We start from the raw sequence: 56,268 nt of genomic DNA on the forward strand, positions 1-56,268 counted from the left end.
TGGGCCGGCGCGCTACATGCGTCTGGCGCGGCATCCCGATACGCGTATCGGCTTTATCTCGCCCAACAGTCACAACTTCTGCGCCAGCTGCAATCGGGTGCGGATGACCGTGGAAGGGCGCTTGTTGCTGTGCCTGGGGCAGGAGGATTCGCTGGATTTGCGTGGCTTGTTGAGGCGCTATCCGCTGGATGACCAGCCGATCATCAACGCGTTGCAACAGGCGTTGCGGCGCAAGCCGTTGCGCCATGATTTCAGTGCGCAGGGGGAGGTGCAGATCTTGCGGTTCATGAACATGAGCGGCGGGTGAGGGGGGCGGTTCTGGCCTCATCGCTGGCAAGCCAGCTCCCACAGGGACTGTATACACCGAACTTTGTGGGAGCTGGCTTGCCAGCGATGGCTGCGCAGCAGCCCGGGTTGATTGCACAACCTGGCAACCTTGATATCGATCAATTTCTTCCACCCGCTTTACCCGTAGCCTTCACTGCATATTGTGTTTCTAGATCAATAAACATCTATATGTAGTGTCCGGAGGGCAAATGCACAGCACGCTGATCAGGGTAGGGCATAACCGGTTGCACAAGCGCGACGGCAGCCTGGTGGCCTTCGACGCGGACAAGATCCGCCAGGCGTTGATCGCCGCCGGCAAGGCCACTGGCGAGTATGCCGAAGCTGAGGCAGACGGTTTGCTTGAAGCAGTCCTTGCCCACCTTGAGGGCTACTCCAAGCTGCACGTCGAGCAGATCCAGGACCGGGTCGAGCGGGTGCTGATGGACGCCGGCCACTTCCTTTCGCTACGCGCCTATATCGTCTACCGCGAACAGCATGGGCGCTTGCGCCGTGACCGCAAGACCCTGGTCGAAGTCGCGACCTCGATGAACGAATACCTCAACCGCGAAGACTGGCGGGTGCAGGCCAACGCCAACCAGGGTTATTCCCTCGGCGGGCTGGTGCTCAACGTCTCCGGCAAGGTCACTGCCAACTATTGGCTCGACGAGGTCTACAGCGAAGCCATCGGCCGCGCCCACCGCGAGGCCGACCTGCACATCCATGACCTCGACATGCTCGCCGGCTACTGCGCCGGCTGGTCGCTGCGGAGCCTGCTGCACGAGGGCCTCAATGGCGTGCCCGGGCGGGTTGAGGCCGGGCCGCCCAAGCACTTGAGCAGCGCCCTGGGGCAGATGGTCAACTTTCTCGGCACCCTGCAGAACGAATGGGCCGGGGCCCAGGCGTTCAGCTCATTCGACACTTACCTCGCACCCTACGTGCGCAAGGACCAGCTGAGCTTTGAAGAGGTGCGCCAGGCCATCCAGGAATTCATCTACAACCTCAACGTGCCGTCGCGCTGGGGCACGCAAACGCCCTTTACCAACCTGACCTTTGACTGGGTCTGCCCGCAGGACCTGCGCGAACAGATCCCGGTGATCGGCGGCGAGGAGATGCCCTTTGCCTATGGCGAGCTGCAGGCCGAAATGGACCTGCTCAACCGGGCCTACATCGAGGTGATGCAGGCCGGCGACGCCAAGGGCCGGGTGTTTACCTTCCCGATCCCGACCTACAACATCACCCATGATTTTCCCTGGGACAGCGACAACGCCGAGCGCCTGTTCGAAATGACCGCCCGCTACGGCCTGCCGTATTTCCAGAACTTCCTCAACTCGGACATGCAGCCCAACCAGGTGCGCTCGATGTGCTGTCGCCTGCAGCTGGATGTGCGCGAGCTGCTCAAGCGCGGCGGCGGCCTGTTCGGCTCGGCCGAGCAGACCGGCTCGCTGGGCGTGGTTACGATCAACTGCGCGCGTCTGGGCTACCTGTTCAAAGGTGATGTCAGCGGCCTGCTGCAGCGCCTGGATGCCCTGATGGAACTGGCCATGGAGAGCCTGGAGGTCAAGCGCAAGGTGATCCAGCATCACATGGATGCCGGTTTGTACCCGTACACCAAACGCTACCTGGGTACCTTGCGCAATCACTTCTCGACCATTGGCGTCAACGGCCTGCACGAGATGCTGCGCAACTTCAGCGACGACCAGATGGGCCTGCACAGCGCCCAGGGCCGGCGCTTCGCCCTCAACCTGCTGGACCACGTGCGTGCCACCCTGGTGCGCTTCCAGGAAGAAACCGGCCACCTGTACAACCTCGAAGCGACCCCGGCCGAAGGCACCACCTACCGCTTCGCCAAGGAAGACCTCAAGCGCTTCCCCGACATCCTCCAGGCCGGGTGCAGCCAGGCTCCGTACTACACCAACTCATCGCAGCTGCCGGTGGGCTACACCGACGATCCGTTCGAGGCTCTGGAGCTGCAGGACGAGCTGCAATGCAAGTACACCGGCGGCACCGTGCTGCATCTGTACATGGCCGAGCGGATCTCCTCGGCCCAGGCCTGCAAGCAACTGGTGCGCAGGGCCCTGGAGCGCTTCCGCCTGCCGTACCTGACGATCACCCCGACGTTTTCCATCTGCCCGGTACACGGCTACCTGGATGGCGAACATGAGTTCTGCCCCAAGTGCGACGAGGCGCTGTTGCTGGCTCAGCAGCAGGGCAGCGTGCATTGACCCCGCTTTACCCCCAACTGCAAGGAGCTTCAACATGACTGCACAGCAATCCCTGCCCGTGGCGCAACGCCAACGGTGCGAAGTCTGGACCCGGGTCATGGGCTATCACCGCCCGGTGTCGGCGTTCAACCCCGGCAAACAGTCCGAGCACCAGGAACGGCTGCATTTCAATGAGGGCGCGGCAACGGCCGGGCACCGATGAATCGAGTGCTGCGGGTCGGGGGCATGGTGCCCCTGACCACCCTCGATTACCCCGGCAGGCTGGCCTGTGTGCTGTTCTGCCAGGGCTGCGCCTGGCGTTGCCGTTATTGCCACAACCCGCAACTGATCCCGCCCCGGGGTAGTGATGAACTGCCCTGGGCGCAGGTGCTGGAGTTTTTGCAGCGACGACGGGGCCTGCTCGACGCCGTGGTGTTCAGCGGCGGCGAACCGACCTTGCAGGACAGCCTGGCAGAGGCCATGGCCCAGGTGCGGGCCATGGGCTTTGCCATCGGCCTGCACAGTGCCGGGATCAAGCCCGAGGCCTTTGCCCGGGTATTGCCCGGCACCGATTGGGTGGGCTTTGACGTCAAGGCGCTGGCCGAGGACGGCCAGGCGGTCACTGGCGTGCGCGGCAGCGGCCAGGCCAACTGGCGCAGCCTCGACTACCTGCTGGCCAGCGGCGTCGACTATGAATGCCGCACCACGGTGCACTGGCACCTGATCGATCCCCTCCGACTCATCACCCTGGCCCGGCGCTTGAACGCGCTCGGGGTCAAACGCTTCGTCGTGCAGTTGGTGCGCACGGCACGCATGCTCGATGCGCAATTGCCCAGTGCTTCGGCACAAAGCTTGCTGCCCGAGCTGTGGGGCACCCTCCACGCGCTGTTTCCCGTGTTTGAAGTACGCGACTAGTAAGGCTTTGAAATGACCAGATTGACCACAGCACAACGTATCCTCATCGGCTTTGCCATCGCGCCCCTGGCGCTCCTTGGCCTGGCTTTCTATGCACTGCACGATCTGGCCACGCTCAAGGAGCAGGCGGTGGTGATCGTCAAACAGGACTGGCCGAAGATCGAGCCGATCATGGTCATTGCCACCGGCGTGCGCGACAACGCGCGCAACACCCGCGACCTGCTGATCGACAAGGACAACCTGCAGGTGCAGCAGGCCATCGACACCACCAAGCAGCGCATCAGCCAGGCCCTGGCGACGCTCGAGCCGTTGTTCTACCTGCCCGAAGGCAAGGCCGCCTATGCCGCGCTGAAAGCCAGCCGCGAAGCGTATGTCGCTGCCTTCACCCAGGTGCAGACCCTGATTCGCCAGGGCGATGGGCAAGCGGCGATGGCCCAGCTCAAGCAGCAGGTGGTGCCCGCCGAGCGCGAGGTCTACAAGAACCTGGAAACCCTGATGGCCCTGCAGGGGCAGATTTTCGTCGAGCGCGAACAAGCTGCGCAGGCGCTCTACAACGATGCCCGGCTGAACATGCTCGGGCTGTTCGCGTTGTGCCTGGTGGCGGTGCTTGCCGCCGCGCTGGTGGTGACCCGCAGTGTGACCCGGCCGCTGGGTGGCGAGCCGGATACCGCCGCACGGGTGCTGAGCCAGATCGCCCAGGGCGACCTGACCATCGAGGTACCGACCCACGCCAGCGCCGACGGCAGCGTGATGCTCAACATGCATGAAATGCAGCAGAGCCTCAATGGCATGGTCAAGCACATCGCCGCCTCGGTGGAGCGCGTTGCCAGCTCCTCCGAGGAGCTCAGTGCGGTCAGTAGCCAGACCAGCAGCAGCCTGCAGTTGCAGGGCCTGGAAATCGAGCAGGCAGCGGCAGCGGTCAACGAGATGACTGCTGCGGTGGACGAGGTGGCGCGCAACGCGGTGAGCACCAGCGAAGCCTCGAAGGTCTCCGAGCAAACCGCCCAGCGTGGTCGTGAACAGGTGCGCGAGACGGTAGCCTCGATCACCGCCCTGGCCGATGACGTCAACGATACCTCCGGGCGCATCCAGCAACTGGCCGGGCGCGTGCAGGACATCAGCACCGTGCTGGATGTGATCCGCAGCATTGCCGAACAGACCAACCTGCTGGCGCTCAATGCTGCGATCGAAGCGGCCCGGGCCGGTGATGCCGGGCGCGGCTTTGCCGTGGTTGCCGATGAGGTGCGGGCCTTGGCCCATCGCACCCAGGTCTCGACCCAGGAGATCGAGCAGATGATCGGCAATATCCGCCAGGACACCGGCCAGGCGGTGACCGCCATGCTCAGCAGCAGCGAGCGGGTACACACCACCCTGGAGGTGGCGCAGCGTGCCGGTGAAGCGCTGGAGGCGATCACCCAGTCGATCTCGCAGATCAACGAGCGCAACATGATGATCGCCAGCGCCACCGAAGAGCAGGCCCTGGTGGCCCGCGAAGTGGACCGCAACCTGGTGGGCATCCGCAACCTGTCCGAACAGGTGCTGCTCGGTGCGCAACACACCGACACCGCCGGCCAGGACCTGGCGCAGATGGCCGGCAGCCTGAGCCAGACCGTGGCGCGCTTCAAGGTCTAGCTCCAGCCCCAGAACTGCAACCACCCGCCATAGCCCACTGCGGCGACGGCCAGCAACAGGCAAGCGCTGGCGCCGCAACGGCGCCAGCCACGGATGTGTTGCGCTGCCAGCAGCTTGCTCGCCAACAGCAGGCTCCAGCCCAAGGCCGCGATCAACAACGTGGCCCTGGCCGGCTGTACCCAGTCCAGCAGCAAGCCCTCAAAGCGCAGCAACTTCACCGTGGTGGCCGACAAGCCAAGGAACAGCCCTGCACCACCCAGGGGCGTCAGGCACAGGCTCAGGGGCCAATACAGGGCAGGATTGCCCGCCAGCCGCGCGGCCAGGCGCAGCAGGATCAGCAGCCCGCCGCCGAGCAGCAGGGCACTGCCACACAGGTACACGACGATACTGAAGCCGTCGAGCCAGCTGAAACTGTCGTTGAGTTGCGGGTAATGGGTCAGCAGCCACCAGGGCGCGTTGTCCTGTAGCGGCCAGAGCAGCTCATGCTCCACCAGCCAGTTGGCCAGCCATTGCTTGAGGGCGATGAACCAGGGGCTGACTGTCCATTGGAAGGCGCCCATGGCCAGGCCGATCACCCCGAACAGCAGCAAGTGGGTGTCCCAGGGCGAGGGGGTGTGGGTGGCCGATTCAAGGATCTCCTGGTTGCTGGAACGGGCGATCAGTTGCACCGCGCCGCGTTGCCCGCTGCAGCGGCCACAGGCATGGCAATCACGGGCGCCGCGCATCCGCCGGATGTCCAGCAGCGGGGCGCAGTTGGGCGGTGGCAGGCGTGGCCCGGCGTTGGCTTGCCAGCGCTGTTCATCGACCTGAAAGTGCACCGGCGCCAGCCGGGCGAGCAGGGCGAAGACCCCGCTGACCGGGCACAGGTAGCGGCACCAGATGCGCTTGCCACGCACGAACAGCACACCGACCAGCACCGCCGCCAGGGTCGAGCCACCGAGAATCAGCAGCGCCGCCTGGGCGTAGTCATAGACGCTGATCAATTGGCCGTAGAGGGTGGTCAGGCAGAACGCCAGGGTCGGCCAGCCGCCCCAGCGCAGCCAGCGTGGCACGCCCATGCCCCGGCCATACTGGCTGGCCCATTCGCTCAGCGCGCCTTCGGGGCAGAGCACGCCGCACCAGAGCCTGCCGAACAGCACGATCGACAGCAGCACGAATGGCCACCAGATACCCCAGAACAGGAACTGGGCGAGCAGGGTCAGGTTATCCAGCATGCGTGCCTGGCTGTTCGGTAAAGGTAGAAATGCCGGCAGCACTAGCAGCAGGGCGTAGAACAGCACAACCGCCCATTGAAGTACCCTGATCACCCCGGCGTTGCGCCGCATGCCGTCGCCCAGGCGTTGTAGCCAGCGATTGTGCAAGCTCAGGCTGGACATGCTTGGGCGCCTGTCCTGCGCTGCAGCAACCAGCAGCCGACACTCAGCCAGTAGCCGCAGAGCACCAGCAGGGTGAGCGCGCTGGGGCTCGCCCGGTAGCCGGCGAAACCTGCGAGAAAACTGCCCGGGCCGTGACTGTCGCTGAGCCAGGCGCTGCTGTCCCAAAGGGCGTCGCCGACCAGGCTGTAAGCCATCTCCGGCAGGTCCCAAGCCAGCAACTGGCCGCCGATGCGTTCGCTCGCACTGACCAGCAGCCCGGCAGCCAGCAGCAGCAACAGCGCTTCGCTGATGGCAAAGAAACGCCGCCAGGAAACAAATCGCCGGCTGCTGTGCAGCAGGGCGATGGACAAGCCCGACAACACCAGCCCGGCAACCCCGCCGATGGCAAACAGGCCCAGTTGCGTGCCGTGCAGGCGTGCGCCGGCCCCATACAGAAAGACCACGGTTTCGCTGCCTTCCCGGCTGACTGCCAGCATGGCCAGAAGCAACAGGCCGATGCCGCCCTGGCGCGCCAGTTGCCGATCAGCATGGCGGCGCAAGTCATCCTTGAGTGAGCGGGCGTGGCGATGCATCCAGCCGACCATCTGCACCATCAGCAGACTGGCGACCAGCGCCATGCCGGCCTGGAACCATTCGTTGCCGGCGCCACTCATGGCCTCGCCGGCAAACAGGATCAGCAGCGCCAGCAGCGCCGACAACAGCAGGCCCAGGGCCACGCCAGCCCACAGAAACCCCAGCAGGCGCTGAGCGCGTTGTTGCTGGTCGGCCCAGGCCTGGAGAATGCCGATCACCAGCAGCGCCTCGACGCTTTCGCGCCAGACGATGAACAAGGCTTGATTCATGGAAACTCCCTGCAGCAGCGTTATTTGGCGAGGATGCCGCCCTCGGGCAACTGCGGATTGAATTCGTCGAAGAACGGATAGTGGCCGGGGCGCAACGGGTGAATGACGACAAAGCTGGTCACCCCGGGCGACAGCACTTTCTCCACCCGCAGCGGCTTGCTTTCGAATTCCGCCGGGCCCTCGCCGAGGTTTTTCAGGACGATCTTGAAACGCTGACCGGCCGGCACCTCGAGCAGCGCAGGGGTGAAGTGGCCGTCGCGCAGGATCAGCTCGAAACTCGGCAGCGGCGCGGCGCTCAGCGGCAAGGCCGCACAAGCGAGCAACAGGGCCATGGCCTTCATTCAATAACCGCCTTTCTTGCCGATCCCGGCATAAACGAATTCGTAGTGCAGTTCGCAGCGCTCGAACCAGGGTTCGACGCCGGTTTCCTTGTCGGTATGGCGTCCGAGCGAGCCGTGGCCGGCCGGCGGCAGCAGGGTGAAGGTCAACTGGTATTTGCCTGGCCCCTGCAGCTTGACGTTATCGCCATAGTGCGGCCCGTCGTTGGCGACCATGGCGTGGAAGTTACCGCTGATGGGTGTGTCGCTGCCCTGTTTCTGCGGGCTGAAGGCGACATTCAGGTAGGGCACGAAACTGCCTTCCTGAAAGCCCTGGCGGTTGTTTTCAGTGGCGCGCACGTCGGCTTCCAGGTGGATATCGGAGTCGACGGTCGCGCGCATCATCCCGGCCGGGGCCATTTCGATCGGCTGCAGGTACACCGCGCCGACTTCAAGGCCCGGGCACAGTTGCGGCTCGCCGATGGGGTATTCCTTGGCGAACGCCTGCGGGGTGATCAGGAGCAAGGCGAGTGACAACGAGAGGGGCGTACGCATGATGGCTTCCGGGGCTGGGCAGTGGGAGCCCGAGTCTAGGAAGCCTTTGCGCGAATAATAATGATTATTATCAATTTTACCGGCGATCCGGCCGCACCCTTGATCTGCATCAAGGGCAGGACTTTAGCTGCGCAGTAGCGTGGAAGCTCGCCCATTGCCCGTCCGAGGCATCTCATGGCCAAGCCTTTTCCCATCAGCCCCAAGCACCCCGAGCGCATCTGCTGGGGTTGTGACCGCTACTGCGCGGCCAACGCCCTGGCCTGCGGTAACGGCGCCGACCGCACCATGCACCCGGCGGAAGTGTTCGGTGAGGACTGGAACGAGCAAAGTGATTACGGGCTGGCGTTGCCGGAGCAGCAGGGCCCCGCTCAGGATCAGGGGGCCACATAGGTGCACGGTTGTTCAGTCAAAACAGCTGTTGACGCTTATCCAGTTGCTGGTCGACCAGCCATTTGCCGTGCGCCAGTGATGCATGTTGGGCGTTATCAAGGTCGGCCAGGTAGGCCATCTTCACCGGCAGCGACAAGCGCCGGCTGGTGTGGCCCTCGGGATCGGTAATCAGGCATCCGGCGTTGAAGGGCGTGGGAATGCCCGGGTGGGTTTCGACGCTTGCGGTGATGGTGTGGTTGCGATGCACGCATTGAAGGGTTTTCATCATCCTTACCTCGCTGCTGTGGTATCGAAAGCGCATCAGTCAGGTTGCTTTTTTGGGTATACCACAGCGTCGGCCCGGTTGGATCCGGGCCGACGAACGTGACGGTCAGCGGAACGCCGGCACCACTTCGTTGATAAACAGCGCCAGCGACTTTTTCTTCTCGGCGTGGGACAGGCTGTTGTCGCACCAGAAGCTGAATTCGTCGACCCCCAGTTGCTGGTAGTAACGAATGCGCGCGATGATTTCTGCCGGGGTGCCGATCATGGTGTTCTTGCGGATGTTGTCCAGTTCGAACTCCGGGCGTTCCTTGAATTTCTCTTCCGGGCTGGGGGCCAAAAAGCCGTTCTCCGGCACCTGCTTGTTGCCGAACCAGGCATCGAAGGTCCGGTAGAAGCGCGAGATGGCCTGGGCGCCGACTTTCCAGCCGTCGGCGTCATCCGCGGCATGCACGTGGGTGTGGCGTAGCACCATCAGTTGCGGGCGCGGTACCTCGGGGTTGTTGGCCAGGGCCGCATCGAATTTGTTTTTAAGGTCGAGGACTTCTTCATCGCCTTTCATCAGCGGCGTGACCATCACGTTGCAGCCGTTCTTGACCGCGAAGTTGTGCGAGTCCGGGTCGCGCGCGGCGATCCACATCGGCGGCATGGGCTTGTGCAGCGGCTTGGGCACGCAGGTCGAGGTGGGGAACTTCCAGATCTCGCCGTCGTGGGCGTAGTCGCCTTGCCACAAGGCACGGATCACCGGGACCATCTCACGCAGGGCCTGACCGCCCTCGGAGGCGGGCATGCCCCCAGCCATGCGGTCGAACTCGAACTGGTAGGCGCCGCGGGCCAGGCCGACTTCCATGCGGCCGTTGCTGATCACATCGAGCAGGGCGCATTCACCGGCCACCCGTAGCGGGTGCCAGAACGGCGCAATGATGGTCCCGGCACCGAGGTGGATGGTCGTGGTGCGCGCCGCGAGGTAGGCCAGCAGCGGCATCGGGCTGGGCGAGATGGTGTATTCCATGGCGTGGTGTTCGCCGATCCACACGGTGCTGAAACCGCCGTCTTCGGCCATCAGGGTCAGTTCGGTGAGGTCTTCGAACAGCTGGCGGTGGCTGACCTGTTCATCCCAACGTTCCATGTGTACGAACAACGAAAATTTCATGACGCATTCCTCGGATCTTGTTGTAGGTCGCCTGTCGAGTCAGGCGGCATGACTCTCGACCTGCGCCTGGCGCCTGTCGTAAGAATAGCGGGGCTCAGGCCAAGGCTGGCAGTTCGGCCATCTTGCCGCGGCAGTACACCAGCGGGCTGGGGGCCTGCTCGGGGACGATGAGGTTTTTCACTGCGCCGACCATGATCGCGTGGTCGCCGCCTTCATATTCGCGCCACAGCTCGCATTCGATGATTGCCGTGGCGTTGGCCAGCAACGGATTGCCCAGTGCGCTCAGGGTCCAGTCGATGCCCTGGGCCTTGTCCTTGCCCTTGCGCGCAAAGGCATAGGCTTCGGCCTGTTGTGCGCCGGACAGCAAGTGGATGGCGAAGCGCTTGTTGCGGATCAGCACCGGGTAGGAATCGGAGCTGTAGTTGGGGCAGAACAGTACCAGCGGCGGGTCCATGGACAGCGAACTGAAGGCGCTGGCGGTCAGGCCGACGACCTGGCCGTCGTCGTCCAGGGTGGTAATCACCGTAACGCCGGACGGGAAGGAGCCCAGGACGTTCTTGTAGACGGTTGCGTCGATCATGGCGTGGTCCTCGGAAGCAGCGGTGGTCCGCGTTTTTGTTTGATGTGTCTGATGGTATACCGTAATACCTAATTTGCAAGTGGAATTTTCAGTCGGGACGAACGGCCCAGCATTGCCTTAAGCGCCCGCAAATACGGGGGTTTGAGCGAATATGGAAGGAAGAGAGCGAGCAAAAAATCAGATCAGTTGCAGGCAAAACGGCCGGATCAGTCTTGTGAAAAAGATGGAATACCATAATATGGTGCGCAGCTAAGTTGCTCGTTTCGAGCGCTCCGCAAGCGGTTTCCTACAAAGATAAAAACAGAACCTTTCGAGCTTATTGCCCATGTCCCAGCCGTCTTCGCAACAGCAGTTGATCGAAAACCATACGGTCGATTACGTACCGCCCGCCGAGCGCCATGGTCAGGCGCGCGATCTGTTCACCTTGTGGTTCAGCACCAACATTGCGCCGCTGCCGATTGTCACCGGGGCCATGGTGGTTCAGGTGTTCCATCTCAATTTGTTCTGGGGAATGCTGGCTATTGTTCTCGGCCATATGCTCGGAGGTATTGTCATTGCCCTGGCCTCGGCTCAAGGGCCGCAGATGGGCATTCCGCAGATGGTCCAGAGCCGTGGTCAGTTCGGCCGTTATGGCGCGCTGCTGATCGTGTTCTTTGCCGCCATCATCTATGTCGGCTTCTTTATTTCCAACATCGTCCTGGCCGGCAAGTCGATCCACGGCATTGCGCCGAGCGTGCCGATGCCGGCGGCGATCATCATCGGCGCCCTCAGCGCCACCGCCATTGGCGTGATCGGCTACCGATTCATCCATAGCCTCAACCGCATCGGTACCTGGGTGATGGGTACGGCGTTGCTGGCGGGCTTTGCAATGATCTTCGCCCAGGAGCTGCCGGCCGATTTCTTCAGCCGTGGCGGCTTCAACCTGTCGGGCTGGGTTGCGACCTTGTCGCTGGGGGTGATCTGGCAGATCAGCTTTTCACCCTACGTGTCCGACTATTCACGCTACCTGCCGCGTGAAGTGGGTATTGCGCGGCCGTTCTGGGCAACCTATTTCGGCGCTACCCTGGGCACTATTCTGTCGTTCAGCTTTGGCGTCGTTGCCGTACTGGCGGTGCCGGAGGGGACCGAGGCGATGGCGGCGGTGGAGCAGGCCACCGGCTGGTTGGGGCCGATCCTGATGGTGCTGTTCCTGCTCAACATCATCAGCCACAACGCCCTTAACCTGTATGGCGCGGTGTTATCGATCGTCACCTCGATCCAGACCTTTGCCAGCCGCTGGACCCCGAGCATCAAGGTGCGTGTGGTGCTGGCCAGTGTGATTCTGTTGGGCTGCTGCCTGGTGGCGTTGAGCGCCTCGGCGGACTTCATTGGTCATTTCATCGGCCTGATCCTGGCGCTGTTGCTGGTACTGGTGCCCTGGGCGTCGATCAACCTGATCGACTTCTACCTGATCAAGCGCGGTAGCTACGACATTGCCTCGATCTTTCGTGCCGATGGCGGCGTCTACGGGCGCTTCAATGCCCATGCGATCATCGCTTATGCCTGTGGGATCCTGGTGCAACTGCCGTTTGCCAATACGTCGCTGTATGTCGGGCCGTATGCCAATCTGGTGGAGGGTGCGGACTTGTCGTGGCTGGTGGGGCTGTTGGTGACGTGCCCGTTGTATTACTGCCTGGCGACGCGGGGGCGGGGTCAGTTGGTACAGATCCAATGCAGGAGCGGGCTAGACCCGCGATGAGGTGTCTGGATTGCGACCGCTGCGCGCTCGATCGCCGGCAAGGCCAACTCCCACAAGTCCGGCGTACACAGATCCATTGTGGGAGCTGGCTTGCCCCGCGATGAGGCCGGTACAGCCAGCACATCAAGTGTTGTCTGGATTGCGACCTCTGCGCGCTCGATCGCCGGCAAGGCCAGCTCCCACAAGTCCGGCGTACACAGATCCATTGTGGGAGCTGGCCTTGCCAGCGATGAGGCCAGTACAGTATCGAAAGGCCTTGATCAGAACGCGGTCGGCTGAATGATCTCGACCCAGTAATCATCCGGGTCCTTGATGAACGCCAGGTGCTTCATGCGGCCGTCGCTCAGGCGTTTCTGGAAGGTGACGCCCAGTTGCTCGAAACGCTCGCAGGCTGCACGGATATCCGGCACCGAGATGCAGATATGACCGAAACCACGCGGGTCGGTGTTGCCGTTGTGGTAGGCAAAGTCGGCGTCGTTCTCTGTACCGTGGTTGTGGGTCAGTTCGAGGATGCCAGGGATCGACTTCATCCACTCGGTGCGCTTGGCGGCGTCAGCCGGGATTTGCGCCTTGTCGACCAGGGCGAGGAAGTACAGGCTGAACTCGGCTTCCGGGAAGTCGCGTTTTTCTACCAGGCTGAAGCCCAGCACACGGGTGTAGAAGTCCAGGGACTTGGCAACGTCCTTGACCCGCAGCATGGTGTGGTTGAAAACGAAGTTGTGGGTCGCGGCATCCGGTTGCGCGGTGACACCAGGGAGGGTGTCGAGATGGTTCAGGCTCATGGGCTCTCCGCATTTGAGGCTGGCAACAGTGCTGCCAGCAAAACAGTCAGGGCGTCATGATACGGAACTGAAGCGATTGCGCAAACGATTTGCGCCCCGCCTTTACAGGGCGGGGCGCAAGAATTAGAAGCCCGCCGAAGCGGGCGTATGGGGCGCTAGTCCGTTAGCAGCCTTCATCCTGAGCCAGTCGATGTGAAAAAAGTGTGAAGGTGTTTTTCACTTACGCAACCAGCTGTCGACTGTCTTGGCGCCGTACTGTTCCTTCCAGGCTTTCAGGCCCCGGTGGTTGCCGCCCTTGGTCTCGATCAGCTCGCCGGTGTGCGGGTTTTCATAGACCTTTACGACCCGCGCGCGGCGCTGTTTCGGCGCGCTGACCGGGCCTTTGTGGGACGCTTTTGGATCAAGGATGGCGATAATATCGCGCAGGCCCTTGTCGTAGTGTTTCATCAGGTCGACAAGTTTCTTTTCGAACTCGATTTCGCGCTTCAGGCCGGCATCCTTTTTAAGCGCCTCCAATTGCGCCATTTGTTCCTGAAGGGCCTTTTCGGCAGCGCGGAACTCTGCAAGTCTGGACACTGTCATCACTCCTTTAAGTCTGCAGTGGCCCGGCATGCGTGAAGATCAGCAACATTCTGTATAACGCAGCCGCCACCGGGTTGGGTACAACATCGCACTAATAAAGAGTGTAGTAGTCTGTACGAGGCGGGTAAACATTAAACTTTTATATTACCGCTTATGGAACTTTCTTAATTAACCCCACACCGTGGCCAAAGAACTAGTCGACACTGTGCCTGGCGCCTTAGACCATGGTCCAATGGGCCGGTCTAGAGCGGTTGCGAGATGATAGGCGGTCACCGTCGACTGCCATCGGCGCTGGGAGCATTGTCGGCGCCGGGACCGGCGCCGGTTGTTTTTTGCCTTTCTTTCGGATTTCGCTTCTCATGTTTGCCCCATACCCTCTCGCGCCCGGGCGCAGCCTTATCGGCCTGCTCGCGATGTTTGCTGCTGTATCGACTCAAGCCGCTGGTTTTCTTGAAGACAGCAGCGCCAAAGTCGAAGCACGCAACGTCTACTTCAACCGTGACTTCCGTGATGGTCATACCAGTTCCAGTCAGGGAGCCTCGAAACGCGAAGAGTGGGCCCAGGGCTTTATTCTCAATGTGCAGTCCGGCTACACCGAAGGCACTGTAGGATTTGGTGTTGATGCACTGGGCATGCTCGGCTTCAAACTCGACTCCAGCCCGGCCGACAGCAACAGTGGTCTGTTGCCGTCCAGCGGACATGACCCGCGCGGTTCGGTAGACCAGTACGCGAAGATGGGCGTGGCCGGCAAGATGCGTTATTCGCAGACGGTGCTCAAGGTCGGCTCGATGATGCCGGACATGCCGCTGCTCAAGTACAACGACGGGCGTTTGTTGCCGACGATGTTTCAGGGCACGCTGCTGACCTCCGAAGAAATCAAGGGCCTGAAGTTCACCGTTGCCCGCCTGGACAAGTACACCGCGCGGGATTCAACCGACCGTCAGGACATCCGCGTTCATTGCAAGAACAAACGCTACGCCTGCAATACCACTGCCGACCATTTCGACATGGCCGGGGTCGACTACAAGTTCAATGACCGCCTGAGTGCGCAGTACCAGGTGGCCAAACTTGAGAACATCTACCGCCAGCACTTCCTGGGCCTGGTGGCCAGCCAGCCGTTGAGCGTCGGCAGCCTGTCGGCCGACCTGCGCCTGATCAAGAGCGACGACATCGGCCGTGCGCGCGCCGGCGATATCGATCACCGCGCCTTGAGCGGCATGCTCGGTTATAGCCTGGGTGGGCACAAGGTCAGCGCCGGCTGGCAGCGCATGTATGGCGAGAACGCCATGCCGTACCTGGATGGCAGCAACCCGTACCTGGTCAACTACGCCCAGGTCAACGACTTCGCTGCAGCCCAGGAGCGCTCCTGGCAACTGCGCTACGACTACGACTTCAAGGCCATGGGTGTACCGGGCTTGAGTTTCTTTACCCGCTACATCAACGGTGACCATATCAAGGTCCCGGGCAGCCTGGCCGAGGGCAAGGAGTGGGAACGCGACAGCGAGCTCAAGTACCAGATCCAGGGCGGCACCTTCAAGGATGTCAGCGTGCGCCTGCGTAACTCCACCTACCGCAGCAACTACGAGAAGTATGCCCGCGACATGGACGAAACCCGAGTGATCGTCAGCTACAACTTCTCGATCTTCTAAACAACAGTACGTTGCCATTGTGCTTCGGCCAGCCGACTATAGGGGCTGGCCGGGCCATGGAAGCGACTTGCAATGAAACAACTGCTGTTGATTGGTATCGGGCCGGGCAATCCGCGCCAGATCACCCTTGAAGCCATCGACGGGCTGAACCGTGCCCAGGTGTTCTTCGTGCTCGACAAGGGCGCGGTCAAGGATGAGTTGCTGCAACTGCGCAAGAACATTCTCGAACGTTACATCGATCAACCCGGGTATCGCCTGGTGCAGGTCGATGACCCGCTGCGCGATGGCGCGGCCAGCGACTATGTCGGTGCAGTGCAGGACTGGCACCAGCAGCGTGCGGCGCTGTACGCCAGCCTGATCGAAAACGAACTGGCGGACGGTGAATGTGGCGCTTTCCTGCTGTGGGGGGAGCCGACCCTGTACGACAGTACCCTGCGTATTCTCGATCTGGTGCAGGCCCGAGGCGTGTCACTGGCGCTTGAAGTGATCCCCGGCATCAGCAGCGTGCAGGCCCTGGCCGCCGGCCACCGCATTGCCTTGAACCGTATTGGCGAGCCCCTGACCGTGCTGCCCGGGCGGCGTCTGGCCGAACAGCCGCGCATCGACAATCTGGTGGTCATGCTCGATGGCCAGTGCGCCTTCGCGGCGCTGGATGATCCGCAGTTGCACATCTATTGGGGCGCTTACCTGGGCACGGCGGACCAGATCCTGATTGCCGGGCCGCTGCTCGAGGTCAAGGCGCAGATCCTCGCCGCCCGTGAACAGGCACGGGCGCGCAAGGGCTGGATCATGGACACTTATCTGCTGCGTCGGCCGCTGTAGCCAGGCGATTCTTGGCCTCGATCCACTGGGCCATGTACTGGGTGCTTTTGTGCTGGTGGTGGCGGAGCATGGCGCCGGTGAAGTTGAACAGGCGGTGCTGGTCGAGGTCGGCCAGGGCGTATTCGATGCGTTCGACCAGAGCGTTGGCGTGCTGGCGACGGTCGTAGCGAGCGCTCAACAGCCGGCGCGCGTCCTGCTGCGCCTGGTTCCAGCGCGCTTCGTCGCTGTATAGCGTCGCCGCGGCTTCGGCCAGGCCTTCGGCGGTCTCGGCGATCGCACCGGGCCAGGGCAGGGCGCCGTGCATGGCTTCGGCGCCGATCGGCGTGGTCACGCTGGGCGTGCCGCATTGCATGGCGTCGGTGAGCTTGCCCTTGATCCCGGCGCCAAAGCGCAGGGGGGCCAGGCAGATGCGCGCATTGCTCATCACTTCCAGGGCGTCTTCGGCCCAGTTCATGATGTGAAAGCCCTCGGCCGGTTTGTGCAGCGCCGTGGCCTTGGGCGGGGTGTAGGCGCCGTAGATGTGCAACTGCGCCTGCGGCAGGCGCCGACGGATCATCGGCCACAGGCTGTTCTTCATCCACAGCACCGCGTCCCAGTTCGGCGCATGGCGGAAGTTGCCGATGCTGAGGAAGTGCGCGCGCTCGGCGAACGGTTTGAACGGCTCGCTGGGCGCGTCGAGCATCAGCGGGCACCAGTGCAGCAGGTGCTCGGGCACGCCGAAGCCGTTGAGCAGCAGGTCGATCTCGACGTCGGAGATCATCAGGCTCAGGTCGCTGCGGTAGATGGCGGCGAGTTCGCGCAGGGTCAGGTCGGCGCTGGCCATCTGCCGATAGAGGTCGGGGCCGGAGGTGTTGAACAGCGCGCGAAAATCATTCGGGTCCAGGCCCTCGATCAGGCGCCGGCGCAGCAGTTGCTGGCGAGCATCGCGCAGGCTTTGCAGGTCGGAGGTTTCCAGCACGCGCAGGGCGTTGGGGCAGTGTTTTTCCACGCGCCAGCCGAACTGCTCTTCCATCATGAAACGGTCGAACAGCACGACGTCCGGGGCCAGTTCGCCGACAAAGCGGTCGAAGCTGCTGTCGTTGAGGGTGATGGCCTGCTCGGCGATACCCAGGCTTGCCAGGTCGGCCGTGTGCTCGCCAATGGCTGCAGGGCTGCTGAAGGTGATGCGCCAGCCGCGCTGCACGAAGCTTTCAAGGATCTGCATCATGTGCGAACCGGCGGCCGAAGAGCGCGGCTCGGGCCAGACGTAGCCAATGACCAGGACGTTGAGGGCAGGGGCGGACATGGGTATCGGGGACCTTGGCAAAAGCGCGTATTAAAGCAGATTCCGTGGGAGCGGGCTTGACCCGCGATGCGATGTGACTGACAGAATGCTATCGCGGGGCAAGCCCGCTCCCACCCTCGGTAATTGGAGTGAGAATACCCTGCACCTTGTCACGCAACTGGTCGATGCTGAACGGCTTGGCGATCTGGTGCAGGTCGGCCGGTACATCGAGGTTGTCGCCATAGCCACTGGCAAACAGCACCGGCAGCGCCGGACGCAGCTCCCGGGCTTTTACTGCCAGGTCCTTGCCGTTCATGTCCGGCAGGCCGACGTCGGTCAGCAGCAAGGCCAGGGATTGTTGCGTGTCTTTCAAAACCTTCAGCGCCGCTTCTGCATCGGCAGCCTGCAGCACCTGATAGCCCAGCTCTTCAAGCACCTCGACCATCAGCATGCGCACGATAGCGTCATCTTCGACGACGAGCAGGGGCTGGGGTGTCTGGGACATGGGGGGATTCCTGTACAAAAGTCTGTTCATTATCTGTAAGCCGGGTGCGCTCCGAAGTTCCCTCTGTGCTGAAAAAAGCCCCCCGAATGAACAGCATAGCGGTCATTGAAAAAGCAGGGAACGTTTGCGCAAGGTACCTCTCAAATGCTGGCTAAATGCCCTGCCAGAATGGCCAAAGGCGTTTAGACTCGGAGTAGGGAAGGCTGGCAGAATGGCCGTTCCCACGGAAAATAGAACGATTACTCGAAAAATCCGCCACACTTCTTCGTTTGCTACCTTTGCTCGGGCGTCTTGAGATGATTCAACCAGCCTCAATCGATCAGCGCAGCTTTCGCAAGCTGCTGACCCGCAACATCGGCCTGCCCCTGGGGGTCGGACTGCTCAGTGCGGTGGTGTTCGTCACCATCATCAGCTACCTGCTGGCGGCCATCCAGTGGGTCGAGCACACCGATCGGGTGATCAACAACGCCAACGAGACGGTCAAGCTGTCGATCGACATGGAAACCGGCATGCGCGGCTTCCTGCTCACCGGCGAAGAACGCTTTCTCGATCCCTACGAGGTGGCCAAGCCGCAGGTGGTCGCCGGTATCAAGGGCCTGGAGCAGATGGTGGCGGACAACCCGCAGCAGGTTGACCGCCTGGAGCGCCTGCTCGGTCTGCAGGAGGAGTGGAACACCTTTGCCAGCACCATGATCAGCCTGCGCCGCGACAACGGCAACTTTCGCGAGGCCATTGGCTCGGGAAGGGGCAAGCGCCTGACCGACGAGATCCGCAAGGAGTTCGACGCCTTCATTGCCATGGAGCACCAGCTACGGGTCGCGCGCAACGAAACGGTGAATACCACCACCGTGGTGTCGATTTCCGTCTACCTGGTGTTTGTCATCCTGCTCAGCGGCCTGCTGGCCTACCTGGGCCGCCGCGACCTGCTGGCGTTGTCCAGCAGCTATGCCAGCGGCCTTGAGTCCCAGCAACGTGCCAACCAGCGCCTGGAGCGCCAGGCCTGGCTGCGCACCGGGCAGACCGAACTGGCCGGCCAGGTGCTGGGGCAGTTGACCCTGCCGATGCTCGGCAACAATATCCTGCGCTTTTTTGCCGGCTACCTGGGCAGCGCCGTGGGCGCCCTGTACGCCCGCGACGAACACGGCGGCTTGCGCCGGGTCGCCACCTATGGGCTGTCGGCCGAGCAGGCCGCGCGGGACCAGGTGGTCGGCAGCCAGGAAGGTATTCTGGCCCAGGCCGTCATGCAGGAGCGCCTGCTGCGCCTGGACGATCTGCCGGGCGACTATTTCAAGGTCAGCAGCGGCTTGGGCGAGGGCTTGCCTCGCAGCGTGCTGGTGATGCCGACCAGCAACGATGGGCAGATCAACGGCGTGGTCGAGCTGGGGTTCCTGCGCACCCTGGATGAGCGCGATATCGAGTTCCTGGAACTGGTAGCCGCCAACATGGGGACGTCGATCGAAAGCGCCCGCTACCGTCAGCGCCTGCAGGAGGTATTGGCCGAAACCCAGCAGCTCAACGAAGAGTTGCAGGTGCAGCAGGAAGAGCTGAAAACCGCCAACGAAGAGCTTGAAGAACAGTCGCGGGTGCTCAAGGAGTCCCAGGCCAACCTGGAAACCCAACAGGCCGAACTCGAGCAGACCAACGAGCAACTGGCCGAGCGCACCGAAGCCCTGGCCGAACAGCGCGATGCCCTGGACCGCAAGAACAGCGAGTTGAACCAGGCCCAGGTCGAGCTGCAGGAGCGCGCCGAAGACTTGCAACGCTCGAGCAAGTACAAGTCCGAGTTCCTTGCCAACATGTCCCACGAGCTGCGCACGCCGCTCAACAGTTCGCTGATCCTGGCCAAGCTGCTGGCCGAGAACGCCGAAGAAAACCTCACCGGCGAGCAGGTCAAGTTTGCCGAGTCGATCTATTCGGCGGGCAATGACCTGCTCAACCTGATCAACGATATTCTCGACATCGCCAAGGTCGAGGCCGGCAAACTCGAGGTGCGCCCGGAAACCACCCACGTGGCGCGTCTTGCCGAAGGCCTGCGTAACCTGTTCGAACCACTGGCCGACGAAAAGCACCTGAGCTTCAAGGTCTCGGTCGAGGCGCAGGTGCCGCCAACCCTGTATACCGATCGCCAACGCCTGGAACAGATCCTCAAGAACCTGCTGTCCAATGCGGTCAAGTTCACCGAGCGCGGCGAAGTCAGCCTGAGCGTTGGCTGGCAGGCGGGCAGCGGTATCGTCTTCTCGGTGCGCGACAGCGGCATCGGCATTGCTGCCGACCAGCAGCAGAGCATCTTCGAGGCCTTCCATCAGGCCGATGGCACCACCAACCGTCGTTATGGCGGTACTGGCCTGGGCTTGTCGATCGCGCGCGACCTGGCGCAGTTGCTCGGTGGCCAGATCAGCGTCGACAGCAGCCTGGGCAAGGGCAGCGTGTTCAGCCTGATCCTGCCGGAGCGCTACGAGCCGATTGTCGAGCAACGCCCGGCGGCGATCGTTCATCAGCCGGCGCTGGTGGTCGCAGCACCCGTGCCGGAAGTGGTGCCAGCACCGGCGCCACGCCAGACGCCAAGCTTCGCCGACGACCGCGACAAGGCACCCTTCAGCAACCGCTGCATCCTGGTGATCGAGGACGAGCCGAATTTCGCCCGCATCCTCTACGACCTGGCCCATGAGCTGGGCTACAGCTGCCTCGTCGCGCAGGCCGCCGACGAAGGCTTCGAACTGGCGGCAAGCTTCATTCCCGATGCGGTGCTGCTGGACATGCGCCTGCCGGACCATTCCGGCCTGACCGTGCTGCAACGGCTCAAGGAGCAGGCCAGCACCCGGCACATTCCGGTGCATGTGATCTCGGTCGAGGACCGGGTCGAGGCGGCGTTGCACATGGGCGCCATCGGCTATGCGGTCAAGCCGGCGACCCGCGAGGAACTCAAGCAGGTGTTCGCCCGCCTGGAGGCCAAGCTGACCCAGAAGCTCAAGCACATCCTGCTGGTCGAGGATGACGACCTGCAGCGCGAAAGCATCGCCCGCCTGATCGGCGACGAAGACATCGAGATCACCGCCGTAGGCATGGCCCAGCAGGCCTTGGACCTGCTGCGCGAGAACATCTATGACTGCATGATCATTGACCTCAAACTGCCGGACATGCTTGGCAACGAGCTGCTCAAGCGCATGTCCGACGACGACATCCGCGCGTTCCCGCCGGTGATCGTCTACACCGGGCGCAACCTGACCCGCGAAGAAGAAGCCGACCTGCTCAAGTACTCGCGCTCGATCATCATCAAGGGCGCGCGCTCACCCGAGCGCCTGCTCGATGAAGTCACGCTTTTTCTGCACAAAGTCGAATCCAAGCTGTCCCATGAAAGGCAGCGCATGCTCAAGACCGCGCGCAGCCGCGACAAGGTCTTCGAGGGGCGCAAGTTGCTGTTGGTGGATGACGACGTGCGTAACATCTTTGCCCTGACCAGCGCCCTGGAACACAAGGGCGCGATCGTCGAGATCGGGCGCAATGGCCGCGAAGCCATCGAGCGCCTGGAACAGCACGAGGACATCGACCTGGTGCTGATGGACGTGATGATGCCGGAGATGGACGGCTATGAGGCCACCCGTTTGATCCGCAAGGACCCGCGCTGGCGCAAGCTGCCGATCATCGCCGTCACCGCCAAGGCGATGAAGGATGACCAGGAGCGTTGCCTGCAAGCCGGGGCCAACGACTATCTCGCCAAGCCCATCGACCTTGACCGTCTGTTCTCGCTGATCCGTGTCTGGCTGCCGCAACTGGAGCGAATTTGAGTATCGAACGCAACACCGACATTGAAATCCGGCTGCTGATCGAGGCGATCTACCTCAAGTACAGCTATGACTTTCGCGATTACTCCGGCGCCTCGATCAAGCGCCGGATCCAGCACGCACTGTGCCAGTTCGACTGCAAGACGGTGTCGGCCCTGCAGGAGCGGGTGTTGCACGATCCGGGCATGTTCATGCAGTTGCTGCAGTTCCTGACCATCCCGGTCAGCGAGATGTTCCGCGACCCCGAGCACTTTCTCGCGGTGCGCCAGGAAGTGGTGCCGCTGCTGCGCACCTGGCCTTCGATCAAGATCTGGATCGCCGGTTGCAGTACCGGCGAAGAGGTCTATTCGATGGCCATCCTGCTGCGCGAAGAAGGCTTGCTGGAACGCACCATCATCTACGCCACCGACATCAATCCCAGCTCCCTGGAGAAGGCCAAGCAGGGCATCTACAGCATGCAGAACATGCGCCTGTATGCCGAGAACTACCGCAAGGCCGGGGGCCGCGGCGAGCTCAGCGACTACTACACCTCGGCCTATGGCAATGCCATCGTCGACAGCAGCCTGCGCGACAACGTGACCTTCGCCGACCACAGCCTGGCCACCGACAGCGTATTCTCCGAAACCCAGTTGATCTCCTGCCGCAATGTGCTGATCTACTTCAACAAGGCCCTGCAGGACCGTGCCTTCGGCCTGTTCCACGAGTCGCTGTGCCATCGCGGTTTTCTGGTCCTGGGCAGCAAGGAAACCCTGGATTTCTCGGCCTATGCCGACCAGTTCGAGGCGCTGGTCAAGCCCGAACGGATCTACCGTAAATCATGAAGGGGGTCCAGGCGATTGCCCTTGGTGCCTCGGCGGGGGGCGTCAGCGCCTTGCTTGCGGTGTTCCAGGCCTTGCCGCCGGCGTTTCGCATTCCGCTGGTGTGCGTGCTGCATCTGCCGGATGATCGCCACAGCCACCTGGCCGAGGTCTTTGCCCGCAGGCTCAAGCGTCCGGTGCGTGAAGCCCGTGACAAGGAAGACATCGCGCCCGGCTCCATTTATGTGGCGGGCCCCGGCTACCACCTGTCAGTGGAGCGCGACCATAGCCTGTCCCTGAGCCAGGAGGAGCGCGTGCATTTTTCCCGGCCCTCGATCGACGTTCTGTTCGAGTCGGCGGCTGATGCCTATGGCCCGGGCTTGCTCGGTGTACTACTGACCGGCGCCAATGAAGACGGTGCTCGTGGCCTTGCATCGATCAAGCGCCAAGGTGGCCGGACCATTATCCAGGACCCCCATGAGGCGCAAGTGTCGACCATGCCGCGCGCGGCACTGGCTCTGCACCAGCCCGATTACATACTCCCTTTGAATGGCATCGGGCAATTGCTCGCCAGCCTGGAAGCCCCTGAATGCTAAGCCACATCCATGCAAAACTGCTGATCGTCGACGACCTGCCGGAGAACCTGCTGGCCCTGGACGCGTTGATCAAGGGCGAAGACCGCGAGGTGCACCAGGCTCAGTCCGCCGACCAGGCCCTGGCACTGTTGCTCGAGCACGAGTTCGCCCTGGCTATCCTCGACGTGCAGATGCCCGGCATGAACGGCTTCGAACTGGCCGAGCTGATGCGCGGCACCGAAAAGACCAAGAATATCCCGATTGTCTTTGTCAGCGCCGCCGGGCGCGAGATGAACTACGCCTTCAAGGGCTACGAAAGCGGCGCGGTGGACTTCCTGCACAAGCCGCTGGACAGCCTGGCGGTGAAAAGCAAGGTGGCGGTGTTCGTCGACCTGTTTCGCCAGCGCAAGGCCCTCGGCCAGCAACTGGAAGCTCTCGAACGCAGCCGCGAAGAACAGGAACTGCTGCTGGCGCAGTTGCAGGTGACCCGCCGCGAACTGGAACACGCGGTGCGCATGCGCGATGACTTCATGTCGATCGTCTCCCATGAGGTGCGTACGCCCCTGAATGGCCTGATCCTGGAAACCCAGCTGCGCAAGCTGCACCTGGCCAAGGACAACGCCGATGCCTTTACCCTGGACAAGATGCGCGCCATGGTCGAGCGCGACGAGCGGCAGATCAACAGCCTGATCCGCCTGATCGAGGACATGCTCGACGTGTCGCGGATCCGCACCGGCAAGCTGTCGATCCGCCCCAGTCAGTTCGACCTGGGGCAACTGGTGGGCGGCTTGATCGAGAACTTCGAAGCCCAGGCGGCGGCTGCCGAGTCACGCATCGAGTTCGAGGCGGGCGTGCCGCTGGCAGGTGTCTGGGACGAGTTTCGGATCGAACAGGTGGTCGCCAACCTGCTGACCAATGCCCTGCGCTACGGGGCGAAAAGCCCGGTGCAGGTGCGCACCTTCGAGCAAGGCGGCATGGCCTGTGTCGAGGTGCGTGACCATGGCATCGGCATCAGCGAGCACAACCAGCAACGGATCTTCCAGCAGTTCGAACGGGTCGCTTCCAGCCAGAGCAGTGCAGGCCTTGGCCTTGGCCTGTACATCTCCGAGCAGATCGTCCTGGCCCATGGCGGCGGCATCAGCGTGCACAGCGTCGAAGGCGAGGGTGCGACTTTTACCGTGTGTCTGCCGTTGCCGCAGTCACTGCGAGAAAATGACCGGTAGCAGGCAACCTCTGCATGAGGCCGGGGTCATACTGCGATGTAACCAAACGATTTATAGAACAAGGCATTGGCATGAGTGAAGATGCGCAAGACGTAGTACTGGTGGTCGAAGACGAACCGGTGATTCGCATGATTCTCGAGGACTACCTCAAGGGTGAGGGTTACCACGTGCTGGTGGCGGAGAACGGTGAGCAAGCCTTCAAGATTCTGGCAAGCAAGCCGCACCTGGACCTGATTGTCACCGATTTTCGTTTGCCGGGAGGGATCTCCGGGGTGCAGATCGCCGAACCTGCGGTCAAGATGCGCCCGGACCTTAAGGTGATTTTCATCAGCGGCTATCCGGCGGAAATCCGCGAATCAGGCAGCCCGATCGCCTTCAAGGCGCCGATCCTGGCCAAGCCCTTTGATCTGGACAGCCTGCGTGACCAGATTCAGGAGCAATTGCGCTAGGAGCCTGCTGACACTTCCCACGCCATCGAGCATGGGTGGCTGATGTTCCCCTCCGTGCAAAAAGCGTCCGATAACATCCTTGTGAGTCGCCACAGGGAATCGGCGCATGCGCTTTATCGTTCGCAAAGGAGACGCCACCAGCACCGGTGGTGAAGTACGCGGCGGCTGCGCAAAGCATCCGCTTGGCGGTCGGCCCATCGCACGCATGGGCGACCCGGTCTATTGCCCTCGCTGCCAGCGTACCGGCGAAATTGCCCAGGGCAACCCGGCCTACAAGGTAAGCGGCCAACCGGTGGCCGGCGAAGGTCACCTGGTGCGCTGCGCCTGCCCCTATGGCAGCCACACGCTGATCGCCAGCCAACAGCGGGCGCGCATGGGCTTGACCACCACCGGGCGATCGCTGCCGCCGGCAATTGCCCTCGAAGAAGAGGAGGAAGAAGTCGAGGTGGACGATGGCGTCACCCTGCGCATCGGCGTGTTCTTTGATGGCACGGGCAACAACCTGGCCAACAGCGCCACCGTCGCCCAGTGCTTTGCCCGGGATGTAGAACTGGAAGAAGAGGCCGAAGAAGTGCGTCGCCATTGCGCCAGGTATGGCTATGACGGGCAGGGGAATGTGCCGGATAACAGCTATGGCAATGATATGACCAATGTGGCGCGGTTGTATGAGTTGTATCAGGATCGGGTGCTGGGTGGAGAGCAGCAGGGCAGGCGCCGGGATGTACTCAAGGTCTACATCGACGGTATAGGCACTACCGCAGGTCAACAGGACTCGGCGTTAAGTCAGGCAACCGGACGTTACTCCGGGGGTGTCGTCGCTCGTGCTGAAGAGGCCCATCAGAGAGTACTGGACCAGATAAGAGCATGGCTTAATGTCGTTTCACAGGCACGCATCATTCGCCTGGAGTTCGATCTTTTTGGCTTTAGTCGAGGCGCGGCCGCAGCCCGTCATTTTGCCAACGATTTGGCCAAGGGTGGCAAAAGTCACCTGGCGCAAATCTGGCCCAGGCATATGGAGGTGTTTTGCGATCAGTTTGATTGGAACACACGCCGAAGCCTTGGCATCAACTTTATTGGCTTGTTTGATTCTGTGGCGGCCATCGTGTCGGTACTTGAAGGGAATTTCAGCCCGGCTAATGCCCGCTACTCCGGTGTCAACATGCGACTCGCGCCGGGCGGTGCGAAAAAGGTTGTGCAGTTGGTGGCGCGAGACGAGCGACGCAAGAACTTCCCGCTGACACGAACAGATAACGACATTGTCGTCCCCGGCGCCCACTCGGACGTGGGCGGAGGTTACTTGCCGCGGATGCGAGAGAAGGTTCTGCTGACGCGTCCGCGTAGCAGTACCGAGTTGCGAGGCGTGCCCGATGAGCGAAGCCAGGCTTACCTGAACGTTCAGGAGGATTACCTGCGTAATCGGCTTGTTTGGAAGGGGCTGAATTTACAGGTCGACATCATTGTCTGGTCCATCGACCTACCGTTTTTACCCAATCGTGACATCTCTCCACAGAAGCGGGTGTATGCGTTCCTACGCTGTGAGCGGGAGGTGCTGGCGGATCTTTCCCTTGCGTATCTACGCGTCATGCGCGAGTTGGCTATCCGTGAAGGGGTGCCGTTCAACGAGATTCGAGAGCAGAAGGCATGGGTGCTTCCGGACGAGCTACAAGGGATAACACGCAAGTTAATGGCTTATGCCGTGGGTGACACCAACAGCCCTGAACTTGTTTGGGAGGAAGAGAAGTTACTTCGGACCAAGTACATCCACTTGTCGGCACATTGGAATCCAGCGGGCTATCCCATCAGAGATAGTGCTGATGTGATGTTTATCCATCGTCCCAATGACAGCGGCAAACGTAGCGTATACCCCAATGAGTAGAAGACTTCGAACAGCGCTACTTTGTGTTTTCTTGATCATGACCGGTTGTGCCAAACGAGGTGTATCTCATCTGCCGTATGACGCCTGGTACCTGGGTTTTGTGGCGCCCACCCACATGGCCGTCTGGATAGAGGCCGCTGATGTTCTGGATGTTCGCGATCGGGGATTCTGGAGGGTAATGGGCGGGGGAGCCAGGATGGACTTTTCGCACAGACCTGAGGATGGCTGGTCTGTACGTACCGGTGTTGGCTCGGGGAAGTACATGAGCGGCAGTAATCTGCCCAAGATGATCCGTGTTCGATGGCAGTCGCTGGCTGAAATGAAAACCTACGACGTGATCATCGAGATACCGGAATCCGCTCGCAAGACCATGTTGACACCGGATAGGGTCTATTGCCGATTGGACGGCAAGGTGGTTGCTCAGTATCGCAACTACCTTACCATCGGCCTGGCCCCAGGCGGCATCGCCCAGGCCTGGCTACGGGGTGTTTGTCTGGACCGCATCCAGATCACACGCGCAGTCGGTCGCAGCGTGCCATCGGACGACAGTTATCTACCACTGGAACCCGAGTCCCAAACCTACATCGACGCCCATGGCATCCCCTACGGCGCCTGGTGACTCAGGCCATCGAGTTCAGGCTTTCACCGCGCAGGGTTCGCTCGATCCCGCCCAGGAGCATGCTTTCCATTAGCGCCAGGCCCTGGGCCTGGGGCAGTTGTGAGGTTTGCAGCCAGCCGGGCAGGCTGTTGAGCAGGTTGGCGATGACATGGGCGGTGGCTTGCAATGCCTTGCCGCGCAGGGTTGCCTTGGGCACCAGCAGACGCAGCAGGGCGCCTTCATACTGGTGACGCAGTTGGCCGATGCGCGCCTGTTGCTCGATACTCAAACAACACAGGTCACGCTCGGCCAGTCGAAACTGCAACGGCCGCTCAGCATGCAAGCTCCAGTGGGCGGCAATCACTTCGCCCAGGGTCTGCTGCTGGCTGCGCCGCCCCGGGTTAAGGGTCGCCAGCAGCTCCTCGAACAACTCCTCGATCAGATCGAACAGCAAGTGCTGCTTGCTCGGAAAGTGGTGGTACAAGGAGCCTGCCGTCAGCCCCAGGTGGGCGGCCAGTTCACGCATGCTGACCTGGCCGAAACCCTTCTCGGCGAACAGTTCCAGGGCCTTGTCACGCCGCTCTTCAAAGTTCGCACAGCGCAAAGCGGCGTCCATGGCAGGGCTCCCTAGTAGGTGAAGAAACCGCGACCGCTCTTGCGCCCCAGGTAGCCGGCGGCAACCATTTCCTTGAGCAGCGGAGCAGGGCGATATTTGCTGTCGTTGTAGCCTTCGTGGAAGGCCTCGATGATCGCCAGCAGGGTGTCCAGGCCGATCAGGTCGGCCAGGGCCAGCGGGCCGATCGGCTGGTTGCAGCCCAGGCGCATGCCGGTGTCGATGTCTTCGGCGCTGGCCAGGCCTTCCTGGAGCACGAAGATCGCTTCGTTGATCATCGGCACCAGAATGCGGTTGACCACAAAGCCCGGGCGGTTGCCGGCGCTGATCGGCGTCTTGCCGACCTTTTCGGTCAGGGCCAGGGCCTTGGCGTAGGTGGCATCATTGGTTTGCAGGCCGCGGATGATCTCGACCAGGGCCATCATCGGCACCGGGTTGAAGAAGTGCACGCCAATGAAGCGCTCAGGCTGGCTGACCGCCGCGCCCAACTGGGTGATCGACAGCGACGAAGTGTTGGTGGCAATCACGCACTGGTCGCTGACGCTGGCGGCGATCTGCTTGAGGATGCGCAGCTTCAGGTCGAGGTTCTCGGTGGCAGCCTCGATCACCAGCTCGGCCTGTTGCAGTTGCGCGTAGTCGGTGCTGGTGCGGATGCGCGCCACGGCGGCCTCGGCATCTTCAGCGGCCAGGGTCTGCTTGCTGACCTGACGCTCGAGGTTCTTGCGCAGGGTGGCTACACCACGCTCGAGGGCGGCGTCGGAGACATCGATCAGGGTCACCTGGTAACCGGCCACCGCACACACCTGGGCAATGCCGTTGCCCATGGTGCCAGCGCCGATCACCGCAATATTCTCAATACTCACCTTGTACTCCTTGCTCAGACGCGTTCGAAGACGATGGCGATACCCTGGCCACCGCCGATGCACATGGTTGCCAGGGCGTAACGGCCCTGGATGCGCTGCAGTTCATGAATGGCCTTGGTGGCGATGATCGCCCCGGTGGCGCCGACCGGGTGGCCGAGGGAAATGCCCGAACCGTTGGGGTTGACCTTTTCCGGGTCGAAGCCCAGTTCACCGGCGACGGCGCAGGCTTGTGCGGCGAAGGCTTCGTTGGACTCGATCACGTCGAGGTCGGCAACGCTCAGGCCGGCCTTGTCGAGTACCTTGCGGGTCGCCGGTACCGGGCCCAGGCCCATCAGCTCCGGCTCGACGCCAGCGTGCGCGTAGGCCACCAGGCGGGCCAAGGGCTGCAGGTTATGGCGTTTGACGAAGTCACCGGTGGCCAGCACCAGGGCACCGGCGCCGTCGTTCAGGCCGCTGGCGTTGCCGGCGGTGACCGTGCCGTCTTTCTTGAATACAGCCTTCATGCCGGCCAGTTGCTCGGCAGTCACCTCGCCACGCACGTGCTCATCGACTTCGAAGCGTACCGGGCCTTTGCGGCTGGGAATCTCGATCGGCACGATCTGGCTGGCGAAGCGGCCCTCGGCGATGGCGCGGGCAGCGCGGCGCTGGCTGGTCAGGGCCAGTTCGTCCTGCATCTGCCGGGTGATGCCATTGCGTTCGGCAACGTTCTCGGCAGTGATGCCCATATGGAAGCCGGCGAAGGGGTCGTGGAGGATGCCGAGCATGTAGTCGATACCCTGCAGATCACCCATGCGCGCGCCCCAGCGGGCTTGCGGCAGCAGGTAAGGGCCGCGGCTCATGGATTCGGCGCCCGCGGCGACGACTGCTTCAGCGTCGCCCAGCAGCAGGCTTTGCGCCGCCGAAACGATGGCCTGCAGGCCCGAGCCGCACAGGCGGTTGACGTTGAATGCCGGGGTCTCCTTGGGGATGCCGGCATTCATTGCCGCGACCCGCGCCAGGTAGGCGTCGCGCGCCTCGGTAGGGATTACGTTGCCCATGACCACATGGCCGATCTGCTCAGGCGCCACGCCTGCGCGTTCGATGGCGGCGCGGGTCACGCTGCTGGCCAGGTCCGCCAGGGGCAGGTCCTTGAGGGCGCCGCCGAAGCTGCCGATGGCCGAGCGTACGGCGCTGACTACATAGATGTCCGGGGTATTCATGAGCGACTCCAGTGTGCGAAAGCGTGGCGGGGCAGGGCCGGCGTCTGCCAGAATGCTGCCCACAGCCACCTTCAGGTTGGCTTTGAGTCTAGGCAAAGCCTGCGCGCGGGCCTATGCCATAACTGTCCAGTGACACTGGTATTTTTTGCCACACCCTTGCGGAAACCGCCATGCGGGAAAACGATACAGTCGCCGTTTATTTCGTTCGTACCATGCTCCATGCTTTGCGCGCCCAGCCTGAGCGGGCGGCCGCGTTGCTGGCCGAGGCCGGTATCGATCAGGCGGTCTTGGAATCGTCCGTTGCGCGCGTACCCGCGCCGGCGTTTGCACGACTGTGGTTGCTGCTGATCGAAGCATTGAACGACGAGTTCTTCAACCTCGACAGCCATGGCATGCCCCAGGGCAGCTTTGCCCTGATCTGCCGGGGGCTGATCCAGGAGCCGACCCTGGAAAAGGCCCTGCGCCAGTGCCTGAACAACTTTGCGCTGTTCCTGCGCGATATTCGCGGGCAGTTGACGATCAAGGGCGGGCGCGCGGTGATCAGCCTGCGCACCGGCATCGAAGATCCGCTGACCCGGGTGTACGCCGAAGAAACCTTCCTCGCCCTGGTGATCAGCCTGCTGTGCTGGCTGGCCGGGCGACGCATCGTGATCGACCGCACGGCGCTGGCCGACACGCGCCCGGCCCAGGAGGATGACCCATTGCTGTGGGGCGCCAACGTGCAACTGGGCAGTGGCCGTACCGAGATCGAGTTTGCTGCCGATTACCTGCGCTTGCCGGTGGTCCAGGACCTGGCGGCGCTTAAGACCTTCCTGCGCAGCGCCCCGCAATGGCTGGTGATTCGCTACCGCAACCAGAATGGCCAGGTGGCCCAGGTGTATCGCTACCTGCGCGCCCGCCAGTATGGCCAGTGGCCGACCCTGCTGGCCATGGCCGAACGCCAGGGCCTGAGCCCCAGCAGCTTTCGCCGCCAACTGGAGCGTGAGGGCCGCTCGTACCAGCAGATCAAGGACGAGGTGCGCCGGGCCATGGCGTTCGAATGCCTGCGCCAGACGCACCTGAGTATTGCCGAAGTCGCCGAGCACACCGGTTTCCAGGAGCCCAGTGCGTTTCACCGAGCTTTCAAGAAGTGGACCGGCGAGAGCCCCGGCAGTTACCGCCAGCGCATGCTCAGTCCTGCAGCTGCGCCGCCAGTTGCTTGACCCTGACCAGGTCGCCACCGGCAACCTTGGCCACCCCCTTGCCATACTCCGGGTCGGCCTTGTACAGGTACGAGAGGATGGTGTGCTTGCTTTCGTCATCACTGCTGGCCAGCGACTGGCCGAAGCTGTTGATCAGGTCGCGGCGGTTTTTGCTGTCGTAAGAACGGAACAGCTCGCCAGCCTGCCTGAAGTTCTGCTGACGCTCGATGCCCTGTTGCTGGGTACTGCCGCTCAAGGGCAACGGGCTGTAGCGCGCTGACTCGGTCGACGGGCGCGGCATCAGGCGGCTGGGCTCGTAATTGACCCCGCCGACCGTGCGCGACGCGTTCAGGGCGCCATCCTGGTTGCCGTTGTTGACCTTGACCCTGGGCTGGTTGATCGGCAAGCCGGCGGCGTTGGCGCCAACCCGGTACATCTGGGTGTCGGCATAAGAGAACAGCCGGCCCTGTAGCAGGCGGTCTTCCGAGGGCTCGATGCCCGGAATCAGGTTCGAAGGCGCCAGCGCCACCTGTTCGGTTTCCTGGAAGTAGTTGCCGACATTGCGCTTGAGCACCATCTGCCCGACTTTGCGCTCAGGAACCCCTGGCCAGATCTTGGTAGGGTCCAGCGGATCGAAGTCAAAACCTGCCAGTTGCTCGGGCTTGAGGGTCTGGATATACAGGTCCCACTTCGGATGGTCGCCGCGGTTGATGGAATTGACCAGGTCGGTGGTCATGTGGCTGAAGTCATGGCCCTGCAGCTTGGCCACTTCGCCGGGGTTGAGGTTCTTCTGACCTTGCAAGGTTTTCCAGCGGAACTTCACGTAGGTGGTTTCGCCATCCCTGTTGACGAACTTGTAGGCGTGAACACTGTTGCCGTCCATGTGCCGGTAGCTCAGTGGCGTGCCTTCGTTGGAGTAGAGCAGGGTCAGGGTGCGGGTGGCTTCGGGCATATGCGAGAGCAGGTCGAAGCGCCGGGCGTCGTTGCCCAGGTTGGTGCGCGGGTCGGGCTTGAAGGCGTGGACCATGTCGGGGAACTTGATCGCATCGCGGATGAAGAAGGTCGGGAAGTTGTTGCCGACCAGGTCCCAGTTGCCATCGGCGGTGTAAAAACGGGTGGCAAAGCCGCGCGGGTCGCGCAGGGTTTCTGGTGAATGCAGGCCGTGCACCACCGAAGAGAAGCGCACGAACACCGGGGTTCGCTCCCCCGGGGTGAACACCTTGGCCCGGGTCAGCTCGGAAATGTCGCTGGAGGCGATGAACTCGCCATGGGCACCGGTACCGCGGGCATGAACGACACGCTCAGGTATGCGCTCGCGGTCGAAGCGCTGAAGCTTCTGGATCAACTGCACATCCTGCAGCAGGGCGGGGCCAGTGCCGCCGGCAGTCTGCGAGTTCTGGTTGTCGCCTACCGGGGCGCCGTTGTCGCGGGTCAGCGGAGCGGCGAGGGCGCTGCTTGCAATCAGCACGGCCGAGGCGAGTATGCCCAATGTGTAGCCTGAAAAACTGCGGGTGCTCATGATGACTGTCCTGTCATGGAAGGGGAGCAGCCGATGATAGAAACGACGGGACAGTGTACCCAGATGGGTTTTCATTACGCGGCGTCAGACTTCTCCCGAACTGGCTGGCGACTATGGGGGGGGACCCGACACTGCCTCAGTGCCGGGTTGCTGCAGCGCCGCTACGGCATTTGCTTGAGCAACTGCTGCAAGCGCGCCTGGCCTGCAGTGTCGAGGGCGAATACCGGCCGCCGCGGTTCACCCACCGGCAAGCCGGTCATGCCCAGCCCGGCCTTGATGGTTGCCGGCAGGCCACCCTTGAGGATGAACTCCAACAGTGGCAGTTGACGGTAGAACACCGCCTTGGCCGCGTTCAGGTCGTTGGCCTGCACGGCCTGGTACAGCTGCTGGTTCAGCGTGGGGATCAGGTTCGGTGCGGCGGTGCACCAGCCGCTGGCGCCGGCCACGAATGCCTCCAGGGCCAACGGGTTGCAACCGTTGTAGAACGGTACCTTGCCCTCGCCGAGCAACTGCAGCTTGTGCATGCGCTGGATGTCGCCGGTGCTCTCCTTGACCATGGTGACGTTCTCGACCTCGCGCACGATGCGCAGGATCAGCTCCACCGACATGTCGGTACCGCTGGTGGCCGGGTTGTTGTAGAGCATGATCGGCAGCTTGATGCTGGCGCCAATCGCTCGGTAGTGCTCGAAAATCTCCGCTTCGGTGAGCTTCCAGTAGGCCGCCGGCAGCACCATCACCGCATCGGCGCCGTGTTCCTGGGCAAAGCGCGCACGGCGAATGGCGCCGGCGGTGGTCAGGTCGGAGACGCTGACGATGGTCGGTACCCGCCCGGCAATGTGGCGCAGGCTGAACGCGGCCACCTGTTGCCATTCCAGGTCGCTCAGGTAGGCGCCTTCGCCGGTGCTGCCGAGGGGGGCGATGGCATGCACGCCGCCGTCGATCAGGCGGTCGATCGAGCGGCCGAGGGCGTCGAGGTCAAGCTGCTCGCCGTCGGCACTGAACGGGGTGATGGTGTAGCCGATGATGCCGTGAAAAGTCTTGGACATGAAATCTACTCCGCAAGGTAAGTAAAAAAGCTCGGATCAGTTCAGGCAGTCGCCATGCACCCGCAGGCACTGGCGCGCATAGTAGTTAAAGGCAGCGCTGTGGCGTTTGGGCCGGGAGATCCAGTCATGGGCTTCACGGCCCAGCTCAGGGGCAATCGGCTTGATGCTGCCGGCGGCCATGGCCAGCAGTTGCAGCTTGGCGGCGCGCTCGATCAACTGGGCAATCACGCAGGCTTCCTCGATGCTGGCGCCGGTCGACAACTGGCCGTGGTGCGAGAGCAGGATGGCGCGCTTGTCGCCCAGGGCTGCACTGATGATCTCGCCTTCTTCGTTGCCCACCGGCACGCCGGGCCAGGCTTCGAGAAACGCGCAATCGTCGTACAGCGGGCAGAGGTCCATGTGCGACACCTCAAGCGGCACTTCGAGCATCGACAGGGCGGCGACGTGGGTCGGGTGGGTGTGGATGATGCAGTTCACATCCGGCCGCGCGCGGTACACCCAGCTGTGGAAGCGGTTGGCCGGGTTGGGCATGCCGTGTCCTTCGAGCACTTCCAGGTCTTCGTTGACCAGCAACAGGTTGCTGGCAGTGATTTCGTCGAATCCCAGGCCCAGTTGCTGGGTGTAGAAGGTGCCCGGTTGCGGACCGCGGGCGCTGATTTGCCCGGCAAGGCCGGAGTCGTGGCCGTTGTCGAACAGAATCCGGCAGGTCAATGCCAGCTTTTCGCGCACAGTCCACGTATTATCGGCAAGCGAGCCTTGCATCTGCTTAAGGGCCTTCTGGATCAGTTGGTCCTTGGGGAGTGCCATTGTCTTGGTCATGGGGCTATCCTCGGTGGCGTGATGGATTGTCACGGCTGGCCCACCCCGGTTGCTTGGAAGGTGACGGGGTGGTCAATCTCATGACACAATCAAGGCTATATGACACAAAGTGTCATTAGCAAGAAAAAACTTGCCCATGGCATTGGGAAAATCGCGTCACATGTCTATCCGATTGAAATTGTTGAGAAAAAAACTGGGTATTACCCTGGATGCGCTGGCTGAGATGTCGGGCATGACCAAGAGTTACCTGTCCAAGGTCGAGCGCGGGCTGAACACCCCGTCGATAGCGGCTGCGTTGAAGCTGGCGCGTGCCTTGAACGTCAATGTCGAGGAGCTGTTTGCCGAAGACCAGCCAGGCCAGGCCCGCTACAGCCTGGTGCGCAACCACGAACGTCAGGCGGTAGCGGGGCCGGGGCCAGGTTATACGGTGCTGACCAAGCAGATCGGCAGCCGCAGCCTGTTGCCCTTCATCATCAGCCCGCCGCCCGAGTTCAGCGATGCTTCGTTCAAGGAGCACCTGGGCGAGGAGTTCCTGTTCGTCCATGAGGGGCAGGTAGAGGTCGACTTCATGAACGAGCGGGTGATCCTCGAACGTGGGGATGCGCTGTATTTCAACGCTCAGACCCCACACCGCCTGCGCTCGCTGGGTGAAGTACAGGCCCAGTTGCTGGTGGTGGTGCACGACGCCGAGGGCTGATGCCAATGCGCGCAAACTCCCGATTCTGGCGTGACCCGGCGCTGCCTTTCATCGAGGCGCGCAGCGTCGCCGATGGCCGCAAGGTCTGCTACGCGGCGCATTCGCACGAGAGTTTTTCGATTGGCGCAATCACGGCGGGGCGCAGTACCTACCTCAGTGGCGACAGCCATCAGAACGTGGCCGCCGGTACCGTGGTGCTGATGAACCCAGGGGTGGTGCATACCTGCAATCCCATCGACGGTGAGCCCTGGTCCTACCTGATGCTGTATGTCGACTGGTCCTGGTTGCAGGCCCTCGGGTTCTCAGCGCCAACGGCGATCAGCAGCACGTCGGCGGCGCTGTTCGACGATCTGCGGCAGTTGTTCCATCTGCTGCTGGATGAGCAGCAACCGGCCGCTGGCAAAGAGGCAGCCTTACGGGTGTTTTTCCGCGGATTGAGCCAGCGCCTGGGGGCTGGCGAGCAACCGGCGACCAAGGCTGATCAGCGGCTGCTGGCGGCTGCGGCATTCATTCGCGGCCATTGCACCGAGCCATTGCGCCTGGAGGACATCAGCCAGGCTGCCGGGCTGTCTACGTCCTACCTGATCCGGGCGTTCAAGCAGCAGTTCGGCCTGACGCCCCATGGTTACCTGCTCGACCAGCGCGTGCAATACGCCCGCGCTCAGTTGCGGCGCGGCCGACAGATCGCCGAGGTCGCCGTGGAGGCCGGTTTTGCCGATCAGGCGCATTTGCAGCGCGCCTTCAAACGCCACCTGGCGGCGACGCCGGGGCATTACCGTTCAGCCCAGTAGCAGGTACAGGGCGCTGGCCACCAGCAGCAGTGCCAGGCTGCGGTTGAACAGGCGCATGCGCTGCGGATTGTTGAGGTACTGACTGATCACGCTGCCAGCCCAGGCCCAGGTGGCGATCGACAGGTAGCAGATGACGAAATAGACAGCGCTGAATTGCCATAACAGCCGGGTTTCGCCATCGCCGACATAGGCGCCAATCCCGGCCACGCAGGCCAGCCAGGCTTTCGGGTTGAGCCACTGCAGGGTGGCGCCGGCAAGCATCGAAGGTGCGGCCTCGTGGCTGGCCGAACCCAGTTGGCCATTGTCCCAGGCCAGTTTCCAGGCCATGTACAGCAAAAACAGCACGCCTGCCCAGTGCAGTATCTGGGTCAGGGCCGGCCAGTAGCGCAGCAGTTGGTGCAGGCCGAGGCCAATCAGCAACAGCAGCAGGGTAAAACCCACTGTTGCTCCGGTGACATGCCGCAGGCTGGCGCGCAGGCCGTGGCGGGCACCGGCGCCCAGGGCGACGATATTGACCGGGCCGGGTGAGATAGAAGCGGCCAGCGCAAAGGCGGCCATTGATAGCATCAGGCTCATGGGAAGTTCATCCAGAACAGGGGAGACCGGCACAGCCTACGGCTCGGCAAACCCTCGGGTATTGAAGAAAATTACCCAACACAGGCAATACGCTCACCGCTCACCGGCAGGAGCGGGCTTGCCCTGCGATTTACAGAATTTGAAATAGTTTCATGCTGTGAGAAAAGCCTGCTGCAATTGTAGGATCACATCCCCAATTGATTTCAGGTTGATATGACTTCGTTCTCGGAGCCTCCCAGTACCCGGCCGTCCCGGCCATTCTCCCGTCTTTGTGACGTTTTCCGTCCGTTCTCGCACATGAGTGATCGCCCATGGAATGGCTAGCCGACCCCACGGCCTGGCTGGGCCTTGCCACGCTGATTGTGCTGGAACTGGTACTGGGTATCGATAACCTGGTGTTCATCGCCATCCTCGCCGATAAACTGCCGCCCCATCAGCGCGACCGTGCGCGGGTGATCGGCCTGTCGCTGGCGCTGATCATGCGCCTGGGCCTGCTGGCCAGTATCTCGTGGATGGTGACCCTCACTGCGCCGCTGTTCGAGGTGTTCGACAAGAGCTTCTCCGGACGCGACCTGATCATGCTGTTCGGTGGTGTGTTCCTGTTGTTCAAGGCGACCATGGAACTGCACGAGCGCCTGGAAGGCCACGTTGCGCAAAACACCGGCAGCGTGCGTCACGCCGCGTTCTGGCCGATCGTCGCGCAGATCGTGGTGCTTGATGCGGTGTTCTCCCTGGACGCGGTCATCACCGCCGTGGGTATGGTCGAAGAATTGTCGATCATGATGATCGCCGTGATCTTCTCCATCGGCATCATGATCGTTGCCAGCAAGCCGTTGACCCGTTTCGTCAACAATCACCCGACGGTGATCATGCTGTGCCTGGGTTTCTTGATGATGATCGGCTTCAGCCTCACCGCCGAGGGCCTGGGCTTCCATATTCCGAAAGGCTACCTGTATGCCGCCATCGGTTTCTCGATCCTCATCGAGCTGTTCAACCAGCTGGCCCGTGCCCGCCGCAAGCGGAGCCTGCAGCAACACCGTCCGCTGCGCGAACGCACCGCCCACGCGGTAATGCGCCTGCTGGGCGGGCGCCGGGTCGAGGCCGACGACGTCGGCGAGGAGATTGCCGATCTGGTCGAGGGTGGCGAAGAGCAGGTGCTGTTCGACCGTCGCGAACGGGTGATGATCAGCGGCGTGCTGAACCTGGCCGAGCGGCCGGTCAAGACCGTGATGACGGTACGTGCCAAGGTCGATACCATCGACCTGGCGCAGCCGGCTGAAGCGATTCGTACTGCGCTGATGCATTCGTCCTACTCGCGCTTGCCGCTGATTCGTGACGGCCGCATCGAAGAACCCTTGGGCTTCGTGCACAAGAAGGAGCTGCTCAAGGAGTTGTTGGCCGGTAATCAGCCGGACCTGGAGAGCCTCGCCCGGGCGCCGCTGAACCTGCTGGAGAGTTTCAGCATCCTCAACGCCCTGGAGCAGATGCGCGGCCAGTCGACGCACATTGCCTTCGTGGTCAACGAGTTCGGTGATTTCACCGGGGTGCTGACCATGACCGATATCCTCGAGTCCATCGCCGGTGAATTGCCCGATGCCAGTGAAGTGGAGGGGCCGGGCATCGTCGAAGACGAGCAGGGCTTTGTCGTCAGCGGCGCCCTGAACCTCAGCCAGATCCAGGCGCGCACCGGTTTTGCCGCCAAGCCCACGGAGGACTACCAGACCCTCGCCGGCCTGGTCATGAGCCTGCTTGACCGCTTGCCGATGGTCGGCGACAGCCTGGTGTGGGACAACTGGAAGATGACTGTGGTCGCGGTGGAGGAAAGACGGGTGCGCCAGGTGCGCCTTACACCGAGCGCCGCCGTTGACGCAGCAGGTGCCTGACGCCTTCAGCGATCAGCACCAGCACCGCCAGCCAGATCGGCAGGTAAGTCAGCCACTGGTCGGGGCCGATGGTCTCGCCCAGGAGCAGGGCCACGGCCACCAGCAGCACCGGTTCGACATAGCTGAGCAGGCCGAACAGGCTGAAGGCCAGCAGGCGGCTGGCCAGTACATAACAGATCAGCGCCAGTGCGCTGATCACCCCAAGCAGTGGAATCAGGCCGTACAACCCCGGATGTTCGGCCAGGTCCTGGGCCGACAGCGGGCCCTGGATGACAAAGTACAGCGCCGCTGGCAGCAGCAGGCACATGTCGGCCCACAGCCCGCCAAGATGGTCAGTGCCACATTTGCGCCGCAGCACGAAGTACAACGGATAGCCACCGGCCACCAACAGGGTTTCCCAGGCAAAACTGCCATGTTGGTAAAGCTCATGACCGACGCCGGTGATCGCACAGGCCACCGCCACTTTCTGCAGTCGCGACAGGCGTTCTCCATAGATCAGGCGGCCGGTCAGAACCATGGTCAGCGGCAAGAGGAAATAGCCCAGCGATACTTCCAGGCTGCGCCCGTGCAACGGCGCCCAGAGGAACAGCCAGAGCTGCACGCCCATCAGCGACGAAGTCCCCAGCAGGCCGAGCAACAGCAGCGGTGTGCGCCGCACCCGTGCGAGCAAGCCGGTGACCAGCGGCCAGTCGCGGGTAAACAGCATGAACAGGGTGACGCACGGCAGGGTCAGGAGCATGCGCCAGCCGAACACCTCCTCGCCGTCGAGCGGGGTGAGCAGCGAGGTGTAGTAGTACATCACGGCAAACAGGAACGACGCCGTGACCGATGTAATGATGCCTTTTGACACAAATGCCTCGGTTGCAGAAGAAAACAGAGCGGGTAACCCGCGATGATCTCAGGCCGCAGGCCTAACCGGCAACCTCCGCCACCTGCGACGCGGGTTCGGCCTGGGCCGCCAGGGCGGCGACAAAACCCTCGATCGGCATGGGCCGGGCGAACAGGTAACCCTGCTGGAAATCGACATTGTGGTGCGCCAGGTAATCGCGCTGGGTTTCGTTTTCGACGCCTTCTGCGACGATGCCCAGTTCAAGCTTGGCCGACAGTTCGATGATGCTGTCAAGAATATGCAATGACAGGGCATCGACCCCGATCAGGGCGACGAAGCTCTGGTCGATCTTCAGGTAGTCGACCTTGAACTGGCGCAGGTAGCTGAGGCTGGACTGGCCGGTGCCGAAGTCGTCGATGGCAATCATTACCCCCAGTTCGTGCAGCTTGGCGAACAGGTCCTGGGTGACTTCGCTGGGGGCGATCAGCTTGCGTTCGGTCAGTTCCAGGGTCAGCAGCACGCGCCCGGGCGGGAAGGCGGCGAGAAAGTCCCGGCAGTCGTCGTACAGGGCCAGGTCCTGGCAATGATCGGCGGTGATGTTGATGCCGACATGAAAACCGTCCTCCATCAGCGCCGCATGGGGCGCCAGCAGTTCGGCGGTGCGGCGCATGAGGATGCGCGTCATCGGCACGATCTGGCCGCTGTGCTCGGCGTAGGGGATGAACAGGTCGGGGCGTACCAGGCCTTCGCGCGGGTGCTGCCAGCGCATCAGCACTTCGGCGCCGGCCCAGCGATAGTCGCCCTTGCGCACCACTGGCTGGAAGTACGGCAAAAATTCGTTGGCTTCCATGGCCCGCTGCAACTCGGCCCGTGGCGAACTGGCGCGACGCAGCATCCAGCGGCACACGGCGCCGGCAATCACCCCGAGAAACACCAGCAAGCCGAACAGGGCAGGGTATTCATCGCGCATCACCTGGCCGACCTTGCCCGCTTCATAACCGCTGTGGATCGAGAAAGGGTAGTGGCTGGAGGTGAGCCGCACCGGCGCCACCGCGGCGGCGGGGGCGATACCTTCATGCACCAGGCCGTCCTTGCCCATCCAGTAACGGCCCACCTGCAGCAACAACCGGGTGTGCGGGCCGATCAGGCGCAGGGCGGTGAGCAGGTGGTCGCCATCGACGGTGCTGATGGCGCCGCGCTCGCCTTCGCTGACCCGATACACCAGCAGCGGATGGCCCGGGGTCACCGAGTTGCCGTTCATCAGCCAGAGTTTGCCGTCGACATAGTCGCTGGCATTGACCGGTTCGCTGTACGGGCCGAACAGCGAACTGCAATACAGCTCGTTGCGGTAGACCAGGTTGGTGGAGCGCACGAAGGAGCGGCGGGTGACCTGGTCGCGCAGGGCCAGTTTTTCTTCCATGCACGGCAGCCCGGCCAGTGGCAGCAGCGATTGCGCCGCGCCGGAGATGTTGTCCAGGATCAGCTCGACCTGGGCCACCACATGCTGTGCGGTGGCGCTGCTGCGGGCCTCGAGCTCGCGCTCGGCTTGCCAGAACATGATCACCAGGCCGCACAGCACCGGTACCGCGCCGACGGCCCAGGGCAGCAGGGCACGCAAGGTCCAGCGTCCGGGGCGTTTTACCGTGAAAGGCATGGCGGCTAACCTGTACTGGCGGAGAAGGAAAACGGCTGTGCGCCTAGGATAGCCGTTCGTCGGCCGTCGGGCGTCAACTTAAGTGCGGACAAATCGGTTTACGCACTGTAGAATCCAGTTACGCATACAATAATAAGGTTCTCCACCTTCGGGGAATCAACCCGCCGAGAATGGGTCCATATGAAGTGTCATGGGTTCAAGCTGATCTATGGTGACTTCCTCGCCAGAAGTGTGAGGGGCATCTCTTGCGCGCCACCACGCCTGCTCGACATCGATAGCAATTAACAACCGTTATTTACCCGCTTTGATGATGAGGAAACGAGCATGGCTGATATCTTTGAAAACCCGATGGGCCTGATGGGCTTTGAATTCATCGAGTTCGCATCGCCGACCCCGGGCGCCCTGGAACCGATCTTCCAGATCATGGGTTTCACCAAGGTGGCTACCCACCGTTCCAAGGACGTGCACCTGTACCGCCAGGGCGGTATCAACCTGATCCTGAACAACGAACCGAAAAGCGTCGCTTCGTACTTTGCCGCCGAGCATGGCCCTTCGGTATGCGGCATGGCCTTCCGTGTGCGTAACGCCCACGAAGCCTATGCCCGCGCCCTGGAACTGGGGGCCCAGCCGGTGGAAATCGAAACCGGTCCGATGGAGCTGCGTCTGCCGGCGATCAAAGGTATCGGTGGTGCGCCGCTGTACCTGATCGACCGCTTTGAAGAAGGCAGCTCGATCTATGACATCGACTTCAACTTCATTGAGGGCGTTGATCGTCATCCAGTCGGTGCCGGCCTCAAGATCATCGATCACCTGACCCACAACGTTTACCGCGGGCGCATGGCCTACTGGGCCGGTTTCTACGAGAAACTGTTCAACTTCCGCGAGATCCGTTACTTCGACATCAAGGGTGAGTACACCGGCCTGACCTCCAAGGCCATGACCGCACCTGACGGCATGATCCGTATCCCGCTGAACGAGGAATCGTCCAAGGGTGCCGGGCAGATCGAAGAGTTCCTCATGCAGTTCAATGGCGAGGGCATCCAGCACGTGGCCTTCCTCAGCGACAACCTGCTCGAGAGCTGGGACGCCCTGAAAAAACTCGGCATGCGCTTCATGACCGCGCCGCCGGAGACCTACTACGAGATGCTCGAAGGCCGTCTGCCGGGTCACGGCGAGCCGGTCGGCGAGCTGCAGGCCCGTGGCATCCTGCTTGACGGCTCCTCCGAGTCCGGTGACAAGCGCCTGCTGCTGCAGATCTTCTCGGAAACCCTGATGGGCCCGGTGTTCTTCGAGTTCATCCAGCGCAAGGGTGACGATGGCTTCGGTGAAGGCAACTTCAAGGCCCTGTTCGAGTCGATCGAGCGAGACCAGGTGCGTCGCGGTGTTCTGAGCACTGACTGATCTGCATCGCTACTGAAAAGGCCATTGGGCGTATGCTCAATGGCCTTTTTTTTTTAGGTTCTCCACGGAATCCCGGAGGCTATGATTCTTCGGTTGGGTTGGGATGTTGAGGCTGCGGGCTTATCCATTCGCTGTGGCGCTGCTGCTGGCCCCTTCCGCCCTTACGGCGGCCTACTTTTCTCTTGGGAAAAGGTAGGCAAAACCGCTCGCTCCAGCATACGGCCCTACGCTGCGCTTCGGGTCCCCTCGCTACGGCACCTTCGCTCGGCCTCCTGAAGTCGCCTTTCGCGGCGCCTGGAAGTACGTGCATGAACATCAAGATCAAGATCAAGATCAAGATCAAGATCAAGATCAAGATCAAGACCAAGCAAGTTGGTACTCGTTTTACCAGCGGGCTTGTCCCGCTCCTGCGTCAGCATGGCTGCGCCAACATCTGATTTCGCAGATACGTCAGTGCAGGCGCCGCCCGTAACTTCGCGACTTCAGGAGGCTGAGCGTAGGTGTCTGGAGGGGGCTGGTGCGTAGCACCCTTCGGCCCAGGCCGAAGTCGCGAGACGTAGACTTGGCGAAGCAAGTCGTAGGCCGCGATGCCCCTGGAAGGCACCGTAGCGAAGGAACCCGGAGCGCAACGTAGGGCCGTATGCTGGAGCGAGCGGTTTTGGTTCCTTTTGCCAAGACAAAAGGGACCCGCCGTAAGGGCGGAAGGGGCCGGCAGCGGCGCCACAGCGAATGGATAAGCCCGCAGCCGTAGCCTCAACATCCCAACCCAAGGCTCATAGCCCCGGGATTCCGTGAAGGGCTTTTTTATGCAGGCGTTCAAACGGTAGGAGGCGCAGGTGTGCGGCGTCTACGGAACAAGCCCCAGTACGCCACCGCCGCCGTAATGATGCCAACCAGCAGCAATGACGGCGCGGTTGAAGCCGAGGCCTGGCGGATCATTCGCCAGGTATGGCCATGCGGGTAGCCAGCGTGCACCGTGTAGCCATATTTCTCGGAGACCAGGCGCTGCGAGTCCTCGGCATGGTTGGGGATTTGTGATTCGATGCCACTGCCGGTTGCCCAGAGGTAGTCGGAGCCGAACTGCAGGGCCAGCACGATGGAGTTTTTGAAGCCCAGCAATTCGGCTTGCAAACTGCGGGCATCGTTGAGGGCGATGACGCCAAAAGGGTATTCCTGTATGCGGTAATGCAATACGGGAACGTCTGGCGTGACGACGTTGCGCAGATCCAGGCGCAGGCGCTGGTTGAGGTATTCACCGGGGTCGATCTGCCTGTCAACGTTACCGAGCAGGGAGCTACAGTAGCCTCGGTTCTCTCTGACCAGCACCAGCGAGCGCACGTTGGGTTGCTTGAAGGCTTCCTGACGCAGGGCAGGCAGGACCTCCTCGCACGTTCGCCCAGCCAGCCCCAGCACTGCTCCGCTGGCGCCGTGCAGGGTATCGATTACCCGGTCAATGGCATAAACGGCCTCAACAGCAGACACTTTGGCGGTTTCTTCCTGCTTGCGCTCAACCTGCAGTGCCAGCACCAGAAGGCCACAGGCCACAGGCGCCAGGCCGATCAGCAGGGTTATCAGAAACTCGAGCAAACTGCGGCCGGCAAGACGGGATGGAGCCATGATTGCACCTCTATGCTGAACGAGAACCCGATCTTCCTGGTCGGGTGATACTCGCCAGCATAAAGAGTGCAATCAGCGGCGGCTGTAGGCCACGTTTACCGTAGATGAAGTACCAATCGGCAATCCGGGTAAGCGCCTCAACGCTTTTTCAGCGCGGCCACTACCAGGTCAGCCACCACGCCAGCGGAGGCGGGGTTCTGACCGGTGATCAAGCGTCCCTCTTTCTGGTCGGCAATGGCGAAGGGCAGCCACGGCTCCTCAGCCTTGAGATACAGCCCGCCACGGGCTTTGAGCTCGGTTTCGGTCAGATAAGGTACGACCTTGTCCAGTTCAGCCAGTTTCTCTTCAGTGTCGGAAAAGCCGGTGACTTCGCGGTCCTTGACCAGCAAGGTGTTGTCACTGAGCTTGATGTTGAGCAGGCCGACCGCGCCATGACACACCGATGCCACCACGCCACCGGCCTCGAAGATGCGCCGGGCCAGGTCCTGCAGTTCGGTGTTGTCGGGAAAGTCCCAGATGACACCGTGACCGCCGGTATAGTAGATGACGCTGTAATCCTGGGCCTTGACCTCTCCGGGGCTGAGGGTCTTGCCCAGGCGGTTCATGAACGCCTTGTTCTGGTACCACTCCCAATCGATATCTGCGGCCATTTGCAGGCTGTGCGGGTCGATGGGTACGTAGCCGCCGCCGGGGCTCAGGTAGTCGACCTTGTAGCCAGCCTTTTCGACTTTATCGACAAAATGCACCGCTTCACCCAGCCACAGACCCGTGGCGCGCTTCAGTGTCGGGTATTTGGCCGTATTGGTCAGCACCACCAGTATTTTCTTGCTCATCGCAACGCTCCCTGTACTGGAACGGACCCGGACTGCCCGGGCCACAGAGGAGAAACCTGTTCAGCATAGTAGCGGCTGGCATGGATGCCATTCCCGGCTGGCGATATGCTAGCCTGCGAAGATAGTCCGCAACGCTACAGGGAGTCGACCAACGGATGAGCACTATGACCCAAACCGTGGATGCGTTCATGCAGGCAGCCATCGAAGAGGCCCAACAGGGCCGTAATGAGGGTGGCATACCGATCGGTTCTGTGCTGGTGCACGACAACCAAATCATCGGACGCGGCCATAACCGCCGCGTGCAACAGGGCAGCGCGATCCTGCACGGCGAAATGGACGCCCTGGAAAACGCCGGGCGCCAGCCCGCCAGCCTCTATGCCGAGGCCACCCTGTACACCACCTTGTCGCCGTGCCCGATGTGCAGCGGGGCGATCCTGCTGTACGGCATCAAGCGCGTCATTGTTGGCGAAAACCAGACCTTCATGGGCGAGGAAGACCTGCTCAAGGCCCGTGGTGTCGACGTGCAGGTGCTGCACAATGATAACTGCGTCAAGATGATGAGCGATTTTATCCAGGAGCATCCCGAGCTCTGGAACGAAGATATCGGCGTCTAGGTCCGATTGTTCAGGCCCCCAACCGTTAGCCGAGCTCGCCCATGTCAGGATCAATGAGTGTAAAGGTTCGCAACCATGACTGGGCCAGTACGGCCCTCGGGCCTTTGCACCTGTGGCCCGCGTCATTGCGCATTGCCGTGGACATGCTGCTGGCATCGAAATTCCCCGGTTGCCTGGTCTGGGGGCCGCAATTGGTGACTATCTACAACGATGCCTTCAAGCCGATCCTCGGGGCCAAGCCTGAAGCGCTGGGGCGCGGTTTTGACGAGGTCTGGAGCGAGGCGTGGGACAGCATCGGTGCCCTGGTGTTTCGCACGCTGTCGGGCGAGGCGATCTTCATCGAGAACTTCCCGCTGATGATCAATCGCAACGGCTCGATGGAACAGACTTACTTCACGTTCTGCTACAGCCCCATCCGTGATGAGCGCGGGGCGGTGGCCGGTTTCCTCGACACGGTGATCGAGACCACCGCCAGCGTCGAAGCCGAGCTGCAGTGGCGCCACCTGACCAACACCTTCGAGCGCCAGGTGCAGGAGCGTACGGCTGACCGCAACCGGTTCTGGCAGTTGTCCAGCGATATCATGCTGGTTGTCTTGCCGGACTTGCGCATCAGCGCCGTCAATCCGGCCTGGACCCAGGTCCTGGGTTGGCACGAAGACGAGGTGCTGCAAACTTCGGTCATGTCCTTGGTACACGCCGACGATCACCAGGAGGTCGTGTCGGTGGTCGAACGCCTGCGGGCCGGCCAAGGCACTGAAAATACGGTCAGCCGCTTGCGTCACAAGGACGGGCATTATCGTTGGTTCAACTGGGCTGCGGTGCCATCGGAACTTGGCTTTACCGCCGTTGGCAACGACATCACCCAGGAGCGCGAACGCGAAGAAACATTGCGCCACGCTGAAGAGTTGCTGCGCCAAAGCCAGAAGATGGAGGCCATCGGGCAGCTTTCCGGCGGTATGGCCCATGACTTCAACAACCTGCTGACCGGCATAAGCGGCAGCCTTGAACTGCTTGAACGGCGCATTGCCCAAGGGCACCTGGAAAACCTGCACGTCTACCTCGATGCCGCCCGCGGCGCGGCCAAGCGCGCGGCGACACTGACCCATCGACTGCTGGCTTTTTCCCGGCGCCAGGCGCTCGATCCCAAGCCTGCCTGTATCAATCAACTGGTACTGGACATCGAGCAGTTGATACAGCAGACCGTCGGTACTCATATCGATTTGCAAGTCCAGGTCGAACCTGCCCCCTGGTGGGTGCTGATCGACGCCAATCAGCTGGAGAACGCCCTGATCAACCTGTGCATCAATGCCCGCGACGCCATGAGCGCAGGCGGTTGCCTGCGCATCACTACCGGTAACGAACGGCATGAACTGCCCTCCGAAGGTGAAGACGGCCTGGCCCCCGGGGACTACTTTTCACTGCAGGTACAGGACAACGGCCATGGCATGAACGCCGATATCGTCGCGCGGGCTTTCGACCCGTTTTTCACCACCAAGCCGGTGGGGCAGGGCACCGGGCTTGGTTTGTCGATGGTCTACGGGTTCGTCCGTCAGTCGGGCGGGCGGGTATGGATCGATTCCAGTCCCGGGCAGGGTACCCGGGTGAAGATACTCCTGCCACGTTACCTGGATGAACTGCCGGAGCCTGCAACTGGGGAGCCTTCCCGCAAGGCTTACGCGCGCGCCAAGGGTGAACGCATCCTGCTGGTCGACGACGAGAGCACCTTGCGCTTGCTGATCAAGGAGGCCCTTGAAGAAGAGGGCTTCGAAGTGTTCGAGGCGGGCGATGCCGAGGCGGCGTTGCAGCAGTTTCGCCAGTTGGGCACGGTCGACCTGCTGATCACCGATATCGGCCTGCCGCGCGGCGTCAGCGGTCGACAGCTGGCCAACGCCGTGCACACGATCCAGCCGCAGCAAAAGGTGCTGTTGATTACCGGTTTCGCAGAACAACAGGTGACCGAAGAGCAAGTGCTTGAGCCCGGTGTCGCGCTGATGACCAAGCCCTTTGCCCTGGAAGACCTTGTGCATCAGGTGCACGAGATGCTCGAAGCGGTTCAGCCGGTGCTCCTCGACCTTTCCCCGGCGCTGCGCTGACTGGCCAGGCGTTCGAGCAACAGATACACCAGCGTGGCGATCAGCAGCGGCAGCAGAAAGTAGATCGCCCGGTAGCCAATCAACGCGGCAAGCAGCGTGCCTTTGCCGTAAGTCCCCTGCAGCAGGGTCAGGAACACCGTTTCCAGTACGCCCAGCCCGGCCGGGATATGGGTAATGACCCCGGCGATGCTGCTGATCATCAGCACCGCCAGCACGGTCGGGTAGTCCGCCCCTTCGGGCAACAGGGTGAACACCACCAGCGCCATCAACGACCAGTTGCAGGCGCCCATCAGTACTTGCAGCGCAGCCAGGCGGATGCCCGGCAGGGTGATCGGGTGCTTGCGAAAGCGCCAGGTGCGGCGTGTGGCGAAGGCGCAGGCCAGCAGGTAGGCGATGGCCACCAGCAGCAACACGGCACCGATCAGGCGCAAGCCGGTGTTGCCGATCTCCATGCCGGCCGGCAACCTCGGCAGACCACAGACAAACAAGCTGCCCGCCACTGCGAAATAGCCCACCCAGTTGGTCAATAGCCCCAGGCTGAGGATTCGGGTAATGGTCGAGACCTTCAGGCCAAGGCGGGTATACAACCGGTAGCGCAGTGCAATGCCACCGACCCAGGCGCTCAGGTTGAGGTTGAAGGCATAGCACACGAACGCCAGCGGCAGCACCTGACGCGCCGGCAAGTGGTGCCCGGTGTAGTGGCGCCCGAGCAGGTCGAAGCTGCTGAACAGGGCAAAGCTGCACCACGCCACCCCGGCGGCCATGCCCAGGGTGCTCCAGTGATAGGCGGCCAGCGCTTGCCGTACCTCCTGCCAGTCGAGGTTTTTCAGCACGGTAAACAGCAGCACCGGCACCAGGATGAAAAAACCCAGGGTCAGCAGCTGGCGGGCGCGACGCCAGAGTTTCCTGTGCGGGTTCATGTCGGCTTGCCTGTTGCTTCGCTACCTTCGTACAGCGGTTTCAGGCGCGGTACATGGGCCGGCAGCCAGCCCATCAGGGCCGGGAAATGACGGATGAAATGAAAGGTCAGGAAGATCAGCGGCGCCCGCCACCAGTAGCCGCGCAGTGCCCGCTGCAGGCTGACTGCTTTGCAGCGATGGGCGGTAAGCTCCTGCAGGTGTTCATGCAGGCGGGTGTTGAAGGTCTCATCGCGGATGATCAGGTTGGCCTCAAGGTTCAGGGCCAGGCTCAAGGGGTCGAGGTTGCTTGAACCGACCGTCGACCAGTGCCGGTCAACCAGCGCCACTTTGCCGTGCAGCGGCCGTTCGCAATACTCGAAAATGCGCACGCCGTCCCTGATCAGGTAGTTGTAGAGCAAGCGTGAGCACAGCCGTACCCAGGGCATGTCGGGCATGCCCTGCAATACCAGGGTGACCCTGACGCCCCGACGGGCGGCATTGCGAATCGCCCGCAGCAGCCGGTAACCGGGAAAGAAGTAGGCGTTGGCGATGGTGATACGTTCACGGGCCGCACGCAGCGCCCTGAGGTAGTGTTGCTCGATGTCATTGGGGTGGTCCTGGTTGTCGCGAATGCACAGGGTCATGCTGGCCTGTTCGCTGTCCGGATTGATCGGCACCCGGCGTTGCCACCAGCGCCGGGTGCCCGGCCTGAGCATGCTCTGTTGTTCGAGCAAGCGAAGGGTGGCACGCTGCAGGTCGGCGACGATCGGCCCGCGTACCTGCACGGCGTAGTCCTGTTTGGCCATCGGCCCGAAATCGGCCAGGTGATCGGCGCAGTAATTGATACCGCCGACAAAGCCGACCTCGCCATCGACCACCAGGATCTTGCGGTGCAGGCGGCGAAACAGGTTGGTGCGCATGCCCAGGCGTTTCGGGCTGGGGTCGAAGGCTTGCAAATGGACACCGGCCTCGCTGAGTTCGCGCAGGTAATCAAGGCTCAGGTCGGCGGTGCCGTAGCCATCGACCAGCATTTCGACTTTCACTCCGCGCTTGGCGGCAGCGATCAACAGTTGCTGCAACTGCTTGCCGACCTTGTCCTCATAGATGATGAAGGTCTCCAGGAGGATTTCCACCCGCGCCTGCTCGATGGCGGCAAAGGCGCTGTCGAAGTATTCCTCGCCATTGATCAGCAGTTGAACCTGGTTGTCGGGTCGCCACTGGCTGTTCACAGGTGCACCTCCACTGCCAATGGCAGGTGATCGGAAAGGTGGGTCCAGGGCTTGCGGGCCATGACCTTGGGGGCATGCGCCCGGGCGTTGCGCAGGTAGATGCGGTCCAGGCACAGCAGCGGCCAGCGCGCCGGAAAACTGCGCGCAGGGCGGCCATGAGCCTGGCTGAACACTTCATGTAACCCGCACTCGGCCAGCACCCCGTCGGCGCGCTGGCGCCAGTCGTTGAAGTCGCCGGCAACGATCACCGGGGCATCGCCGGGCAGGCTGTGCAGCAACTCGCACAGCAGGTGCAATTGCCGCCGGCGCTGACGTTCGTCCAGGCCCAGGTGCACGCAGACCGTATGCAGTTCGGTGTCCGCCGGCAAGGCCAGCACTGCATGCAGCAAGCCACGTTGTTCGCTGCCATGGACGCTGACGTCAAGATTGTCATGGCGCAGGATCGGGTACTTGGACAGCAGCGCATTGCCGTGTTCGCCTTCCGGATACACGGCGTTGCGGCCATAGGCGAACACCGGCCAGAGGCTGTCGGCGAGAAACTCGTATTGCGGCACATCCGACCAGTTGCGGTGGCGCAGGCCGTGGTGGCGATGGCTGCCGAGCACTTCCTGGAGGAACACCAGATCGGCGTCCTCGCTGCGCACCGCTTCACGCAGCTCAGGCAATACGTAATGGCGGTTCAGCGGGCTGAAACCCTTGTGGGCATTGACCGTCAGCACCCGCAACGTGTGTACCGCCGGTGCCGCGGCGAGGGGGCCGTCGGGCTGCATCTGGCTCATGGTCGGCTGCCCTTGCCGAGAATCTGCGCGACCTTGTCGGTCAACTGGGCGAATTCGAAAGGCTTGCAGATCATCTGCATGCCAGCGTCGAGGAAGCCGCCGCGGGCCACTGCGGTTTCGGCGTAGCCGGTGATGAACAGCACCTTGAGCTGGGGCCGCAACTGACGACCGATCTCTGCCAACTGGCGGCCGTTCATGCCCGGCAACCCGACGTCGCTGACCAACAGGTCGACCGGCTCCCCGGCCTGCAGGATCGCCAGGGCGATATTGGCATCTTCGGCCACCGTGCACTGGTAACCCTGCTCATCCAGCGCCTGGTGCACCAGCAGGCGAACGGTGGGGTCATCTTCGACAATCAACACGTTCTGACTGGCGGTAGCGGCGGAAGGCTGCGGTACTTCGACCTCAGACTCGAGTCGTTGTGCTGCATGCCGTGGCAGGTAAACATCGACGCGCGTGCCGTGGCCGATGCGGCTGTGCAAGGCCACGTGGCCCTGGGACTGCTTGCTGAAGCCGTACACCATCGACAACCCCAGGCCCGTGCCCTGGCCGATCGGCTTGGTGGTGAAGAACGGGTCGAAGGCGCGGTCCAGGGTGCTCTGCGGCATGCCACAGCCGTTGTCATGCAGACTGATCAGCACATAGTCGCCGGCGGCCAGGGAGTGACTACCAAACAGGGTACCGTCGAGGCGCTGGTTACTGGCGCTGACGGTAAGGCGTCCGCCATTGGGCATGGCATCATGGGCATTGCTCAGCAGGTTGCCGAGTGCTTCCTGCAGTTGCACCGGGTCTGCTTCCACAGCCCATAACTCGGGCTCGATGCGTACTTGCAGCTTGATCTGTGGACCGAGCACCGACTTCAGTTGCTCTGCCGTCAACAGTGCAGCGACCTGCACCGGGTGCGCATCCAGTGACTGCCGACTGGAGAACGCCAGCAGGCGGTGGGTCATGCTGGCTGCGCGCTTGACCGCTTCCTGGCTGAGGCTGAGCAGGGCCGGCAGGGTGTCGGTGCGGCCTTGCTGTAAGCGTTTGCCGATCATTTCCAGGCTGCCGCCGATGCCGGTCAGCAAGTTGTTGAAGTCGTGGGCCACACCGCCGGCCAGTTGGCCGATGGCTTCCATTTTCTGCGACTGGCGCAGGTAATGTTCTTCCTCGCGTAACTGGCGCAGCTGCGCTTCGACCCGGTGCGTCTGACGCTCCAGTTCCTGGCTCTGGTTACGTGCCTGGTACTGTCGGCGCCGCGCGCGCAACGAGGCGTGGGTCAGGGCGAGAAGAGTGTCGGGTTCGAACGGACATTGCAGCAGGAACAGGTTGCCAAGGGCAGCGTGTCGGCTTTGCGGCGGGCTTTGACCTTGTATCGGCGGCCCCGTCAGCAGCAGCACGGGCAGGTCCGACCACAACGGCTGCTTGCCAAGGTAGAGATGCAAGGGCGAGCGGGTGCTGCCGTCCAGGCAGGTGTCGGCGATGATCGCCAGGCCTACGCCCTGTTCCAGGGCAAGCCCGAGGTCTTCCATGGTGGCGGCTTGCAGCGCCTGAATGCCGGCCTTGTCGAGCAGGCGCTGGGCCAGCTGGCTGAGCTGGGCCGGCGCCAGAATCAGCGCTCGTTCGGCATTGGCTAACGCGTTGCCCACGGGTGGTCTCCTTTGATAACGCTCAGGCAAGCACCGCCGGTGCCTGCTGTCCTCGCACTATCTCTGGACCACAGCCGTTGCGTGGGGGTTCAACCGGGTTGGCGGACGGTTGTCGGGAGCGTTCAAAGGCCTTGCTGCACCAGTGGATCGTCCGGGTTCTGCTGCTCCAGCTGGGCCAGCAGCACTTGCACATTCTGCAACTGGCCGGTTTCTTTCCAGTACTCGATCAGCAGCACCCGCGCCTTGCGGTTGGCCGGTTGCCGGGCAAGGATGGTTTCCAGCTGCTTTTGCGCGGCATCGACCTGCTCCAGCTGGTGCAGGCTGGTGGCCAGGGTGTAGCGGTAGTCGTGGTTGTCCGGTTCCAGTTCCAGAGCCCGGGCGAAGGCCAGCAGGGCGTATTCGTCCTGGCCGTGGCGCAGCAGCCAGCGCCCCAGTTCGTGTTGCAGGAAGGCGGAGTCGGGGCGCTTCTGCAGCGCTTTAGCCAACACCTGGCGTGAGGCGTCGGTCTGGCCCTGGCGCTCCAGCAGCTGGACCTGGGCGGCCAGCGCTTCGAGATTGTCCGGGGCCAGTTGCAGGGTGCGTTCCAGTGCTTGCCCGGCCTCCTGATAGTTGTTCTCGTGCAGGTACAGCTGGGCCAGGTGCAACTGGGCGCTGGCATCGTCGCTGCGCTTGGCCAGGAGCTGCTGGTACTGCTCCAGCACTTCCTGCAGCGGTCCGTAATACAGGCCGATATCGTCCGCGCTCAGCCCGAGCAGGGCATCGACCACGGCAAAGCGTACGCTTTGCTCTTCGTCATCGAGCAACGGGCCGAGCACCAGGCTGCGCTGGGTACCGGGCAGCATCGCCTGGATGCTGGCGACGGCGGCGCGGCGCACCAGCGGGTCTTCATGCTGCAGGTCGCGGTTGGCCAGTTTCAGGGCCAGGGGCGAGGGGTAATTGGGCAGTTCGGCGTACAGGCTGGCGCGGCGGATGGACGACAGGTCAGCGCGGCCCAATTGCTGGTAGAGCACCCGTGCGGCCCCAGGCTGGCCGTCATGGGCCATGGTCAGTGCCTTGGTGTAGCTGTGCTTGAGGGCCGGGGTGGGAGCAGGGCTGTCGTCACGCCAGAAATAGCCACCCAGGCCGAGGATGATGAGCAAGGTCAGGCTGATGAGCGTGTACTGGCGCTGTTTCGACATGGTGAATCCGAAGCGTGTCGCGGCTGCAAAGGGTTGAGCTTGGGTCACGAGGGCCGGTGGCGTCAAATGCAATGCGTGGTTATGCGCTGACTGCATCGCCGGCAAGGCCGGCTCCCACAAGGTCCAGCGTATGCAGCACCTGTGGGAGCTGGCCTTGCCAGCGATGGGCTGCAAAGCAGCCCCTGGAATCGTCAGACACAAAAAAGCCCCGCCAGCGTGAGCCAGCGGGGCAAAAGGCCGGTCAGAAACCAACCAAAGGAGCCGTTGAATCAGTTCGCCGCGGCCACGCTCTCGGCCTGCCAGCCGCCACCGAGGGCCTTGTAGATGGCGACGATGCCGCGGTACAGGTCCACTTCGCCCTGGGCCTGGGCATCTTCGGCGCTCAGGCGCTCGCGTTCGGCGTCGAGCAGCACCAGGTAATCGACGGTGCCTTCGCGGTAGCGAATCGAGGCCAGGTCCGCCGCCTTGCGGCTGGCTTCGCTCTGGCGCAGCAGGGCCAGCAGGCGTTCCTGGCGTTTGCTGTAGTCGCTGAAGGCGTTTTCCGACTCTTCCAGGGCCAGCAGCACCTGCTGTTCATAGTTGGCCAGCGCACCCTCGGCATCGGCATTGGCACCGCGCAGGCGGGCGCGCACGCTGCCCAGGTCGAAGGCCGCCCAGGTGATGCTCGGGCCCAGGGCCCAGGCCTTGGCGGCCGAGGAGCCCAGTTGCGAGCCGCGCCCGGCGGTAAAGCCAAGGAAGCCGCTGAGGCTGACCCGTGGGAACAGGTCGGCCGTGGCCACGCCGATGTTGGCCGTGGCGGCTGCCAACTGGCGCTCGGCGCTGCGGATATCCGGGCGGCGCTTGAGCAGCTCGCCGGGGTCACCCACCGGCAAGGCCTTGGCGATGGCCGGCAACTGCGCCGGCGAGAGGTCGATGGCCAAGGCGTCCGGGCGCTGGCCAAGCAGGGTGGCGATGCGATTACGCGCCCGCACCTGTTCGGCCTGCAGTTGCGGCACGCTGGCCTCGACCGCCGCCAGGCGGGCATCGGCACGCACCACGTCAAGGTCGTTGCCGACCCCGGCGTCACGCAGGGTTACGGTGATGCCACGCGAATCCTGCTGGGTCTTGAGGTTGGCCAGGGCGATCTTCTCGCGCAACTGTGCACCGCGCAGCTGGCCATAGGCATCGACCAGTTCGGCGATCAGGCTGACCTGCAGCTGCTGCAGGTCGGCCTGCGCGGCGTCCTGCTCGGCATCGCTGGCTTCCAGTTGGCGCTGGATGCGGCCGAACAGGTCCAGTTCCCAGGCCATGTCCAGGCCCAGGTCATAGCGTTCGCTGTTGACCCGGTCCTCGGTCTGGCCAGGGACCTGGCCCTTGCCCAGGTCGGCGCTGGCACGGCTGGTCACGGTTGGCAGGGCGTCGTTGCTGACATCGTCACGGATCGCCCGCGCCGCTTTCAGGCGGGCGAAGGCCACGCGCAGTTCACGGTTGCCGTCCAGCGACTGGCTGACCAGCTTGTTGAGTACCGGGTCGTCGAACTGCTTCCACCAGATGCTTTCGAAGCGGCTGCGGTCGAACGACGCCTTGGCGCTCGGTTCATTGGCCGCGCTCAACTGCGCCGCCGCGGTGTCCGGCGCCTGGTAGTCCGGGCCTACCGCACAGGCGGCCAGGGCCAGGACCAACAGGCTCGGCATAAAGAGTTTCAGATTGCGGTTCATGCATGACTCTCCAGCTTCAGCGCACGCGCCGCTTTGCGGGCCTCGCTGCGTTCCACGTAACGGCGGATCAGGACAAAGAACACCGGCGTCAGCAGCAGACCGAAGAAGGTCACCCCGATCATCCCGGAGAACACCGCTACACCCATGGCATGACGCATTTCAGCACCGGCACCGGAAGAGAACACCAGCGGCACCACCCCCATGATGAAGGCGATCGACGTCATCAGGATTGGTCGCAGACGCAGGCGGCAGGCTTCCAGTACCGCAGCCAGCGGGTCGAGGCCTTCGGCCTGTTTATCCTTGGCAAACTCGACGATCAGGATGGCGTTCTTGCACGCCAGCCCCACCAGTACGATCAAGCCGATCTGGGTAAAGATGTTGTTGTCGCCACCGGACAGGATCACCCCGGTAATCGCCGACAGCAGGGTCATCGGTACGATCAGGATCACCGCCAGCGGCAGGCTCCAGCTTTCGTACTGGGCGGCCAGCACCAGGAAGGCCAGCAGTACGCAGAGCGGGAAGACGAACAGCGCGGTATTGCCGGAAAGGATCTGCTGGTAGGTCAGCTCGGTCCATTCGAAGGTCATGCCGTTGGGCAGTTCATCCTTGAGCAGCTTCTCGATGGCCTTTTCCGCTTGCCCGGAGCTGTAGCCCGGGGCGGCGGCGCCATTGATCTCGGCGGTGATGAAACCGTTGTAGTGCATGACCCGGTCCGGCCCCGAGGTATCGCTGACCTTGATGAAGGTCGCCAGCGGGATCATCTCGCCCTGGTTGTTGCGCACCTTCAACTGGCCGATCTGCTCGGCTTCGAGACGGAACTGCTGCTCGGCCTGGACGTTGACCTGGTAGGTGCGGCCAAAGCGGTTGAAGTCGTTGGCGTACAACGAACCCAGGTAGATCTGCAGGGTGTCGAAGATATCGCTGATGGCGACACCGTGGGTCTTGGCTTTCTCGCGGTCGATGGCGGCATCGACCTGCGGCACGTTGACCTGGTAACTGGTGAACAACCCGGCCAGTTCCGGCACGTTGTGGCTCTTGGCGATGATGTTCTGGGTTTCCTTGTACAGCGCTTCATAACCCAGGTTGCCACGGTCTTCGATCTGCAGGCGGAAACCACCGATGGTGCCCAGCCCTTGTACCGGCGGCGGTGGGAAGATGGCGATGTAGGCGTCTTCGATACCGGCGAACTGCGCGTTCAGCGCGGCGGCAATCGCCGCGGCCGACTGGCTCGGGTCTTTACGCTCATTGAACGGCTTGAGCGGGGTAAACACGATGCCGCTGTTCGGGCTGTTGGTGAAGCCGTTGATCGACAGGCCCGGGAAGGCCACCGAGTCGGCCACGCCAGGTTGCTTGAGGGCGATCTCGCTCATCTTCTTGATCACCGCTTCCGTGCGGTCGAGGCTGGCGGCATCCGGCAGTTGCGCGAAGGCGACCAG

The 56,268-nt window shown here is 62.5% G+C and carries 53 protein-coding genes (2 of these 53 running past the window's edge); 24 read left to right on the plus strand and 29 right to left on the minus strand.

Features of this window, described 5'->3' with window-relative positions; all coding sequences use genetic code 11:
* The 5 genes from moaA to LOY45_RS11830 all read left to right on the plus strand — a co-directional run.
* Positions 1-307, plus strand: partial view of a GTP 3',8-cyclase MoaA gene (moaA, locus tag LOY45_RS11810; RefSeq protein WP_258579174.1) — the 3' portion only. 686 nt of this gene lie to the left of the window's left edge; the window shows 307 of its 993 coding nt (coding positions 687-993); its start codon lies beyond the left edge, outside the window; it ends in the stop codon at positions 305-307.
* 229 nt (positions 308-536) lie between these two features.
* Complete coding sequence (locus tag LOY45_RS11815; protein ID WP_134062376.1) at positions 537-2,549, plus strand: ribonucleoside triphosphate reductase; 2,013 nt, start codon at positions 537-539, stop codon at positions 2,547-2,549.
* Positions 2,550-2,583: 34 nt separating this feature from the next.
* Complete coding sequence (nrdD, locus tag LOY45_RS11820) at positions 2,584-2,751, plus strand: anaerobic ribonucleoside-triphosphate reductase (RefSeq protein ID WP_115086384.1); 168 nt, start codon at positions 2,584-2,586, stop codon at positions 2,749-2,751.
* Complete coding sequence (locus LOY45_RS11825) at positions 2,748-3,443, plus strand: anaerobic ribonucleoside-triphosphate reductase activating protein (RefSeq protein ID WP_115086385.1); 696 nt, start codon at positions 2,748-2,750, stop codon at positions 3,441-3,443. The genes nrdD and LOY45_RS11825 overlap by 4 nt, the downstream gene beginning before the upstream one ends.
* A gap of 12 nt (positions 3,444-3,455) precedes the next feature.
* Positions 3,456-5,075: a methyl-accepting chemotaxis protein gene (locus LOY45_RS11830; RefSeq protein ID WP_115086386.1), complete on the plus strand. Its 1,620-nt coding sequence runs from the start codon at positions 3,456-3,458 to the stop codon at positions 5,073-5,075.
* Here the strand turns inward: LOY45_RS11830 and LOY45_RS11835 are convergent.
* From LOY45_RS11835 to LOY45_RS11850, 4 genes are read right to left on the minus strand one after another with little or no spacing between them, the layout of a single operon-like run.
* Positions 5,072-6,451, minus strand: coding sequence for a 4Fe-4S binding protein (locus tag LOY45_RS11835; protein ID WP_258579175.1), 1,380 nt, complete (start codon positions 6,449-6,451; stop codon positions 5,072-5,074). The genes LOY45_RS11830 and LOY45_RS11835 overlap by 4 nt on opposite strands.
* Complete coding sequence (locus LOY45_RS11840) at positions 6,439-7,293, minus strand: FTR1 family iron permease (RefSeq protein ID WP_115086388.1); 855 nt, start codon at positions 7,291-7,293, stop codon at positions 6,439-6,441. Before LOY45_RS11840 ends, LOY45_RS11835 begins: the two co-directional genes overlap by 13 nt.
* A 20-nt stretch (positions 7,294-7,313) precedes the next feature.
* On the minus strand, positions 7,314-7,634 hold the full coding sequence (locus LOY45_RS11845) for a cupredoxin domain-containing protein (protein ID WP_258579176.1): 321 nt from the start codon (positions 7,632-7,634) through the stop codon (positions 7,314-7,316).
* Positions 7,635-8,165, minus strand: a complete 531-nt coding sequence (locus tag LOY45_RS11850; protein WP_258579177.1) for an iron transporter — start codon at positions 8,163-8,165, stop codon at positions 7,635-7,637. It abuts the gene before it with no gap.
* Between the two features lie 174 nt (positions 8,166-8,339).
* Here LOY45_RS11850 and LOY45_RS11855 point away from each other — a divergent pair, with 174 nt between their 5' ends.
* Positions 8,340-8,555 (plus strand): DUF3079 domain-containing protein, encoded by a 216-nt coding sequence (locus LOY45_RS11855; protein WP_258579178.1) that lies wholly within the window; start codon positions 8,340-8,342, stop codon positions 8,553-8,555.
* Between the two features lie 16 nt (positions 8,556-8,571).
* On the opposite strand, the gene LOY45_RS11860 is transcribed toward LOY45_RS11855, so the two are convergent.
* The 3 genes from LOY45_RS11860 to LOY45_RS11870 all read right to left on the minus strand — a co-directional run bounded on the left by LOY45_RS11860 (position 8,572) and on the right by LOY45_RS11870 (position 10,549).
* A complete protein-coding gene (locus tag LOY45_RS11860; RefSeq protein ID WP_115086392.1) occupies positions 8,572-8,820 on the minus strand; it encodes a hypothetical protein in 249 nt (82 codons plus the stop codon).
* 105 nt (positions 8,821-8,925) lie between these two features.
* Positions 8,926-9,969 carry an LLM class flavin-dependent oxidoreductase gene (locus LOY45_RS11865; protein ID WP_115086393.1) on the minus strand — a complete coding sequence of 348 codons (1,044 nt, stop codon included), beginning with the start codon at positions 9,967-9,969 and terminating at the stop codon, positions 8,926-8,928.
* A gap of 94 nt (positions 9,970-10,063) precedes the next feature.
* Entirely contained in the window at positions 10,064-10,549 is a 486-nt protein-coding gene (locus LOY45_RS11870; protein ID WP_115086394.1) for a flavin reductase family protein, read from the minus strand.
* A 325-nt stretch (positions 10,550-10,874) separates the two neighbouring features.
* Between LOY45_RS11870 and LOY45_RS11875 the strand changes: the two genes are divergently transcribed.
* Entirely contained in the window at positions 10,875-12,287 is a 1,413-nt protein-coding gene (locus LOY45_RS11875) for a purine-cytosine permease family protein (RefSeq protein WP_233673487.1), read from the plus strand.
* 260 nt (positions 12,288-12,547) lie between these two features.
* Here the strand turns inward: LOY45_RS11875 and gloA are convergent, their stop codons facing one another.
* Complete coding sequence (gene gloA, locus LOY45_RS11880; RefSeq protein WP_115086396.1) at positions 12,548-13,069, minus strand: lactoylglutathione lyase; 522 nt, start codon at positions 13,067-13,069, stop codon at positions 12,548-12,550.
* A 216-nt stretch (positions 13,070-13,285) separates the two neighbouring features.
* On the minus strand, positions 13,286-13,645 hold the full coding sequence (locus LOY45_RS11885; protein ID WP_115086397.1) for a histone-like nucleoid-structuring protein, MvaT/MvaU family: 360 nt from the start codon (positions 13,643-13,645) through the stop codon (positions 13,286-13,288).
* 365 nt (positions 13,646-14,010) lie between these two features.
* Between LOY45_RS11885 and LOY45_RS11890 the strand changes: the two genes are divergently transcribed.
* Both LOY45_RS11890 and cobF read left to right on the plus strand, forming a co-directional pair.
* Positions 14,011-15,300: an OprD family porin gene (locus tag LOY45_RS11890; RefSeq protein ID WP_115086398.1), complete on the plus strand. Its 1,290-nt coding sequence runs from the start codon at positions 14,011-14,013 to the stop codon at positions 15,298-15,300.
* Positions 15,301-15,372: 72 nt separating this feature from the next.
* On the plus strand, positions 15,373-16,122 hold the full coding sequence (gene cobF / locus LOY45_RS11895; RefSeq protein ID WP_115086399.1) for a precorrin-6A synthase (deacetylating): 750 nt from the start codon (positions 15,373-15,375) through the stop codon (positions 16,120-16,122).
* Here the strand turns inward: cobF and LOY45_RS11900 are convergent.
* Positions 16,088-17,407 carry a glycosyltransferase gene (locus tag LOY45_RS11900; RefSeq protein ID WP_115086400.1) on the minus strand — a complete coding sequence of 440 codons (1,320 nt, stop codon included), beginning with the start codon at positions 17,405-17,407 and terminating at the stop codon, positions 16,088-16,090. The two genes, cobF and LOY45_RS11900, sit on opposite strands and share 35 nt — an antisense overlap.
* An 88-nt stretch (positions 17,408-17,495) precedes the next feature.
* Positions 17,496-17,891, minus strand: a complete 396-nt coding sequence (locus LOY45_RS11905; protein WP_134062388.1) for a response regulator — start codon at positions 17,889-17,891, stop codon at positions 17,496-17,498.
* A 296-nt stretch (positions 17,892-18,187) separates the two neighbouring features.
* Between LOY45_RS11905 and LOY45_RS11910 the strand changes: the two genes are divergently transcribed.
* The 7 genes from LOY45_RS11910 (at position 18,188) to LOY45_RS11940 (ending at position 27,212) form a co-directional block, all read left to right on the plus strand.
* The gene (locus tag LOY45_RS11910) at positions 18,188-21,676 is read left to right on the plus strand and encodes a response regulator (RefSeq protein WP_258579179.1); all 3,489 of its coding nucleotides are present in this window, start codon (positions 18,188-18,190) and stop codon (positions 21,674-21,676) included.
* Positions 21,673-22,494 carry a CheR family methyltransferase gene (locus LOY45_RS11915; protein WP_258579180.1) on the plus strand — a complete coding sequence of 274 codons (822 nt, stop codon included), beginning with the start codon at positions 21,673-21,675 and terminating at the stop codon, positions 22,492-22,494. Before LOY45_RS11910 ends, LOY45_RS11915 begins: the two co-directional genes overlap by 4 nt.
* On the plus strand, positions 22,491-23,066 hold the full coding sequence (locus tag LOY45_RS11920) for a chemotaxis protein CheB (protein WP_115086404.1): 576 nt from the start codon (positions 22,491-22,493) through the stop codon (positions 23,064-23,066). Before LOY45_RS11915 ends, LOY45_RS11920 begins: the two co-directional genes overlap by 4 nt.
* Positions 23,060-24,268 (plus strand): hybrid sensor histidine kinase/response regulator, encoded by a 1,209-nt coding sequence (locus LOY45_RS11925; protein ID WP_115086405.1) that lies wholly within the window; start codon positions 23,060-23,062, stop codon positions 24,266-24,268. The genes LOY45_RS11920 and LOY45_RS11925 overlap by 7 nt, the downstream gene beginning before the upstream one ends.
* A gap of 71 nt (positions 24,269-24,339) precedes the next feature.
* Positions 24,340-24,717 (plus strand): response regulator, encoded by a 378-nt coding sequence (locus LOY45_RS11930; protein WP_115086406.1) that lies wholly within the window; start codon positions 24,340-24,342, stop codon positions 24,715-24,717.
* A gap of 106 nt (positions 24,718-24,823) precedes the next feature.
* Entirely contained in the window at positions 24,824-26,593 is a 1,770-nt protein-coding gene (locus LOY45_RS11935; RefSeq protein ID WP_258579181.1) for a PAAR domain-containing protein, read from the plus strand.
* A gap of 37 nt (positions 26,594-26,630) precedes the next feature.
* Positions 26,631-27,212: a DUF2931 family protein gene (locus LOY45_RS11940; RefSeq protein WP_258579304.1), complete on the plus strand. Its 582-nt coding sequence runs from the start codon at positions 26,631-26,633 to the stop codon at positions 27,210-27,212.
* 1 nt (position 27,213) lies between these two features.
* On the opposite strand, the gene LOY45_RS11945 is transcribed toward LOY45_RS11940, so the two are convergent.
* Genes LOY45_RS11945 through LOY45_RS11955 form a run of 3 tightly spaced genes read right to left on the minus strand, consistent with a single transcriptional unit; the run spans position 27,214 to position 29,866 of the window.
* A complete protein-coding gene (locus tag LOY45_RS11945; protein WP_115086409.1) occupies positions 27,214-27,807 on the minus strand; it encodes a TetR/AcrR family transcriptional regulator in 594 nt (197 codons plus the stop codon).
* Positions 27,808-27,818: 11 nt separating this feature from the next.
* A complete protein-coding gene (locus tag LOY45_RS11950) occupies positions 27,819-28,667 on the minus strand; it encodes a 3-hydroxybutyryl-CoA dehydrogenase (protein ID WP_115086410.1) in 849 nt (282 codons plus the stop codon).
* Positions 28,668-28,681: 14 nt separating this feature from the next.
* Positions 28,682-29,866, minus strand: coding sequence for an acetyl-CoA C-acyltransferase family protein (locus LOY45_RS11955; protein WP_045198067.1), 1,185 nt, complete (start codon positions 29,864-29,866; stop codon positions 28,682-28,684).
* Positions 29,867-30,036: 170 nt separating this feature from the next.
* Between LOY45_RS11955 and LOY45_RS11960 the strand changes: the two genes are divergently transcribed.
* Positions 30,037-31,068 carry an AraC family transcriptional regulator gene (locus LOY45_RS11960; protein WP_134062398.1) on the plus strand — a complete coding sequence of 344 codons (1,032 nt, stop codon included), beginning with the start codon at positions 30,037-30,039 and terminating at the stop codon, positions 31,066-31,068.
* Here the strand turns inward: LOY45_RS11960 and LOY45_RS11965 are convergent.
* The 3 genes from LOY45_RS11965 to LOY45_RS11975 form a co-directional block, all read right to left on the minus strand.
* Complete coding sequence (locus tag LOY45_RS11965; RefSeq protein ID WP_258579182.1) at positions 31,037-32,566, minus strand: catalase; 1,530 nt, start codon at positions 32,564-32,566, stop codon at positions 31,037-31,039. The two genes, LOY45_RS11960 and LOY45_RS11965, sit on opposite strands and share 32 nt — an antisense overlap.
* A gap of 161 nt (positions 32,567-32,727) precedes the next feature.
* Complete coding sequence (locus tag LOY45_RS11970) at positions 32,728-33,612, minus strand: dihydrodipicolinate synthase family protein (RefSeq protein WP_115086413.1); 885 nt, start codon at positions 33,610-33,612, stop codon at positions 32,728-32,730.
* 36 nt (positions 33,613-33,648) lie between these two features.
* Positions 33,649-34,431 (minus strand): aldolase, encoded by a 783-nt coding sequence (locus LOY45_RS11975; RefSeq protein WP_134062402.1) that lies wholly within the window; start codon positions 34,429-34,431, stop codon positions 33,649-33,651.
* Positions 34,432-34,591: 160 nt separating this feature from the next.
* Here LOY45_RS11975 and LOY45_RS11980 point away from each other — a divergent pair, with 160 nt between their 5' ends.
* Positions 34,592-35,128 carry a helix-turn-helix domain-containing protein gene (locus LOY45_RS11980; RefSeq protein WP_115086415.1) on the plus strand — a complete coding sequence of 179 codons (537 nt, stop codon included), beginning with the start codon at positions 34,592-34,594 and terminating at the stop codon, positions 35,126-35,128.
* A 5-nt stretch (positions 35,129-35,133) separates the two neighbouring features.
* Positions 35,134-35,919: an AraC family transcriptional regulator gene (locus tag LOY45_RS11985; RefSeq protein WP_258579183.1), complete on the plus strand. Its 786-nt coding sequence runs from the start codon at positions 35,134-35,136 to the stop codon at positions 35,917-35,919.
* Here the strand turns inward: LOY45_RS11985 and LOY45_RS11990 are convergent.
* Positions 35,908-36,495 carry a LysE family translocator gene (locus LOY45_RS11990; RefSeq protein WP_115086417.1) on the minus strand — a complete coding sequence of 196 codons (588 nt, stop codon included), beginning with the start codon at positions 36,493-36,495 and terminating at the stop codon, positions 35,908-35,910. The two genes, LOY45_RS11985 and LOY45_RS11990, sit on opposite strands and share 12 nt — an antisense overlap.
* Positions 36,496-36,806: 311 nt before the next feature.
* Between LOY45_RS11990 and LOY45_RS11995 the strand changes: the two genes are divergently transcribed.
* Entirely contained in the window at positions 36,807-38,378 is a 1,572-nt protein-coding gene (locus tag LOY45_RS11995) for a TerC family protein (RefSeq protein WP_115086418.1), read from the plus strand.
* On the opposite strand, the gene rarD is transcribed toward LOY45_RS11995, so the two are convergent.
* Positions 38,341-39,228, minus strand: a complete 888-nt coding sequence (rarD, locus tag LOY45_RS12000) for an EamA family transporter RarD (protein WP_115086419.1) — start codon at positions 39,226-39,228, stop codon at positions 38,341-38,343. The two genes, LOY45_RS11995 and rarD, sit on opposite strands and share 38 nt — an antisense overlap.
* Positions 39,229-39,289: 61 nt before the next feature.
* Positions 39,290-40,861 carry an EAL domain-containing protein gene (locus tag LOY45_RS12005; RefSeq protein WP_258579184.1) on the minus strand — a complete coding sequence of 524 codons (1,572 nt, stop codon included), beginning with the start codon at positions 40,859-40,861 and terminating at the stop codon, positions 39,290-39,292.
* A 324-nt stretch (positions 40,862-41,185) separates the two neighbouring features.
* On the opposite strand from LOY45_RS12005, the gene hppD reads away from it, so the two are divergent.
* Positions 41,186-42,262, plus strand: coding sequence for a 4-hydroxyphenylpyruvate dioxygenase (gene hppD / locus LOY45_RS12010; protein ID WP_115086421.1), 1,077 nt, complete (start codon positions 41,186-41,188; stop codon positions 42,260-42,262).
* Positions 42,263-42,570: 308 nt separating this feature from the next.
* The gene (locus LOY45_RS12015) at positions 42,571-42,699 is read left to right on the plus strand and encodes a hypothetical protein (RefSeq protein ID WP_258579185.1); all 129 of its coding nucleotides are present in this window, start codon (positions 42,571-42,573) and stop codon (positions 42,697-42,699) included.
* A gap of 379 nt (positions 42,700-43,078) precedes the next feature.
* On the opposite strand, the gene LOY45_RS12020 is transcribed toward LOY45_RS12015, so the two are convergent.
* Together LOY45_RS12020 and LOY45_RS12025 are read right to left on the minus strand one after the other, a co-directional pair.
* Complete coding sequence (locus tag LOY45_RS12020; protein WP_134062412.1) at positions 43,079-43,879, minus strand: CSS-motif domain-containing protein; 801 nt, start codon at positions 43,877-43,879, stop codon at positions 43,079-43,081.
* Between the two features lie 137 nt (positions 43,880-44,016).
* The gene (locus LOY45_RS12025; RefSeq protein WP_115086423.1) at positions 44,017-44,712 is read right to left on the minus strand and encodes a type 1 glutamine amidotransferase domain-containing protein; all 696 of its coding nucleotides are present in this window, start codon (positions 44,710-44,712) and stop codon (positions 44,017-44,019) included.
* Between the two features lie 176 nt (positions 44,713-44,888).
* Between LOY45_RS12025 and LOY45_RS12030 the strand changes: the two genes are divergently transcribed.
* Together LOY45_RS12030 and LOY45_RS12035 are read left to right on the plus strand one after the other, a co-directional pair.
* A complete protein-coding gene (locus tag LOY45_RS12030) occupies positions 44,889-45,326 on the plus strand; it encodes a nucleoside deaminase (protein ID WP_134062508.1) in 438 nt (145 codons plus the stop codon).
* 53 nt (positions 45,327-45,379) lie between these two features.
* Entirely contained in the window at positions 45,380-47,419 is a 2,040-nt protein-coding gene (locus LOY45_RS12035) for a hybrid sensor histidine kinase/response regulator (protein ID WP_258579186.1), read from the plus strand.
* Here LOY45_RS12035 and LOY45_RS12040 read toward each other — a convergent pair.
* From LOY45_RS12040 to LOY45_RS12070, 7 genes are all read right to left on the minus strand, one after another.
* Positions 47,380-48,339 carry a lysylphosphatidylglycerol synthase domain-containing protein gene (locus tag LOY45_RS12040; protein WP_258579187.1) on the minus strand — a complete coding sequence of 320 codons (960 nt, stop codon included), beginning with the start codon at positions 48,337-48,339 and terminating at the stop codon, positions 47,380-47,382. The genes LOY45_RS12035 and LOY45_RS12040 overlap by 40 nt on opposite strands.
* Positions 48,336-49,547: a cardiolipin synthase ClsB gene (clsB, locus tag LOY45_RS12045; RefSeq protein ID WP_258579188.1), complete on the minus strand. Its 1,212-nt coding sequence runs from the start codon at positions 49,545-49,547 to the stop codon at positions 48,336-48,338. Before clsB ends, LOY45_RS12040 begins: the two co-directional genes overlap by 4 nt.
* Positions 49,544-50,317, minus strand: a complete 774-nt coding sequence (locus LOY45_RS12050; RefSeq protein WP_115087097.1) for an endonuclease/exonuclease/phosphatase family protein — start codon at positions 50,315-50,317, stop codon at positions 49,544-49,546. The genes clsB and LOY45_RS12050 overlap by 4 nt, the downstream gene beginning before the upstream one ends.
* Positions 50,318-50,322: 5 nt before the next feature.
* The gene (locus LOY45_RS12055; RefSeq protein ID WP_258579189.1) at positions 50,323-51,957 is read right to left on the minus strand and encodes an ATP-binding protein; all 1,635 of its coding nucleotides are present in this window, start codon (positions 51,955-51,957) and stop codon (positions 50,323-50,325) included.
* A gap of 122 nt (positions 51,958-52,079) precedes the next feature.
* A complete protein-coding gene (locus tag LOY45_RS12060) occupies positions 52,080-53,135 on the minus strand; it encodes a tetratricopeptide repeat protein (RefSeq protein WP_258579190.1) in 1,056 nt (351 codons plus the stop codon).
* Between the two features lie 269 nt (positions 53,136-53,404).
* Entirely contained in the window at positions 53,405-54,832 is a 1,428-nt protein-coding gene (locus LOY45_RS12065; protein WP_115086429.1) for an efflux transporter outer membrane subunit, read from the minus strand.
* Positions 54,829-56,268, minus strand: the 3' end of a protein-coding gene (locus LOY45_RS12070) for an efflux RND transporter permease subunit (RefSeq protein WP_115086430.1). Its footprint extends 1,740 nt past the window's final position; 1,440 of the gene's 3,180 nt are visible here — the last part of the coding sequence; the start codon falls outside the window, past its right edge; it ends in the stop codon at positions 54,829-54,831. The genes LOY45_RS12065 and LOY45_RS12070 overlap by 4 nt, the downstream gene beginning before the upstream one ends.

This window comes from Pseudomonas wadenswilerensis (genome assembly GCF_024749185.1).
Lineage (GTDB): Bacteria > Pseudomonadota > Gammaproteobacteria > Pseudomonadales > Pseudomonadaceae > Aquipseudomonas > Aquipseudomonas wadenswilerensis.

What these genes read in the sequence shown, in the direction of transcription:
- LOY45_RS11815 (WP_134062376.1), top strand. Translation starts at nt 537, where the DNA reads ATGCACAGCACGCTGATCAGGGTAGGGCATAACCGGTTGCACAAGCGC.
- LOY45_RS11825 (WP_115086385.1), top strand. Translation starts at nt 2,748, where the DNA reads ATGAATCGAGTGCTGCGGGTCGGGGGCATGGTGCCCCTGACCACCCTC.
- LOY45_RS12020 (WP_134062412.1), bottom strand. Translation starts at nt 43,879, where the DNA reads ATGGCTCCATCCCGTCTTGCCGGCCGCAGTTTGCTCGAGTTTCTGATA.
- LOY45_RS11980 (WP_115086415.1), top strand. Translation starts at nt 34,592, where the DNA reads ATGTCTATCCGATTGAAATTGTTGAGAAAAAAACTGGGTATTACCCTG.
- LOY45_RS11865 (WP_115086393.1), bottom strand. Translation starts at nt 9,969, where the DNA reads ATGAAATTTTCGTTGTTCGTACACATGGAACGTTGGGATGAACAGGTC.
- LOY45_RS11845 (WP_258579176.1), bottom strand. Translation starts at nt 7,634, where the DNA reads ATGAAGGCCATGGCCCTGTTGCTCGCTTGTGCGGCCTTGCCGCTGAGC.
- LOY45_RS11955 (WP_045198067.1), bottom strand. Translation starts at nt 29,866, where the DNA reads ATGAATACCCCGGACATCTATGTAGTCAGCGCCGTACGCTCGGCCATC.
- LOY45_RS11985 (WP_258579183.1), top strand. Translation starts at nt 35,134, where the DNA reads ATGCGCGCAAACTCCCGATTCTGGCGTGACCCGGCGCTGCCTTTCATC.
- LOY45_RS12005 (WP_258579184.1), bottom strand. Translation starts at nt 40,861, where the DNA reads ATGCCTTTCACGGTAAAACGCCCCGGACGCTGGACCTTGCGTGCCCTG.
- LOY45_RS11925 (WP_115086405.1), top strand. Translation starts at nt 23,060, where the DNA reads ATGCTAAGCCACATCCATGCAAAACTGCTGATCGTCGACGACCTGCCG.
- LOY45_RS11875 (WP_233673487.1), top strand. Translation starts at nt 10,875, where the DNA reads ATGTCCCAGCCGTCTTCGCAACAGCAGTTGATCGAAAACCATACGGTC.
- LOY45_RS11900 (WP_115086400.1), bottom strand. Translation starts at nt 17,407, where the DNA reads ATGTCCGCCCCTGCCCTCAACGTCCTGGTCATTGGCTACGTCTGGCCC.
- LOY45_RS11870 (WP_115086394.1), bottom strand. Translation starts at nt 10,549, where the DNA reads ATGATCGACGCAACCGTCTACAAGAACGTCCTGGGCTCCTTCCCGTCC.
- LOY45_RS11935 (WP_258579181.1), top strand. Translation starts at nt 24,824, where the DNA reads ATGCGCTTTATCGTTCGCAAAGGAGACGCCACCAGCACCGGTGGTGAA.
- LOY45_RS11860 (WP_115086392.1), bottom strand. Translation starts at nt 8,820, where the DNA reads ATGAAAACCCTTCAATGCGTGCATCGCAACCACACCATCACCGCAAGC.
- LOY45_RS11995 (WP_115086418.1), top strand. Translation starts at nt 36,807, where the DNA reads ATGGAATGGCTAGCCGACCCCACGGCCTGGCTGGGCCTTGCCACGCTG.
- LOY45_RS11990 (WP_115086417.1), bottom strand. Translation starts at nt 36,495, where the DNA reads ATGAGCCTGATGCTATCAATGGCCGCCTTTGCGCTGGCCGCTTCTATC.
- LOY45_RS12015 (WP_258579185.1), top strand. Translation starts at nt 42,571, where the DNA reads ATGAACATCAAGATCAAGATCAAGATCAAGATCAAGATCAAGATCAAG.
- cobF (WP_115086399.1), top strand. Translation starts at nt 15,373, where the DNA reads ATGAAACAACTGCTGTTGATTGGTATCGGGCCGGGCAATCCGCGCCAG.
- LOY45_RS11970 (WP_115086413.1), bottom strand. Translation starts at nt 33,612, where the DNA reads ATGTCCAAGACTTTTCACGGCATCATCGGCTACACCATCACCCCGTTC.
- LOY45_RS11840 (WP_115086388.1), bottom strand. Translation starts at nt 7,293, where the DNA reads ATGAATCAAGCCTTGTTCATCGTCTGGCGCGAAAGCGTCGAGGCGCTG.
- LOY45_RS12025 (WP_115086423.1), bottom strand. Translation starts at nt 44,712, where the DNA reads ATGAGCAAGAAAATACTGGTGGTGCTGACCAATACGGCCAAATACCCG.
- LOY45_RS11965 (WP_258579182.1), bottom strand. Translation starts at nt 32,566, where the DNA reads ATGAGCACCCGCAGTTTTTCAGGCTACACATTGGGCATACTCGCCTCG.
- LOY45_RS11930 (WP_115086406.1), top strand. Translation starts at nt 24,340, where the DNA reads ATGAGTGAAGATGCGCAAGACGTAGTACTGGTGGTCGAAGACGAACCG.
- LOY45_RS11910 (WP_258579179.1), top strand. Translation starts at nt 18,188, where the DNA reads ATGATTCAACCAGCCTCAATCGATCAGCGCAGCTTTCGCAAGCTGCTG.
- LOY45_RS11945 (WP_115086409.1), bottom strand. Translation starts at nt 27,807, where the DNA reads ATGGACGCCGCTTTGCGCTGTGCGAACTTTGAAGAGCGGCGTGACAAG.
- LOY45_RS11890 (WP_115086398.1), top strand. Translation starts at nt 14,011, where the DNA reads ATGTTTGCCCCATACCCTCTCGCGCCCGGGCGCAGCCTTATCGGCCTG.
- LOY45_RS11960 (WP_134062398.1), top strand. Translation starts at nt 30,037, where the DNA reads ATGCGGGAAAACGATACAGTCGCCGTTTATTTCGTTCGTACCATGCTC.
- LOY45_RS11830 (WP_115086386.1), top strand. Translation starts at nt 3,456, where the DNA reads ATGACCAGATTGACCACAGCACAACGTATCCTCATCGGCTTTGCCATC.
- nrdD (WP_115086384.1), top strand. Translation starts at nt 2,584, where the DNA reads ATGACTGCACAGCAATCCCTGCCCGTGGCGCAACGCCAACGGTGCGAA.
- hppD (WP_115086421.1), top strand. Translation starts at nt 41,186, where the DNA reads ATGGCTGATATCTTTGAAAACCCGATGGGCCTGATGGGCTTTGAATTC.
- LOY45_RS12050 (WP_115087097.1), bottom strand. Translation starts at nt 50,317, where the DNA reads ATGCAGCCCGACGGCCCCCTCGCCGCGGCACCGGCGGTACACACGTTG.
- LOY45_RS11850 (WP_258579177.1), bottom strand. Translation starts at nt 8,165, where the DNA reads ATGCGTACGCCCCTCTCGTTGTCACTCGCCTTGCTCCTGATCACCCCG.
- gloA (WP_115086396.1), bottom strand. Translation starts at nt 13,069, where the DNA reads ATGAGCCTGAACCATCTCGACACCCTCCCTGGTGTCACCGCGCAACCG.
- LOY45_RS11905 (WP_134062388.1), bottom strand. Translation starts at nt 17,891, where the DNA reads ATGTCCCAGACACCCCAGCCCCTGCTCGTCGTCGAAGATGACGCTATC.
- LOY45_RS11975 (WP_134062402.1), bottom strand. Translation starts at nt 34,431, where the DNA reads ATGACCAAGACAATGGCACTCCCCAAGGACCAACTGATCCAGAAGGCC.
- LOY45_RS12065 (WP_115086429.1), bottom strand. Translation starts at nt 54,832, where the DNA reads ATGAACCGCAATCTGAAACTCTTTATGCCGAGCCTGTTGGTCCTGGCC.
- LOY45_RS11940 (WP_258579304.1), top strand. Translation starts at nt 26,631, where the DNA reads ATGACCGGTTGTGCCAAACGAGGTGTATCTCATCTGCCGTATGACGCC.
- LOY45_RS12035 (WP_258579186.1), top strand. Translation starts at nt 45,380, where the DNA reads ATGAGTGTAAAGGTTCGCAACCATGACTGGGCCAGTACGGCCCTCGGG.
- LOY45_RS11855 (WP_258579178.1), top strand. Translation starts at nt 8,340, where the DNA reads ATGGCCAAGCCTTTTCCCATCAGCCCCAAGCACCCCGAGCGCATCTGC.
- LOY45_RS12040 (WP_258579187.1), bottom strand. Translation starts at nt 48,339, where the DNA reads ATGAACCCGCACAGGAAACTCTGGCGTCGCGCCCGCCAGCTGCTGACC.
- LOY45_RS11920 (WP_115086404.1), top strand. Translation starts at nt 22,491, where the DNA reads ATGAAGGGGGTCCAGGCGATTGCCCTTGGTGCCTCGGCGGGGGGCGTC.
- LOY45_RS12060 (WP_258579190.1), bottom strand. Translation starts at nt 53,135, where the DNA reads ATGTCGAAACAGCGCCAGTACACGCTCATCAGCCTGACCTTGCTCATC.
- LOY45_RS11835 (WP_258579175.1), bottom strand. Translation starts at nt 6,451, where the DNA reads ATGTCCAGCCTGAGCTTGCACAATCGCTGGCTACAACGCCTGGGCGAC.